53 protein-coding genes, 1 tRNA gene and 1 pseudogene (1 of these 55 only partly in view) are annotated in these 57,671 nt (G+C 43.0%); 31 read left to right on the plus strand and 24 right to left on the minus strand.

Features of this window, described 5'->3' with window-relative positions; genetic code table 11:
• Nucleotides 1–490: the 3' portion of an NAD(P)H nitroreductase gene (locus ACYX4W_RS12315; protein WP_476054212.1), read on the plus strand. It extends 62 nt beyond the left edge of the window; 490 of the gene's 552 nt are visible here — the last part of the coding sequence; its start codon lies beyond the left edge, outside the window; the stop codon is at nucleotides 488–490.
• A 130-nt stretch (nucleotides 491–620) separates the two neighbouring features.
• Here ACYX4W_RS12315 and ACYX4W_RS12320 read toward each other — a convergent pair whose 3' ends face one another.
• The 16 genes from ACYX4W_RS12320 to ACYX4W_RS12395 all read right to left on the minus strand — a co-directional run bounded on the left by ACYX4W_RS12320 (nucleotide 621) and on the right by ACYX4W_RS12395 (nucleotide 17,201).
• The gene (locus tag ACYX4W_RS12320; protein WP_476073379.1) at nucleotides 621–1,460 is read right to left on the minus strand and encodes a DUF2797 domain-containing protein; all 840 of its coding nucleotides are present in this window, start codon (nucleotides 1,458–1,460) and stop codon (nucleotides 621–623) included.
• A 107-nt stretch (nucleotides 1,461–1,567) separates the two neighbouring features.
• Nucleotides 1,568–2,575 (minus strand): asparaginase, encoded by a 1,008-nt coding sequence (gene ansA, locus ACYX4W_RS12325; protein ID WP_476073380.1) that lies wholly within the window; start codon nucleotides 2,573–2,575, stop codon nucleotides 1,568–1,570.
• A gap of 138 nt (nucleotides 2,576–2,713) precedes the next feature.
• Nucleotides 2,714–3,676 carry a lipoyl synthase gene (lipA, locus tag ACYX4W_RS12330; protein ID WP_179983312.1) on the minus strand — a complete coding sequence of 321 codons (963 nt, stop codon included), beginning with the start codon at nucleotides 3,674–3,676 and terminating at the stop codon, nucleotides 2,714–2,716.
• Nucleotides 3,669–4,310: a lipoyl(octanoyl) transferase LipB gene (gene lipB, locus ACYX4W_RS12335; protein WP_476073381.1), complete on the minus strand. Its 642-nt coding sequence runs from the start codon at nucleotides 4,308–4,310 to the stop codon at nucleotides 3,669–3,671. The genes lipA and lipB overlap by 8 nt, the downstream gene beginning before the upstream one ends.
• A gap of 31 nt (nucleotides 4,311–4,341) precedes the next feature.
• Nucleotides 4,342–4,605, minus strand: coding sequence for a DUF493 family protein YbeD (gene ybeD / locus ACYX4W_RS12340; protein ID WP_474807034.1), 264 nt, complete (start codon nucleotides 4,603–4,605; stop codon nucleotides 4,342–4,344).
• Between the two features lie 101 nt (nucleotides 4,606–4,706).
• Nucleotides 4,707–5,891, minus strand: coding sequence for a D-alanyl-D-alanine carboxypeptidase family protein (locus ACYX4W_RS12345; protein WP_179983315.1), 1,185 nt, complete (start codon nucleotides 5,889–5,891; stop codon nucleotides 4,707–4,709).
• A 411-nt stretch (nucleotides 5,892–6,302) separates the two neighbouring features.
• Nucleotides 6,303–7,313: a septal ring lytic transglycosylase RlpA family protein gene (locus tag ACYX4W_RS12350; RefSeq protein ID WP_476073382.1), complete on the minus strand. Its 1,011-nt coding sequence runs from the start codon at nucleotides 7,311–7,313 to the stop codon at nucleotides 6,303–6,305.
• A 5-nt stretch (nucleotides 7,314–7,318) separates the two neighbouring features.
• Nucleotides 7,319–8,434 (minus strand): rod shape-determining protein RodA, encoded by a 1,116-nt coding sequence (gene rodA, locus ACYX4W_RS12355; protein ID WP_476073383.1) that lies wholly within the window; start codon nucleotides 8,432–8,434, stop codon nucleotides 7,319–7,321.
• Nucleotides 8,431–10,347, minus strand: coding sequence for a penicillin-binding protein 2 (gene mrdA / locus ACYX4W_RS12360; protein ID WP_476073384.1), 1,917 nt, complete (start codon nucleotides 10,345–10,347; stop codon nucleotides 8,431–8,433). The genes rodA and mrdA overlap by 4 nt, the downstream gene beginning before the upstream one ends.
• 30 nt (nucleotides 10,348–10,377) lie before the next feature.
• Nucleotides 10,378–10,848 (minus strand): 23S rRNA (pseudouridine(1915)-N(3))-methyltransferase RlmH, encoded by a 471-nt coding sequence (gene rlmH / locus ACYX4W_RS12365; RefSeq protein ID WP_476073385.1) that lies wholly within the window; start codon nucleotides 10,846–10,848, stop codon nucleotides 10,378–10,380.
• 114 nt (nucleotides 10,849–10,962) lie between these two features.
• Entirely contained in the window at nucleotides 10,963–11,283 is a 321-nt protein-coding gene (gene rsfS, locus ACYX4W_RS12370; protein WP_118495087.1) for a ribosome silencing factor, read from the minus strand.
• A 17-nt stretch (nucleotides 11,284–11,300) separates the two neighbouring features.
• The gene (gene nadD / locus ACYX4W_RS12375; protein WP_476073386.1) at nucleotides 11,301–12,002 is read right to left on the minus strand and encodes a nicotinate (nicotinamide) nucleotide adenylyltransferase; all 702 of its coding nucleotides are present in this window, start codon (nucleotides 12,000–12,002) and stop codon (nucleotides 11,301–11,303) included.
• A 47-nt stretch (nucleotides 12,003–12,049) separates the two neighbouring features.
• Nucleotides 12,050–13,078 (minus strand): DNA polymerase III subunit delta, encoded by a 1,029-nt coding sequence (gene holA, locus ACYX4W_RS12380; RefSeq protein WP_476073387.1) that lies wholly within the window; start codon nucleotides 13,076–13,078, stop codon nucleotides 12,050–12,052.
• 24 nt (nucleotides 13,079–13,102) lie between these two features.
• Complete coding sequence (locus ACYX4W_RS12385; protein ID WP_474807022.1) at nucleotides 13,103–13,630, minus strand: LPS-assembly lipoprotein LptE; 528 nt, start codon at nucleotides 13,628–13,630, stop codon at nucleotides 13,103–13,105.
• A gap of 11 nt (nucleotides 13,631–13,641) precedes the next feature.
• Nucleotides 13,642–16,245, minus strand: coding sequence for a leucine--tRNA ligase (gene leuS, locus ACYX4W_RS12390; protein WP_476073388.1), 2,604 nt, complete (start codon nucleotides 16,243–16,245; stop codon nucleotides 13,642–13,644).
• Nucleotides 16,246–16,565: 320 nt separating this feature from the next.
• Nucleotides 16,566–17,201, minus strand: a complete 636-nt coding sequence (locus ACYX4W_RS12395) for an SRPBCC family protein (RefSeq protein WP_476073389.1) — start codon at nucleotides 17,199–17,201, stop codon at nucleotides 16,566–16,568.
• A gap of 284 nt (nucleotides 17,202–17,485) precedes the next feature.
• On the opposite strand from ACYX4W_RS12395, the gene ACYX4W_RS12400 reads away from it, so the two are divergent.
• Both ACYX4W_RS12400 and ACYX4W_RS12405 read left to right on the plus strand, forming a co-directional pair.
• On the plus strand, nucleotides 17,486–19,882 hold the full coding sequence (locus ACYX4W_RS12400) for a Lon protease family protein (RefSeq protein ID WP_474807016.1): 2,397 nt from the start codon (nucleotides 17,486–17,488) through the stop codon (nucleotides 19,880–19,882).
• 105 nt (nucleotides 19,883–19,987) lie between these two features.
• Entirely contained in the window at nucleotides 19,988–21,928 is a 1,941-nt protein-coding gene (locus tag ACYX4W_RS12405; RefSeq protein ID WP_476073390.1) for a hypothetical protein, read from the plus strand.
• 129 nt (nucleotides 21,929–22,057) lie between these two features.
• On the opposite strand, the gene ACYX4W_RS12410 is transcribed toward ACYX4W_RS12405, so the two are convergent.
• On the minus strand, nucleotides 22,058–22,834 hold the full coding sequence (locus ACYX4W_RS12410; protein WP_476073391.1) for a 3-hydroxyacyl-CoA dehydrogenase: 777 nt from the start codon (nucleotides 22,832–22,834) through the stop codon (nucleotides 22,058–22,060).
• A gap of 114 nt (nucleotides 22,835–22,948) precedes the next feature.
• Nucleotides 22,949–23,242, minus strand: coding sequence for a ribosome assembly RNA-binding protein YhbY (yhbY, locus tag ACYX4W_RS12415; protein ID WP_014949363.1), 294 nt, complete (start codon nucleotides 23,240–23,242; stop codon nucleotides 22,949–22,951).
• Nucleotides 23,243–23,337: 95 nt separating this feature from the next.
• Here yhbY and rlmE point away from each other — a divergent pair, with 95 nt between their 5' ends.
• The 9 genes from rlmE (at nucleotide 23,338) to ACYX4W_RS12460 (ending at nucleotide 32,652) form a co-directional block, all read left to right on the plus strand.
• Nucleotides 23,338–23,967, plus strand: a complete 630-nt coding sequence (gene rlmE, locus ACYX4W_RS12420; RefSeq protein WP_014949364.1) for a 23S rRNA (uridine(2552)-2'-O)-methyltransferase RlmE — start codon at nucleotides 23,338–23,340, stop codon at nucleotides 23,965–23,967.
• Nucleotides 23,968–24,068: 101 nt separating this feature from the next.
• A complete protein-coding gene (gene ftsH / locus ACYX4W_RS12425; RefSeq protein ID WP_179983328.1) occupies nucleotides 24,069–26,015 on the plus strand; it encodes an ATP-dependent zinc metalloprotease FtsH in 1,947 nt (648 codons plus the stop codon).
• 148 nt (nucleotides 26,016–26,163) lie between these two features.
• Nucleotides 26,164–26,988, plus strand: a complete 825-nt coding sequence (gene folP / locus ACYX4W_RS12430; protein WP_476073392.1) for a dihydropteroate synthase — start codon at nucleotides 26,164–26,166, stop codon at nucleotides 26,986–26,988.
• Between the two features lie 9 nt (nucleotides 26,989–26,997).
• The gene (gene glmM, locus ACYX4W_RS12435) at nucleotides 26,998–28,341 is read left to right on the plus strand and encodes a phosphoglucosamine mutase (RefSeq protein ID WP_476073393.1); all 1,344 of its coding nucleotides are present in this window, start codon (nucleotides 26,998–27,000) and stop codon (nucleotides 28,339–28,341) included.
• 96 nt (nucleotides 28,342–28,437) lie between these two features.
• Nucleotides 28,438–29,181 (plus strand): triose-phosphate isomerase, encoded by a 744-nt coding sequence (tpiA, locus tag ACYX4W_RS12440; RefSeq protein WP_474807002.1) that lies wholly within the window; start codon nucleotides 28,438–28,440, stop codon nucleotides 29,179–29,181.
• A gap of 10 nt (nucleotides 29,182–29,191) precedes the next feature.
• A complete protein-coding gene (gene secG, locus ACYX4W_RS12445) occupies nucleotides 29,192–29,605 on the plus strand; it encodes a preprotein translocase subunit SecG (protein WP_476054194.1) in 414 nt (137 codons plus the stop codon).
• 15 nt (nucleotides 29,606–29,620) lie between these two features.
• Nucleotides 29,621–29,706 (plus strand) — tRNA-Leu (locus ACYX4W_RS12450).
• Between the two features lie 231 nt (nucleotides 29,707–29,937).
• A complete protein-coding gene (locus tag ACYX4W_RS12455; RefSeq protein ID WP_476054193.1) occupies nucleotides 29,938–32,232 on the plus strand; it encodes an EAL domain-containing protein in 2,295 nt (764 codons plus the stop codon).
• Between the two features lie 261 nt (nucleotides 32,233–32,493).
• Nucleotides 32,494–32,652, plus strand: coding sequence for a YqaE/Pmp3 family membrane protein (locus ACYX4W_RS12460; protein WP_015067141.1), 159 nt, complete (start codon nucleotides 32,494–32,496; stop codon nucleotides 32,650–32,652).
• Nucleotides 32,653–32,803: 151 nt separating this feature from the next.
• On the opposite strand, the gene ACYX4W_RS12465 is transcribed toward ACYX4W_RS12460, so the two are convergent.
• The 3 genes and pseudogenes from ACYX4W_RS12465 to ACYX4W_RS12475 form a co-directional block, all read right to left on the minus strand.
• Nucleotides 32,804–33,259, minus strand: a complete 456-nt coding sequence (locus tag ACYX4W_RS12465) for a hemerythrin domain-containing protein (protein WP_474806995.1) — start codon at nucleotides 33,257–33,259, stop codon at nucleotides 32,804–32,806.
• Between the two features lie 231 nt (nucleotides 33,260–33,490).
• Nucleotides 33,491–34,843 (minus strand): NADP-specific glutamate dehydrogenase, encoded by a 1,353-nt coding sequence (gdhA, locus tag ACYX4W_RS12470; protein WP_476073394.1) that lies wholly within the window; start codon nucleotides 34,841–34,843, stop codon nucleotides 33,491–33,493.
• Between the two features lie 7 nt (nucleotides 34,844–34,850).
• Nucleotides 34,851–36,480: pseudogene (locus ACYX4W_RS12475) on the minus strand (diacylglycerol kinase family protein).
• 150 nt (nucleotides 36,481–36,630) lie between these two features.
• On the opposite strand from ACYX4W_RS12475, the gene ACYX4W_RS12480 reads away from it, so the two are divergent.
• On the plus strand, nucleotides 36,631–37,161 hold the full coding sequence (locus ACYX4W_RS12480; protein WP_476054190.1) for a DUF2878 domain-containing protein: 531 nt from the start codon (nucleotides 36,631–36,633) through the stop codon (nucleotides 37,159–37,161).
• Nucleotides 37,162–37,180: 19 nt separating this feature from the next.
• Nucleotides 37,181–37,885, plus strand: a complete 705-nt coding sequence (locus ACYX4W_RS12485) for an SDR family NAD(P)-dependent oxidoreductase (protein WP_474806987.1) — start codon at nucleotides 37,181–37,183, stop codon at nucleotides 37,883–37,885.
• A 144-nt stretch (nucleotides 37,886–38,029) separates the two neighbouring features.
• Here the strand turns inward: ACYX4W_RS12485 and ACYX4W_RS12490 are convergent, their stop codons facing one another.
• Together ACYX4W_RS12490 and ACYX4W_RS12495 are read right to left on the minus strand one after the other, a co-directional pair.
• Nucleotides 38,030–38,860, minus strand: coding sequence for an HAD family hydrolase (locus tag ACYX4W_RS12490; RefSeq protein WP_476073395.1), 831 nt, complete (start codon nucleotides 38,858–38,860; stop codon nucleotides 38,030–38,032).
• Between the two features lie 190 nt (nucleotides 38,861–39,050).
• Nucleotides 39,051–39,383 carry a hypothetical protein gene (locus ACYX4W_RS12495; protein ID WP_476073396.1) on the minus strand — a complete coding sequence of 111 codons (333 nt, stop codon included), beginning with the start codon at nucleotides 39,381–39,383 and terminating at the stop codon, nucleotides 39,051–39,053.
• A gap of 938 nt (nucleotides 39,384–40,321) precedes the next feature.
• On the opposite strand from ACYX4W_RS12495, the gene ACYX4W_RS12500 reads away from it, so the two are divergent.
• From ACYX4W_RS12500 to ACYX4W_RS12520, 5 genes are all read left to right on the plus strand, one after another.
• Nucleotides 40,322–41,368: a DNA topoisomerase IB gene (locus ACYX4W_RS12500; protein ID WP_476073397.1), complete on the plus strand. Its 1,047-nt coding sequence runs from the start codon at nucleotides 40,322–40,324 to the stop codon at nucleotides 41,366–41,368.
• Nucleotides 41,369–41,736: 368 nt separating this feature from the next.
• The gene (putP, locus tag ACYX4W_RS12505; protein WP_476073398.1) at nucleotides 41,737–43,251 is read left to right on the plus strand and encodes a sodium/proline symporter PutP; all 1,515 of its coding nucleotides are present in this window, start codon (nucleotides 41,737–41,739) and stop codon (nucleotides 43,249–43,251) included.
• 16 nt (nucleotides 43,252–43,267) lie between these two features.
• A complete protein-coding gene (proB, locus tag ACYX4W_RS12510; protein ID WP_474806981.1) occupies nucleotides 43,268–44,377 on the plus strand; it encodes a glutamate 5-kinase in 1,110 nt (369 codons plus the stop codon).
• The gene (locus ACYX4W_RS12515) at nucleotides 44,374–45,621 is read left to right on the plus strand and encodes a glutamate-5-semialdehyde dehydrogenase (protein WP_476073399.1); all 1,248 of its coding nucleotides are present in this window, start codon (nucleotides 44,374–44,376) and stop codon (nucleotides 45,619–45,621) included. The genes proB and ACYX4W_RS12515 overlap by 4 nt, the downstream gene beginning before the upstream one ends.
• A gap of 131 nt (nucleotides 45,622–45,752) precedes the next feature.
• Nucleotides 45,753–46,703: a mechanosensitive ion channel family protein gene (locus ACYX4W_RS12520; protein WP_476073400.1), complete on the plus strand. Its 951-nt coding sequence runs from the start codon at nucleotides 45,753–45,755 to the stop codon at nucleotides 46,701–46,703.
• A 76-nt stretch (nucleotides 46,704–46,779) separates the two neighbouring features.
• Here the strand turns inward: ACYX4W_RS12520 and ACYX4W_RS12525 are convergent, their stop codons facing one another.
• Complete coding sequence (locus ACYX4W_RS12525) at nucleotides 46,780–47,334, minus strand: HNH endonuclease (RefSeq protein WP_334058436.1); 555 nt, start codon at nucleotides 47,332–47,334, stop codon at nucleotides 46,780–46,782.
• A 340-nt stretch (nucleotides 47,335–47,674) separates the two neighbouring features.
• Here ACYX4W_RS12525 and pnp point away from each other — a divergent pair, with 340 nt between their 5' ends.
• The 12 genes from pnp (at nucleotide 47,675) to ACYX4W_RS12585 (ending at nucleotide 57,642) form a co-directional block, all read left to right on the plus strand.
• A complete protein-coding gene (pnp, locus tag ACYX4W_RS12530; RefSeq protein WP_476073401.1) occupies nucleotides 47,675–49,786 on the plus strand; it encodes a polyribonucleotide nucleotidyltransferase in 2,112 nt (703 codons plus the stop codon).
• Between the two features lie 176 nt (nucleotides 49,787–49,962).
• Nucleotides 49,963–50,256 carry a DUF1244 domain-containing protein gene (locus ACYX4W_RS12535; protein ID WP_012518312.1) on the plus strand — a complete coding sequence of 98 codons (294 nt, stop codon included), beginning with the start codon at nucleotides 49,963–49,965 and terminating at the stop codon, nucleotides 50,254–50,256.
• Nucleotides 50,257–50,542: 286 nt separating this feature from the next.
• Nucleotides 50,543–51,697, plus strand: a complete 1,155-nt coding sequence (locus ACYX4W_RS12540; protein ID WP_476073402.1) for a hypothetical protein — start codon at nucleotides 50,543–50,545, stop codon at nucleotides 51,695–51,697.
• 407 nt (nucleotides 51,698–52,104) lie between these two features.
• Nucleotides 52,105–52,422: a DUF6419 family natural product biosynthesis protein gene (locus tag ACYX4W_RS12545; RefSeq protein ID WP_476073403.1), complete on the plus strand. Its 318-nt coding sequence runs from the start codon at nucleotides 52,105–52,107 to the stop codon at nucleotides 52,420–52,422.
• Nucleotides 52,423–52,548: 126 nt separating this feature from the next.
• Nucleotides 52,549–52,836 (plus strand): hypothetical protein, encoded by a 288-nt coding sequence (locus ACYX4W_RS12550; protein WP_476073404.1) that lies wholly within the window; start codon nucleotides 52,549–52,551, stop codon nucleotides 52,834–52,836.
• A gap of 59 nt (nucleotides 52,837–52,895) precedes the next feature.
• On the plus strand, nucleotides 52,896–53,123 hold the full coding sequence (locus tag ACYX4W_RS12555; protein ID WP_476073405.1) for a hypothetical protein: 228 nt from the start codon (nucleotides 52,896–52,898) through the stop codon (nucleotides 53,121–53,123).
• Between the two features lie 137 nt (nucleotides 53,124–53,260).
• Nucleotides 53,261–54,079, plus strand: coding sequence for a hypothetical protein (locus tag ACYX4W_RS12560; protein WP_476073406.1), 819 nt, complete (start codon nucleotides 53,261–53,263; stop codon nucleotides 54,077–54,079).
• A gap of 425 nt (nucleotides 54,080–54,504) precedes the next feature.
• Nucleotides 54,505–54,819, plus strand: a complete 315-nt coding sequence (locus tag ACYX4W_RS12565; protein ID WP_476073407.1) for a hypothetical protein — start codon at nucleotides 54,505–54,507, stop codon at nucleotides 54,817–54,819.
• A gap of 136 nt (nucleotides 54,820–54,955) precedes the next feature.
• The gene (locus tag ACYX4W_RS12570) at nucleotides 54,956–55,444 is read left to right on the plus strand and encodes a hypothetical protein (RefSeq protein ID WP_476073408.1); all 489 of its coding nucleotides are present in this window, start codon (nucleotides 54,956–54,958) and stop codon (nucleotides 55,442–55,444) included.
• Between the two features lie 344 nt (nucleotides 55,445–55,788).
• Nucleotides 55,789–56,298, plus strand: coding sequence for a hypothetical protein (locus ACYX4W_RS12575; protein ID WP_476073409.1), 510 nt, complete (start codon nucleotides 55,789–55,791; stop codon nucleotides 56,296–56,298).
• Between the two features lie 425 nt (nucleotides 56,299–56,723).
• Entirely contained in the window at nucleotides 56,724–57,146 is a 423-nt protein-coding gene (locus tag ACYX4W_RS12580; protein WP_476073410.1) for a hypothetical protein, read from the plus strand.
• A 136-nt stretch (nucleotides 57,147–57,282) separates the two neighbouring features.
• Entirely contained in the window at nucleotides 57,283–57,642 is a 360-nt protein-coding gene (locus ACYX4W_RS12585; protein WP_474806948.1) for a hypothetical protein, read from the plus strand.
• Nucleotides 57,643–57,671 lie beyond the last annotated feature (29 nt).

A 57,671-nucleotide genomic window follows, 5' to 3' on the forward strand; every position in this document is an offset into this window, starting at 1 on the left:
AAGTGGTGATGCCTTGGAAAATATTATGCAGGCAGCCCTTCGAGCGCCAGATCACGCGTGCTTAACGCCGTGGCGTTTCATTGTATGTACAGGAAAGGGCCTAGACAAACTGGGTGCGCTTTACGAGCAATCGGCGATAGAAAATGAAAAGACGCAAAAGGAAATTGAGCGTGCAGTTCAACTCCCTAAACGCGCGCCTATGATAATTGTTGCTATTGCAAAACACAAAGAACACGAAAAAGTCCCCCGCGTTGAACAAATTGCCTCTGCGAGTTGTGGTGTTATGGCCATGCAAATGGCAGCAGTCGCACAGGGATTCAATGGAATGTGGCGTACTGGTGGCTATGCGCACTGTGAAACCGTGAGAAACGGGCTAGGTTTAAGCGAAGAGGATGAACTAGTGGGTTTCTTATATCTAGGAACGCCGGCGTTTGAACCCGCACCTAAGCCGCAAAGAAATAGTGATGACTACTTTGAATATTGGCAGTAAGTGTTGGTTTTCTCACTAAGTCATTACAGTAAACGATATCCATAGCGAGCTGTTTTCAATACGGGTCTGTTGTTGCTAATCCCCAACAACAGACCTAACAACAGACCCAGCAACAGATCTGACAGACGATTTAAAAAGATAAATTTACGTTGTAGCCAGCGAACTTTCTTATATTGATAACGCGGTCACCGTCTAGCATCCAATACTGACCTTTAACCCCCTGCAACACGCCGCTGAATGACGGGTCCTTATCAAGATTCAAAGATTTTATCTTAACTGGGTACTCTTCTACAGGGTAGTGAATGTCGTGTATCGGCGTAGACACTTCTGAAACGGCCTGAAGCCCTTTCTCTTGTTTTAGCGCCTCTAAATCATTTTCAATTTTGCTCATCAGCTCTGATTTAACCTGCTCTAAGTCGACCTCATCGGGCTTTCCTTTAAGCATAGTACGCCAATTGGTTTTGTCGGCAATATGGTCTTTGCATAAGGTTTCAACTAAACCGCTGGTAAGCCTGTCAGGCACGCGCAACATAACAGTAGCCTGGGTTGCACCTTGGTCCATCCAGCGTGTAGATACGCCGTCTGTGACTTGACGGGTAATACCTACTTTTACGGTACCTGTATTTGCTAAGTAAACAAAGTGTTCGCTGAAGCAATGTTCTTCGCCCCATTGAGGCTCTCTACACGTACCTTCGTGGTAGTGGCACTTTTCTGGTTTAATAATACAGCTGTCGCATTGAGCAAGTGAAATTAGGCAGGGGTAGCAATACCCTTGGTTAAAACTCTTCTTAGTTTTACGATTACAATGAACACAATTAATCTCACCGGAAAAAGTAACGGACACCTCTTTACCAATAAGTTCGTTGATATCTAACAATGCATCGCCAATAGGCAGTGTATAGTTTACTTTGTTGTTTTCATCAGCAGAGGTACGCATCTTTTTCAGCATACCCGAATAGTTTGTTGTCACTTTTTAAACCTTTAATCTTTGAAATCTTTCTTACTTGGCACTATTGCTACGTTTTAAATAAAGCTAAGCTTAAAGTAAAACCTTCAGCATTGGCCTTTTATACGAGCTTAGTCGCTTAATTCGCCACGCAGATTTTGCGTTAGTAACTTACAGACATCTTCAAAAGGAAGCCCTTTACTTAATAAATAGTGCAGTTTGGCAAGAGCGGCTTCAGGGGTCATATCGCTACCTGACAAAACGCCTACTTCTTGCAAACCGTGTCCTGTCGCATAACCACCCATATTCACGCGACCTCGCATACATTGGGTGCAATTTAAAACCGGTATCTCACGAGATTTAGCGTATTTAAGCTGCGCAATAAGCTCAGGGTTCTGGGGGGCATTCCCCACGCCGTAGCTAAGTAAGATCAGCGCATTTACAGGCTGCTGCAGGGTGTTTTTAATTACCTCTGGAGCAATGCCTGGGTATAAACTCACCATGCCGATAGGCTGTGCCGACACGTTAGATACGGTTAAGTTGCTTGTGGGCGCTTTTGCGAGTTCTCCTGCCTTAAGGCGGATATTAATGCCAGCCTCTAATAGAGGAGGGAAGTTAGGCGAGTCGAATGCGCTAAACCCATCTGCATCCACCTTACGGCTTCGATTGCCACGTAAAAGTCGGTTATTAAAGAAAAGTCCGACCTCAGCGATAGGAAAGTTCGCGGCTACAAATAACGCATTGAGTAGGTTAACTTGGCCGTCAGAACGAAGCTCAGCTAAAGGGATTTGTGACCCAGTCACTATTACTGGTTTAGACAAGTCCTCTAGCATGAAGCTTAGCGCTGAGGCGGTGTAAGCCATTGTGTCAGTACCATGCAATATAATGAAGCCGTCGTACTTGTCGTAGTTATTGGCAATATCATCGGCAATACGCTGCCAATCCGTTGGATCCATATCTGACGAATCAATAAGATTGTCGTATTCATGGAGCGTAAAAAGGGGCATCTCCGAACGATGAAACTCAGGCATATTTTTAAGCGTGTCTGACAGGAAGCCGGCGGCTGGAACGTAGCCTTGTTTAGATGGCTTCATACCAATTGTTCCGCCTGTATAGGCGATATAAATATGTTTGCGCATGAAAATGCTCTTACCCTTCAAAGCCCTTAAAAAAGGGACTGCATATTTTGAGGGCATTCTAACAAGACCTACGGGTTTGTCACCCAGAAATAGGGGCATAAAAAAAGCGGTGGAGACCACCGCTTTATGTCGCATTTTTTATTTCACTTCCTTGCCCGCTGCCTGTTGGTCGGCGTGGTAGCTAGAACGAACCATAGGGCCGCATGCAGCATGGGTGAAGCCAATCTCTTTAGCATAATCACCAAGAGCATCGAACTCTTTCGGGTGAACATAACGTTTAACTGGGTAGTGGTGTCGGCTTGGCTGAAGGTATTGACCTAAAGTTAGCATATCAACGTCGTGAGCACGCAAGTCATCAAGTACGCCTTGAATCTCTTCGTTTTCTTCACCCATTCCCATCATAAGGCCTGACTTCGTCATAACATCTGGGTGCTGTGCTTTGAACTTTTTAAGTAAGTCCAGTGACCACTGATAGTTTGCCCCTGGACGACACTCTCGGTATAAGCGCGGAATGGTTTCAAGGTTGTGGTTGAAAACGTCGGGTACGCCGTTTTTGAAAATTTCAAGCGCACGGTCCATACGACCACGGAAATCAGGGACTAACACTTCAATGGTTGTCGAAGGGCTGTGTTCGCGAATTGCGTTAATGCAGTCTACGAAATGTTGAGCTCCGCCATCGCGAAGGTCATCGCGGTCAACAGAAGTGATCACCACATAACGCAGGTTCATTTCGGCGATGGTTTTGGCGAGTTTTTCAGGCTCTTCTGCACTAGGCGGAAGCGGCTTACCATGGGCTACATCGCAGAAAGGGCATCGACGGGTACAAATGTCACCTAAAATCATGAAGGTGGCGGTACCGTGATTAAAACACTCCGCTAGGTTAGGGCAGCTTGCTTCTTCACACACAGAGTGAAGATTGTTTTTGCGCAGCGTTTTCTTGATGTGGTCAATTTTCTCGGTAGTACGAGGAAGTTTGATTTTGATCCACTCAGGCTTACGCAGCATTTCTTCCTTTTCTGTAGGAATAATGGTGACGGGTATGTGTTTTACTTTTTCATCATCGCGAAGTTTTACCCCCGCTTGAGGTCGTGCGTTACTCATCAAAACCTTCTTTATATGTTGGCTGTGCAAGGGAAAGCGCTTCTAGCAACAGGTGCGTTAATTCCTTACCAGCGGTTTCAAGTGTCGTTGGACCATTAAGGCGCGCGGTATCGATCATTTCCATACCGGCGTAACCACATGGGTTGATACGCTGAAACGGTGATAGGTCCATATTAACATTTAAAGCCAAACCGTGAAACGAGCAGCCATTACGTATTCTTAAACCTAGCGAACAGACTTTCTTCTCGTCGACGTATACCCCAGGCGCGTCGGGCTTTGGATAGGCCTTGACGTCATACTTGGCAAGTAGTCCGACCACTGCTTCTTCCATTGCAGTGACTAAATGACGTACGCCTAGCTTGCGGCGCTTTATATTAAGCATCAAATAAATGACTTGTTGGCCTGGGCCATGGTAGGTAACTTGACCGCCACGGTCTACCTGAACCACGGGTATATCGCCAGGCATCAGTATGTGCTCAGCTTTACCCGCTTGCCCTTGAGTAAATACCGCATCGTGTTCCACAAGCCATATTTCATCTGGCGTATTCTGGTCGCGTTCATCAGTAAAGCGCTTCATCGCTTCAAAGATTGGCGCATAAGGCTGACGACCTAAGCTGGCGTACAATAACGCCATCTACGGTAGCCGATGTCGACTGCTCATTCACTTAAAGTACAACCCTTACAAGCTCTAATTTAGCTAACTCAGTGTAAATGGTTTCCATATGCTCTTTGCTGGTTACACGCACACTGATAGACACCGAGTGGTAAGTACCTTTACTGCTTGGTTTCACCGTAGGTGAATAGTCGCCAGGTGCATGCTGTTGAAGACATCCTACTACCTGTTCTGGTAGGTCTTCGTGGGCAACGCCCATTACTTTAAAGGTTTGGTTTGTTGGAAAATCTAGTAGTTCGTCGAAACGGGTATCCATGCGATATCCTTGGTACTTAAAATATCATATAAAAAAACGGCCAGATTGTAACAAATCTGGCCGCTTCACAACTAGCTTTTTAACGTTTTCAGTACGGTAACTTACTCGTCGTCAAAACCTAGCTGAAGCATAATGTAGTCTTTAGCGCGGTTAAAGAAGCTGCCTTCTTTTACTTCTTGAAGTGTTACCAAAGGGTAACTCGCTACATCTTCACCATCTAGCTGTAGGTAAAGTTTCCCAACAACTTGGCCTTTTGCAAGCGGTGCTTCAAGCTTGTCGTCAAGCTCAAAGTTAGCTTCTAAGTTTGCCGCCTGACCGCGCGGAATAGTAATGGGGGTAGATTGGTTAATTCCAAGGTCTACGGTTTCTCTATCACCCATGTAGATACGATGCGCGACAAAACTATGGCCAGCTTCATATGGCGTTAGTGTTTCGTAAAAACGGAAGCCGTATTTAAGCAGCTTCTTGTTTTCTACTTTACGCGCACGTTCGCTGTCTGTGCCCATAACCACTGAGATTAGGCGCATTCCGCCTTGTTCCGCTGAAGTAATTAGGCTGTAGCCCGCGTCAGACGTGTGGCCAGTCTTGATACCGTCAACGTTCAAGCTTTTATCCCACAATAGGCTGTTGCGGTTGTATTGCTTAATACCGTTATAGGTAAATTCTTTTTCGCTGTAAATTTTGTACATTTCTGGTGTCTCAGCAATAAGCGCGCGAGACAAAACAGCCATGTCACGTGGTGTAGTGTAGTGGTCTGGGTCGTGCAAACCATGCGCGTTTACCCAGTGAGAACTTGTCATACCAAGTGATGCTGAGTGAGCGTTCATCATGCTAGCAAACGCAGATTCAGAGCCTGCAACGTGTTCGGCCATTGCAACACAGGCATCGTTTCCTGACTGTACAACGATACCGCGAAGCAAATCACTTACAGAAACCTGTGTACCTACTTCGATAAACATTTTTGATGAATCTGGGAATTTCTTTGCCCATGCATTCTCAGAAATAGTGACTTCATCGTCTAGACTAATGTTGCCCGCTTGAAGCTCTTTACCAATGACATAAATTGTCATGATTTTGGTTAAGCTTGCTGGCGCAAGTTGCATATCTGCGTTTTTTGAAGCTATAACGTTACCGGTTTCATAGTCGGTAAGTAAAAAACCTTCTGCAGCTACAGTGGGTGCTGGCGGTGTCACTACCGCAGCGTTAGCTGTATGCAGTAATGTCCCCATTACCAAAAAGGCAAATGAAAGTAATGACGGTTTAGCGCGTTGAATTATTCTGAGCATGGTTCTAATTTCTTTGACCGTTTATCCGTGTGAGTTAAAGCTTACCTTGTTATTGCGATAACCGCGAAGCGAATACCTTAAAACATGGCTACCCAATTTTAGCTTTTATCCAGTTCGTATACGAACTCTGACTATTTACCCATATTTTAGTGGGGCAATAAGAGATCTTAACGAAAGGCTGCTTATAAGACTAGGTTTTATCAAAAAAGTTTAAGGGATAGTAGGGATAAGACGAAGAAACCGTGATATTGCCTGCTGAATGACACAAAGCTGCCACAATGTTGTTGATTTTATAAACGGGCATACATTGGCGAGATAACAAGTTCTTACTTATTTGTGGGTGTTGGCAACCTTCAGTGGGTATGAGCAACACTGGACAAGAAGACTGGCTATTGATAACCCGTATACAGTTTATAGCGTTTGTGTAATTGCGTAAGCGTTAGGGTAACCGTTTTGCTTTAACTGCTCGAGCACTTCTGCCACGACAGCTTCGTCGTGAATAGGCCCAAGCTGGAGCTTATAAATGTTATCAGCCACGGGCAAATGAGCGGGAATTTGATACAAGGCCGACAGTACGTTGGAAATGGATTTCGCCTTTTCCGCGTTTGAGAGCGCAGCAACTTGTATGTAAACAGCATCGGCAACTGTATTGCTACTTGGTATACTTGCTGTTTTATCAGCTGCCGCTGAATCGAGAGGGGGCTTAGGCGACGTACTGGCTACCTCTGAAGGAGGAGCTACAGCTATGCCTAAGTACTCATCGTAGGTCACCGTTGGGTTATTGCCTACCGTGACATTGTTTTGTTCATCAAAATGGATAACTTCCAATTTAACTTTTGCCGTACCTTTACTGTGATAGCCAAGTTTCACTGCGGCGGCGTAAGATAAGTCTATGATCCTGTTATCGTGAAACGGACCGCGGTCGTTAACGCGAACTATGGCTTGCTTGTTGTTTTCCAAATTAGTTACGCGTACATAAGAGGGAAGCGGCAGTGTTTTATGAGCTGCGCTCATAGCAAACATGTTATAGGTTTCACCGTTTGAGGTTAAATGACCATGAAACTTTTGACCGTACCAACTCGCATAGCCCACCTCTTCATAGCCTTTACCGTCATTCATAGGGGTATAGTGTTTACCAAGCACCTTGTAGGGCCTGCTGTTGAACATGCGATAGGCTTCGTACTTGGGTACCGCGTCTAATGTCTCAGGCTTTTTGGCAACGTGTTTTGGTGCCGAATCTTGCTTTTGAGTGTAGCGGCTAGATTGAGAAGGCGCGCTTTGACACCCCACTAACAAGATGGCGGTAAGTACAGCCGCACCGCAGCGGATAGAGTGTTGACGCACAAAACCTGCGTTTCGCAAGCTTGCACGAATTGCGCTTGCATTAACTAAATCAAGTACCGAAAAAAGGCGCTGTAACATACAAGTTATCTAGACATTAAACGTTTTTGAGTGGCAATGGCCATAAGAATGCCAAAACCTGCCATCAAAGTCACCATAGATGTTCCACCAAAACTCACTAGGGGGAGAGGGACGCCCACCACAGGGAGTAATCCGGACACCATGCCCATATTCACAAACACATATACGAAAAAGGTAAGCGTTATACTGCCACCGAGCAATTTTGCATAAGCATCTTGTGCGCGACTAGAAATAATTAGTCCGCGCATAATAATAAAAATGTAAATTGCCATTAAGCACATGACACCGGTAAGGCCAAACTCTTCACTAAATACAGAAAAGATAAAGTCGGTATGGCGTTCTGGCAAAAACTCGAGCTGCGATTGTGTACCCTGTAGCCATCCTTTGCCGTCGACACCGCCTGAACCAATGGCAATTTTAGATTGAATAATGTGGTAGCCAGAACCGAGAGGGTCGCTTTCTGGGTTCAAAAAGGTAAGAACCCGTTGCTTCTGATAGTCTTTCATTAAGAAAAACCACATAACAGGCGCAAATGCACCGATAAGCCCGCCGACTATTGAAATAAGACGCCAACTCATACCTGCTAGAAATATGGCAAAGATGCCTGAACTTGCAATCAGCAGTGAAGTTCCTAAATCGGGTTGCTTAGCAATTAGGATGGTGGGCACAACCACTAGTCCAAAACCAACAATGATATGTGTGGTGCGAGGCGGCATAGTAAATTTACTAATATACCACGCCACCATCATAGGTACGGCAAGCTTCATTAATTCAGAGGGCTGAAAACGAATAAAGCCTAAATCGAGCCAACGCTGTGCGCCTTTTCCCATGTCGCCAAACAGCAATACGGCTATAAGCATTAATAGGCCAGCAGCATAGGAATAGGTTGAGAAAAACCTAAACACGCCCAAAGGGGCTTGGGCTAGGCCGAACATGACGATAAAACTAAAACCCAGTCTGATAAACTGACGCTCCATTTGCTCCATATCTTGTCCAGATGCAGAATAGAGCGTAAATAAACCAACGCAGCTTAACACTAGTAGACCAACGAGCAGCCAGCCATCGATATGAATGCGCTGAAGAAAACTTATTTTATTAGGGTTTATGGTGGTTCGTTTCACTGGTTTGTCCCTAATTTATTATCACTGTTTGCCGAGTCAGCTTTTACAGTTTCAAAGACACGATCTCTGAAATAAAAGTCCATGATTTGACGCGCGACAGGCGCTGCGTTCTTACTACCACCACCTACGTTTTCAAGTACCACAGTTACTGATATTTCTGGGTCATCAAAAGGAGCAAACCCTACGTACATGGCGTTGTCGCGAAGGCGCTCATCTATTTTTTCCGCATCGTATTCTTCATTTTGTCCAACAGTAAAGAGCTGCGCTGTACCTGTTTTACCCGCTGAATCATATGGTGTGTCTGCAAACGCATGGCGTGCTCCGCCTTCATCGCCACTTACCACATCGCGCATGGCGTTTAATACCACGTCTAAGTTTTCACGGTTTTTAATTTCTATAGGCCGAAGCGACTTAAGTGGGATAAGGTCAACAGTGCTATCTGTATTCATATAGCCACGAATAATTTGAGGGATATAGCGTTCGCCGGCATTGATTAAGGTGTTAACTGATGTGTTCAATTGCACAGGGGTAGTGGTCCAGTAACTTTGGCCTATACCTACAGGTATAGTGTCGCCAATGTACCAAGGCTGATTGAATCGTGCGCGCTTCCAGCCTCGGCTTGGCATATTTGCGTCAGATTCTTCATAAAGATCGATACCGGTAAAATCTCCGAAGCCGAATTCATACATAGACTCACTAATTTTATCGATACCTAATTTATAGGCCAGTTCGTAGTAGTAGGTGTCACAAGACACCTCAATGGCTTTCGAGACATCTACTTTACCATGGCCCCAACGACGCCAGTCACGCCATACGTGGGATACATTGGGTAATTTATAGCGACCTGTATCGTTAACCGTATAGTCTTTTGTAATAACGCCTTCTTCAAGACCAACAAAACCTAAATGAGGTTTGATGGTAGAAGCAGGCGGATATTGACCTTGAGTAGCACGGTTAATAAGTGGCCGGTCTGGTGAATTCAACAGCGCAGAATAATTTTTACTGCTGATACCGTGCACGAATAAATTTGGGTCGTAGCTGGGGTTAGAGTATAGGGCAAGCACGCCACCGGTTTTAACATCGGTTACAACTACTGCGCCGCGCATACCTTCTATTATTCGCTGAGCCTCTAACTGAAGCTCAAGGTCTAAGTTAAGCACTATATCTTTGCCCGGCGTTGGCGGCTCAACACTCAGCACACGAATGATACGACCCTGATTGTTTACTTCAACCTGCTGATAGCCGACTTTACCGTGCAGTAATTCTTCGTGGTATTTCTCAATACCTAATTTGCCAATGTCATGAGTTGCCGCGTAATTATCTTCTTGTCCCGCTTCAACAAGCTTTTGCAAGTCGCGCTTATTAATACGTGCCACATAACCGAGGGCGTGAGTGAGGGTTTCTTTGTACGGATAATGTCTAGCTAGACGGGCTTCAATTTGCACGCCGGGAAATTTATGTTTGCTGGCAGAAAAAAGCGCGACTTCCTCTTCGCTTAATTGTGTGCGAAGGGCTACGGGTTTAAATCGACGGGTTCCCTTAAGCGTGGATTGAAAGCGCTCTAACTCATCACTTGTGATGTCCATTAATTCAGTTAAATCGGCAAGGGTTTGGTCAACATCATCGACCTGTTCGGGAATGACTTCCAGGCTAAAAACCGGGCGGTTTTCCGCTAAAAGTACACCATTTCGGTCGTAAATAAGACCGCGGTTTGGCGCTATGGGTAAAACTTTGATCCGATTACCGTTAGAGCGGGTTTGATAATCTTCAAATTGGGTAACCTGTAAAGAGTAAAGGTTGTTTAGCACAATGCCCAACATGGCAACAACGATAATAAAAGCGATAGTCGCGCGGCGAGCGAACAAGTTCGCCTCAGCTGAATGATCGCGAATTGCTTGTCGTTTTCGAGGCATTGACTTCCTTTGCATTAGTGTAGCGATTTCTTATTCACGGTGGTACGGATGATTTTGCGTGACCGACCATGCGCGGTATAGGCTTTCGGTAAGGATAATGCGAACAAGAGGGTGGGGAAGCGTGAGGGCCGATAAGGACCATTTTTGCTCAGACACCGCAATACACTCAGGCGCCAATCCTTCAGGCCCGCCGATAAGAAGGCTTACATCGCGCCCGTCCATTTTCCAATTGTCGAGTTGTTTAGCCAGTGTAGGGGTGTCCCAAGGCTTACCCGTTACTTCTAAGGTAACAATGCGGTTTCCTTTAGGAATAGCAGCCAGCATTTGCTCGCCTTCTTTCTCTAAAATGCGCTTTATATCGGCGTTCTTACCCCGTTTACCTGCAGGAATTTCAGTAAATGACACCGGCATATCGTTAGGGAATCGACGAATAAATTCTTCAACGCCTGTGTTAACCCAGGCTGGCATCTTTGTTCCGACCGCCACAATTTGTATACGCACTTAATATACCCTTACCGCAGGAATGAGTTTTTCTTTTATACAATAAAGGCCATACGCTAATGAGGTATGGCCTTTATCGACCGTGTAGCTATGTATTTCTAGCCAGCGTCTAAATTACTGCGCCCACAGCTTTTCTAACTGATAGAAGTCACGGGTTTCGTCCTGCATAACATGCAAGATAACATCACCAAAATCCACAAGAACCCATTCACCTGTTTCTTTACCTTCTACACTCCCAGGAGCATGGCCGGCATTTTTTGCTTCAACCATTACGTTTTCAGCAATAGAAGATACGTGGCGTTTAGAGTTACCCGAACAAATGATCATGGTATCTGTAATTGTTGATTTGCCGCGAACGTCTAGTTCGATAACATCACGGCCTTTCATGTCGTCAATTTTATCTTTAACAAACTGTTTGAGCTGTTGACTCTCCAAGAGCTTTCCTCACTTACTTAACTTTTATATAACTGATGTTCGTTTATGTATGCTAATACGCTTTCTTCTAGCCAAGACTCGGCAGAAGTAGCCTTTAAAGCGTTTGGCGCATTCGCTTCGTCAGACGTGGCAGCACCTGCTAATACGTCACGAATTTCAGTAGATGAAACACTATACAGTGGTGTGTTGGTCAACACGACATGGCCTGAAGGCTTCGTGTGAATAACACTTTTATCGTTAGTCACATGACGATCTAACCAAGCTTGTATCGCAGGGGGAGGCGAAGATTCTTCGTCGTCTCTGCGCATAACCACTAAGTGACAGTAATCGAGCAGGTCTTCCCACTCGTACCATTTATCCAGATTATACAGTGAATCTGCGCCAATGAAAAAACAGATTGTATCATTGCTTTTTTCTTTCAACGCTCGTAGTGTTTTTACCGTATAAGAGGGTGACGGAAGCGTCAGTTCAATTAACTCTGGAATAAGTCTGTCATTGTTTTGGGAACAAAGTTCAATCATTCTTACCCGGTGGGTTTCTGAAACGCCTACCGACTTATGGGGGGCTAATTTGCACGGCATTAGATAAACATGTTCAATACCCACTTCATCAGCGGCTTTCAGTGCAGCACCAATATGACCTTTATGTGGTGGGTTAAAAGTTCCGCCTAGGATAGCTTTTACATGTTGGTTTGATTGAGAAGAGCGTGATTGACTCACTTGTTTATTTACCTTGTCCGTACCTTATCCATACCCTATTAGGGCTTTTACGCTTGTAACAGCGGGATTTCACGAAGATCTATGCCCATGAACATCATGCAAAGGTGACACATTTCAACATAGGGCCGGGCAATTACATTTTGTTTAAATGCATGGTCAGCTCGTGTAAGTGCGTTTTGTATATCTTCGAGCTGTGCAAGGCTCAAACGATTTAATGCACTTTGATAAAAGCCTTGCCTATTGCGCCATATACCAAACTTTTGCCACTGTATAGGCGTGCCGCTTTGCTGAGCTAGTTTTAGCTTCCATAGCTGCTCCCATTCACGCACAAGCGCCCAGATAATAATGTTTGGCTCTAGACCTTCGCTTTCTAATCGATACAGCATTTTGATACAGCGAGTGCTGTCACCGCTAAGCATCACGTCAACCAACTGGAACACGTTAAAGCGCGATTGGTCCACCATCGCCTGTTCAATTTGCTCGTCTGAAATAGACTGGTTAGGGTAGAGCAGCGCGAGCTTGTCAATCTCTTGCTTGGCGGCCAGCATGTTGCCTTCACAAAAATCGGCAATCATTTTGGCGCCTGTCGCGGTCACGGAAAGCTGATGGGCTTTAAGCTGTTGATTCAACCATGCGTTTAGCTGCTTGCCTTCCAGTGGATAGCAAAGTACCGATACCCCCAGTTCATCGAGAACCTTAAACCATTTGCCGCGCTGTACGTCCTTGCCTATTTTGGGGCCGTGAACGAGCAACAGAATATCAGGGTTTAAAGACGCCGCGACTTCTTGCAGCATTTTGCTGCCTTCAGTGCCTGGTTTTCCTGTGGGTAGCTCTAATTCAATAAACTGCTGGCTAGAAAAAAGCGACATGCTTTGCGTAGCTTCAATTAACTGATTCCAGTTAAAGCCTGTTTCTGCAACAAGCACAGTGCGTTCTTCAAAACCATTAGCCTTTGCTTTCGCGCGAATTTGTTCAATAACATCAAATTTTTGCTGAGGCTCGTCTCCAAATACCAAATAGCATGGACGTAATGCCTTTGAAATGTCTTGGCTAAACTGGTTTGGATAAATTTGCATGAAGAATTCTGATGTCTATTTGTTTTATAGTGACGATACGTTTGGCGCAGCAACTGCCTGACTAGAAAGGCGTCTAATCATGATATCTGCCGCCTCGTTACGCATTTCACTTAACATTAGTTCAAGCTCACGAGACTTTGCCAACACCTGATCTGGGTCGTCTTGATAGTCACGCACCACTTCAAATTGGGCCATCACCGCTTCTTTACCGGGAAATTGAACACGATAACGAACCACGTATATAAGCTCGTACTCGGCAACTTGCCCTGACGGATAAACAGACAGCAACTGGCGCTCTAACTTCTCTGGTAGCAAGTAAATGTTTACGTGTTGGTTAGAGCGGGTTGTTTTATCTACATTAACACTGGATAAACCATAAACGTTAAGGCGTTTATCGAGCGCACGCGCAAGGGGCGCGTGTGCTCGAGCACTTTCAATGGCAACCGTGTTAATGTCGTCGGGTAGGCTAGGGCTACTTCGCAAATGAAAACCACAGCCTGTAACCCAAACGGTAGCTAACACAGCGACTGCAAATTGTAAGTGCTTTTTCATTACCATCTGACCTAGTTAGCTACAATGTTTACAAGCTTGCCAGGAACAACAATCACTTTGCGAATGGTTTTACCTTCGATAAATTGCTGAACGTTAGGCTGCTCTTTCGCAGATGCTTCAATTGTCTCTTTACTTGCATCAGCAGCAATGGTCATTTTCGCGCGAACCTTACCGTTAACCTGAACAATAATAAGTTTCTCGTCTTCAACCAATGCCGCTTTATCTGCCTGTGGCCATGGCGCTGAGTCGATATCTTCACTGTGGCCTAGTACTTTCCAAAGCTCGTGAGCGATGTGCGGGGTAATAGGGTTAAGTAGCAACAAGATTGACTCACAAGCTTCGCGCATAATGGCGATGTCCTGAGCGTTTTCTTGTGGCGCTTTTTGAAGGTGATTCAGTAGCTCCATTACTGCAGCAACCGCAGTATTGAAGGTTTGGCGACGACCTAAGTCATCAGACACTTTCTCAATCGTTTTGTGTACTTCACGGCGAAGTGCCTGCTGGTCTTTCGACAGTGACTTAACGTCAATAGCTTCTGCCGTGCCTTTTTCCACGTGCTCGGTAACAAGCTTCCAGATACGACGTAGGAAGCGGTTTGCACCTTCAACGCCAGAATCAACCCACTCTAGGGTTTGCTCTGGTGGCGCTGCAAACATGGTAAATAGACGGACTGTATCGGCACCGTACAGGTCGATAACTTCTTGCGGATCAATACCGTTATTCTTCGACTTAGACATTTTGGTCATGCCGCCATGAATAACTTCTTCGCCATCTGCTGTTAGCCACGCTTTAACAATGCGGCCTTTGTCATCTTTCTCTGTGCTTACTTCAGTAGGCGAGAACCAAGTTTTCTTACCAGATGCGTCTTCACGGTAGTAAGAGTCGGCTAATACCATGCCCTGGCACAATAGACGCTTAAATGGCTCGTCAGAGTTCACCAAGCCTTCGTCACGTAGCAATTTGTGGAAGAAGCGCGAATAAAGCAAGTGCAAAATGGCGTGCTCGATACCACCAATATATTGATCTACCGGTAGCCAGTAGTTGGCTGAAGTCGGGTCAAGCATGGCATCGTTATTGGTAGCACTTGCGTAACGTGCGTAATACCAAGATGACTCCATAAAGGTATCAAAGGTGTCAGTTTCACGTAACGCAGCTTCACCATTGTATGTGGTCTTAGCCCACTCAGGGTCAGCTTTAATTGGCGAGGTTACGCCATTCATTTCTACGTCTTCAGGTAGCACAACCGGTAGTTGGTCAGCAGGAACCGGAACCGATTCACCGTTTTCCAAATTAAGCATTGGAATAGGCGCGCCCCAGTAGCGCTGTCGGCTTACGCCCCAATCACGTAAACGGTAGTTTACTTTGCGCTTACCACAGCCTTTGTTTTCAAGCTCATCAGCAATACCATTAAATGCCGAATCGAACTCAAGCCCGTCAAATTTTTCCGAGTTAATTAAGCTACCTTTTTCTGTAAACGCAGAAGCTGAAAGGTCGCATTTATCTTCATCATCTGTATTTGGTGCGATAACTTGCTTAATAGGCAAATCGTACTTTGTGGCAAACTCCCAGTCGCGCTGGTCGTGGCCAGGTACTGCCATAACTGCGCCTGAACCGTAGTCCATCAACACAAAGTTAGCGACCCAAATTGGAAGCTTTTCACCAGTTAAAGGGTGGATAACTTCAAAGCCAGTGGCAAAGCCTTTTTTCTCCATCGTCGCTAATTCAGCTTCAGCAACTTTGGTGTTTTTACACTCATCAATAAAGGCTGCTAAATCTGGATTAGACTTCGCTGCAAACTCAGCTAATGGATGCTGCGCCGCTACTGCTACATAAGTTACGCCGTAGAAGGTATCCGGACGGGTGGTGTATACCGTTAAATCGGCAATATCGTTAACCGCTGACGCTAGATCAAACGTAATTTCCACGCCCTCAGAGCGACCAATCCAGTTTGCTTGCATTGCACGTACTTGATCAGGCCATTCTTCAAGCTGTTCTAAATCTTGTAAAAGCTCTTCAGCGTAGTCAGTAATTTTAATAAACCACTGTGGAATTTCTTTTTGTTCAACTAGGGCGCCTGAACGCCATCCGCGACCGTCGATTACCTGCTCGTTAGCCAGAACAGTTTGATCGACAGGGTCCCAGTTCACGGTAGAATTTTTCTTGTACACAAGGCCTTTTTCATAAAGGCGTGTGAAGAACCACTGTTCCCAGCGGTAGTAATCAGATTTACATGTTGTGACTTCGCGGTCCCAGTCGTAACCAAAACCTAGCGAGCGAAGCTGGTTTTTCATGTAATCGATGTTGGAGTATGTCCATTTCGCCGGTGCAGTATTGTTGTTAATCGCTGCATTTTCCGCCGGAAGACCGAAAGCATCCCAACCCATAGGCTGCAATACATTTTTACCCTGCATACGCTGGAAACGGCTAATTACGTCACCAATGGTGTAGTTGCGCACGTGACCCATGTGAAGTCGGCCACTAGGATAGGGGAACATCGACAGGCAGTAGAATTTTTCTTTGTCTACATCGTCGTTTGCTTTAAAAGATTGGTTATCTTCCCAGTATTGCTGAACACGCTGTTCAATGTCTTTCGGATTGTACTGATTATCGGCCATGAAACTTAGGCTTCCGCATTAAAAAGTTAAAACGTTTATGGGGCGGCATAAGGCGAACGATTTACAAGAGAATTTGTAATCTCTCAAGCATTCTTGCCATTTAACCGCACGTGGGATTTTCCCACTTTACATACATATAGCCCAATAGAATAACCCAGCGCTAAGCCATGCCTCAATAGCTTAACACTGAACTAGGCAATATTTATTTCTGCTTGCATGAAAAGTGAGCATTAATGCAGCAGTTTAGGCGCGTTAACGAAGATGACTTGCTTAAACTTTCGCGTACAATTCACATAGCGACCTATTTTTGGTCATTTCTATTAACGCTTAGCGCTGTCTTTATCCGATTTGTTAAATTGTTTATTGCTAAAGGCGGTTAATGCATTTAACTGCTGCGCCTGCACTTTGTCGACAACGGTAACCAAATTGGCAGCGTCCTCGTTCGATGCTCGTTGTCCGTTGAAGTGAATATTGCCAGAGGCGTGGTAGGTAAGGGTAACTTTTGTTTTTGGTGAAGGCTCGCGCTTTGTATCATCGTTCGATGAAGCGTTTTCTTCTGCTGTGCTGAATTCCCAAGTGAGCGCACCTGATACGCCCATTTCTTGAAGAGGACCTAATCCGCCGGTCATTACCACTTTTTTGTTAGGCTCAACATAGCTTATTTGCATGTGTGCCGCACTTGCTGTTTGTGTAACTTCGCAGAAACAACCACCGGCTTTTTCATCAATGCTAAGCCTGCCCTTCCACCAAGTGTGATCTTTTGGCCACCACTTATCCACGTCGTGAATAAAGTGAGAATACACGGCTTCGATAGGGGCCGCACTTTCACTTTCGTTAGTAATAGAAAATCCAGAATTGTCCGCATAGTTTACCTTAGCGAGGCAAAATGGAGAAAATATAGCACCCAGTAGACTCGAAAAGAGCACGGTTTTGCCAGCTTTCGTTATTGTCGTCATTGTTCTAACCTTTGGTTTTTATTATTCGTGTTGGCTGCTTGCTAATCTAAATTTCACTATGTATCGCACTTACTGCCGTTAAAAAGCTACACCTTGTTTCTCTATGTATCAATATGAACAGAAACCTTAGTGCCTGCTCGTTATGCGTTAATCAATGCATTAAGACGCCAAGCTGGTTGTTTGTTGTTCAATTAACAACGTAAAGCTGCCTTATTAGAGTTAACCGTTTGACAGTGCTGTTAATTAGGGTTTCACTTAAGTAAAGAAACGAAAATAGAACAGGCATGTCTGTAGACACTAATATATATGCGTTAAATGTAGACGCGCTATCACCTACCATAAATCGCCGAGCGGTAAACAGTGCCTTAAAAGACGATGAAGCGCTAAACGCGACTTTTATTGGGCAAGAGCGTGCACGGGAAGCGCTAACATTCGGATTAGGTATTAACACCAAAGGTTACAACCTTTACGTAATGGGTGAGCCTGCTACAGGGCGTTTCACTTTAGTAAAAGACTACATTGAACGCCAAGTCGCACAGCTTTGCGCACCCGATGATTGGTGTTATATCAACAACTTCGATGATGAACGCCAACCTGTAGCGCTAAAATTTCCGCCAGGTGGTGGCAAGGCATTTCAAAAAGATATGGCTGCACTTATTGATGATGTGTTGGATTCACTGCCTATTGCATTTGATAACCCTGGTTATCAGCGCCGCCGCGCCTCTATCTCCAGAGAGTTTGAACAAAAGTATGACGCTGCTATAGATGCTGTAGAGCGTTACGCACAAGCTAACGACGTTGCCCTTTACGAAGAGGGTGGGTCAATTACGTTTTCACCCATCATCAACGGCAAGCCGATAAGAGATACTGATTTTGCATCGCTCACTGACGAGCAGCGAGAAGGCTTTTACACGCTCATTGATGACTTAGAAAACAGACTGAGTGAAAGTCTGTTGAGTTTACCTACGTGGAAACGCGAAAACTCAGAGCGTCTGCGTGAGCTAGACAAAAAGACCGCAGAGCACGTGATTAAGCCGCTTATCAAAGTGTTTGAGCACAAGTACGCCTCTGAGCTTGGGGTTATGAAGTATCTAAAACAGCTCAAGACCGCTTTGGTTAACGCTATCTTAGTTATTCGTAATGAAGAGCAAAAAGAGGAAAAGAGTGACGATTTCGATAAGAAGATATTTTTAGAAGAGCAGTTTCTTCCTAATGTATTGGTATCAAATAAATTAGACGATGCGGCACCTGTTATTTACGAGCCGAACCCTACCTACCAAAACCTGTTCGGTAAAATTGAATACACCAACATTCATGGAAGCGTATTTACCAATTACAGAATGATACAGTCAGGTGCGCTGCACCGGGCAAATGGCGGCTACCTTTTATTGGATGTTGACCAACTAATAGAGCAGCCCTTTGTGTGGGATACCCTGAAACTTGCCATTAAGTCACAGCGCTTGCGCATGGATTTACCCCAGCAAGACGTGGGTATGGTGAATAACATCACGCTAAACCCTCAGCCTATCGACTTAAATGTGAAAATCGTTTTGTTAGGCTCCCGCGATTTGTACTACACCCTGCAAGATTATGATGACGAGTTTGACGAACTTTTCAGAGTGTTAGTGGATTTTGACTTAGAAATCCCCGTTACTCGACAGGCGCTTTTCGACTTTGTAGGCAAGGTGCGCGCGCATCTTAATACACTAGGGCTTGAAGGTATAACGGCTAATGCCATGTGCAGGCTGGTTGAATATTCACTTAGAATGGCGGAACACAAAGAAAAGCTTTCTGCGCATTTTGCTGAAGTTATCGAGCTGGTCAATGAAGCCTACTATTTCTGTAAGAAGTCGAATGCCGACACGCTAGAGCTTGATCATCTAAAGACAGCATTAAGTGCCAAAAAACGCCGCACAGGCCGCGTTAGTCAAACGCTTTTAAACGATATTAAAGAAGGTCACGTGCTTATTGCCACTGAGGGCAAAGCGGTAGGAAAAGTCAACGGATTAACCGTATTGGATATTGGTGACACCGCATTTGGTACGCCTGCTCGCATTACATCTACTGTGTTTGCTGGGGCAAGTGGCGTAGTTGATATCGAGCGTGAAGTAGAGCTTGGACAGCCCATACACTCTAAAGGGGTTATGTTACTGAACGGCTATTTAGGTAATAAATACGCTCAGCATTTCCCGCTAACACTATCTGCAAACATCGCGTTGGAACAGTCTTACGGTCATATAGACGGTGACAGTGCATCACTAGGCGAATTGGTTGCGCTTATATCTGCGCTGACTGAAATTCCATGCCTACAAACCTTGGCTATTACAGGTTCAATAAACCAATATGGTGAAGTGCAAGCCGTTGGCGGGGTAAACGAAAAGATAGAAGGCTTTTTTGACTTATGTCAGCACCGCGGCCTAACCGGTACGCAGGGCGTAATTATTCCTAAATCGAATGCAATAAACTTGGTATTAGATGCCACAGTTATCGACGCCGTGAAAAAAGGGCTGTTTCACATTTATACCGTTGAAACTGTCGATGATGCGCTGACTATTTTGATGGAGCAAGAAGCCGGCAAAATTAGTAGTAAAGGGCGCTACCCTAAAAACTCTATTAACTACCATGCGGTAAATCGTTTATACAATATCGCCCTTATTGTTAATGGTGGTGATGGCGAATAGCTATGAGAGAGAGTAGCTCGCTAGGTTTCTGGGGAGTTGAAGATTACACGACGGCTTAAATTAGAATAAGGGTATGAATTTATTTGAGTAAGGGAGTACATAGTTATGAATAGGAAGTTAATAAGTAGCATAGGGGTTGTGCTACTTGGTTGTGGGGTTATCTATGTAAGTAATCAATACTCTTCTGATTCAAGCGAAACAACGTATTCGCCCATTGAAGAATATAAGGTTACTGACACGATAACAGGTAATGCTTCCGAAGAAATAGCCCTCGCTGATACTAAGAACTACTCTTCTTGTTTAACCTTTCTTCACCAGCAAAAGCAGCAAAACACCGCCTGGGCTCGGAATACCCACACCAGTTGGGATCGCTACATTAAAGAGGGTGTCTATTCTCTTAATGATGTCACACTGGTTGTCGAACATTTTCTAAACTCAAATTTTGCTGAAAGTTTTCGAATTGAATACTTAAGAAGTGACGCGCCAACTTCTTTGCAAACGAAGGATTTAAACGACAGATTCTTTGATGCAGAACCTTTAGCTAAAGAATGGGGCTTGTCAGTAATGATAAAGGTTCCCAATTCCAAGTTTAAGAATTTCGAGCGTTTAACGCTATTAGAAAAACAAACGACGCTTGCTGAAAACGATGTGAGTGTTGACGATGTCGCGTACTTCCTTCTAGATGAAAATACGTCAGATGACAGCATACTCATGATGTTCGAGGCGCTAGAGAACCCTTTTGCCAAAGTTTCCTATGATCGTTACGCCACAACTTCGCTTCTTGACTATGCCATTATGGGCAACCGGGATAATATTGTTGAGGCTATGCTTAAGCGGGGATTTAGACCCACGCAAGACGAATACTTAGGCTCTAGCATGGAGTGGGCACTTAGTGCACTGACATACAGCTTTCATACTGATAACCGAGCATCCGCAGCTAATATTGTATTAAGGTTATTGGATTTTAACGCAGCCGCGCGTTTCGAGTCACAAACGTATGAACTAATAGAAGGGCGTTTTCCTCGAAATTTTTATAGATTTGACGATAGCGAAATTCAGACGCTCATCGTTGACTATAATTTAGATTTAACTTCGATAGCCCAAAGAAAAAATATACGCATAAGTGAAAATCATCCCCTCATTGAAACGCTAGAAAAACAACAGTTGGCAAGTGTACAAGGGAGTTTAAATCACACCGAGTTACAACGTATCACTACGGAATGTAACGCGCACGTGACAGAGCTAAACAAACGCTGGCAACCACGAGAAATACATGATGTCGTATCCGAGGTTGCTTCACGTTTTGATGGTGATAAAAAAGCGATCATCCGTAAACTTTCTGCTACAGATCCAGTGCTAGTTGATTATTACCTTCGTAAATATAGAACACCCACTGAAGGTGTACCTGTAAATCAAGCTTTGATAGATAGAATAGATTCTTCATACACTTACTTTAGAGAAAGGAAAGCGCAACAAGGCATTGATTTAATATTGTCTGAGCCTGTGCATAAAAGTCAGCATGAATTTGTGATGTACAAGTTGCTAATGTTCCAAACAGGCTATTCCGCCATTATCCAGAGTCCATTCTGGAGCGGGATAAATGATTATAACCAACTAACCTTCAGAAGACTTCTGAACAGTGACTTTATAGAAAAGATGTCGGTCTTAGGTGTACCCATTTACGAACCCGACGCTTATGGTAAGAGTTTAGTTTACTATGCGGCGTCAAAGCATGATGCGGAATTAATCTCATACCTCTTTGAAAATAATGTTCAATTCAGTGGCTCAAAAGAAGGGGAAGATCCTCTTCATATTGCACTCAATATCAGAAAAAACACTAACTCACTAATGAGTATTGAAAAAACGGTTAACGAGCTAATGCGTTTTAAGCCCACTATTGATAAATTTCATAAAAGTCGAATGAAATTAGTAAAGCTTTATTACCCGAAAAGTTATGCAAGACTTACCGCGTTACATCCTGAGTTACGTGTCAACGAAGATGAAGCAATTTCTCTTCCGACGACTTATCTCTATACTTACTTTTAGCGACTAGCATTAAAAAAGGGGGCAGTTGTTTTAGCCATCCTGAGAAAAAAGGGAGCTTATGCTCCCGTTTATAAAGATTTTTAGTGCTCGTTATTAGCAAAACCAATGTTTATGATTTTGTACTTTTTTCTACTTGGGCGGCATGCGAAGTCCGCCATCTAAACGGATAGTCTCACCATTTAAATAGCTGTTGTTCGCCATGTGGATAACCAGTTTTGCGAATTCTTCGGGCAGCCCTAGACGCTTAGGAAACTGTACGTTGGCAGAAAGGGCGTCTTGCACCTTTTCAGGCATAGCAAGCAGCATAGGCGTGCCCATCACGCCAGGCGCTATCGTATTAACGCGAATTCCTAGCGGCGCTAAATCGCGAGCCATTGGCAGGGTTAGACCAATAATTCCACCTTTGCTTGCAGCATAAGCAGTTTGACCTATTTGACCTTCGTAACCTGCGACTGAAGCAGTATTGATAATAAGCCCGCGTTCGCCTTCATCGTTAATTGGCGACTGTTTGGCCATAGTTGCAGCCACTAAACGAGATACGTTAAAACTGCCAACCAAGTTAATATCGATAGTTTTTTGAAAATCGCCGAGTGGGGCAGGGTTACCTTCTTTATCGAGTAAACGTTTTGCGGGCGCAATACCTGCACAGTTAATCACTAAAGAAATGGCGCCAAACCTTTCGGTTGTCGCGTCTATCGCCGCTTGAACAGAGGCTTCATCACGAACATCGGTTTTGGTGAAAAGTGTGTTGTCGTTACCTAATTCTTCAACGCGTTGCGCGCCAAGTTCGTCATTTAGGTCGAAAAGGCTGACGTTGGCACCCGCTTCGCGAAGCGCAATCGCGGTAGCATGACCAAGTCCAGAGCAACCACCAGTAACAATGGCGGTAAGATTGTTTAGCGTCATAGTTTTCCCTTAAACCCTATTTGTTCACTGTTATTAACGTGATGTTAACGGGAAGTAAGAAGAAAAACTATGGTGCCGAAAGGGAACGGCACCTTTTATTCAGTTATTTTGTAGCTATTTTGGCAACTGAATTTTACAGTCTTCGCTTTGACGATAAATAATTAGCGTGTGACCAATTACCTGAAGCTTAACTGAGTTGGTTTCACGTACAATGGCATCCATGATAAGCGCTTTTTCTTCGCGATCATCAGTTGGTACCTTAACTTTAATTAATTCATGGTGACTAAGTGCGTTGTCAATCTCTGCAACTACACCTTCTGTCAGGCCGTTCCCACCTAGCTGCACAACAGGTTTTAACGGGTGTGCAAGACCTTTTAGGAATTGTTTCTGTTTATTTGAAAGTTTCATCTAGTAATATTTCTTACAATTAATCTGTTAGTTTATGCTTGAAATAACGTATTCTAACGCCATCTTCTCTACAATCCTAATGACATTGTACTGGAATGACAAAAAAGAAACACTCCGCCAGCAGTAAACGCTGGTTACAAGAACACGTCAACGACCATTATGTGCAAAAAGCAAATAAGGAAGGTTGGCGCTCGCGAGCTATTTATAAACTGGAAGAAATCCAGAAAAAAGATAAGCTTATAAAGCCAGGAATGACACTTGTAGACCTTGGTGCTGCACCAGGGGGCTGGTCTCAGCTAGCTGCACAGCTTGTTGGCGACAATGGTCAAGTTATCGCGTGCGATATTTTGCCCATGGATCCGATAGTTGGCGTAGACTTTCTACAAGGTGATTTCAGAGAGGACGCGGTTCTCGACGCACTATTGAACAGAATCGGTGGGAACACCGTAGATATTGTGTTGTCTGATATGGCACCGAACCTTGCAGGTAACGCTTCGGTTGACCAATCTCGCTCTATGTACCTTTGCGAACTAGCGCTAGATATGTGTCACCAAGTTTTAAAGCCTGGAGGTTCTTTTGTCATTAAGGTGTTCCAAGGTGAAGGTTTTGTTGAGTTCATGAACGCACTTAAACAATCTTTCACAACCATAAAGACGCGTAAGCCTGACTCGTCCAGATCACGTTCTCGTGAGGTGTATTTGGTGGCTTGTGGGTATAAAGTGTAGTACGCTTTGGGTTAAGCGGTTTTCGTTGCGAGTTGTGCCGTTTATTCAATAAACAACTTGTTGAATATACAAGCAATTCGGGTTTATAGAGGTTAGTAGCATTGAGCGATATGGCAAAAAATTTAATCTTATGGTTAGTCATCGCCGTTGTTTTAATGTCGGTTTTTCAGAGCTTTTCACCGAGTGAATCGTCTCGTTCGCAAACTGACTACACAACGTTTTTGAGAGAAGCAGAGCAGGGAAATATTCGTGAAGTTCGCATCAACAATAGTGGCGAAATTCGCGGTACAAAGCGTTCAGGCGAAACTTTCCAAACATTCGTACCTTACTTCGACGACAAGTTAGTATCTGACTTAGTTAAAAACGACGTAAGAGTTTACGGTGAACCACCGGAAGAGCAGTCTCTTCTAACGTCAATTTTCATTTCATGGTTCCCCATGCTATTGCTTATTGGTGTATGGATTTTCTTCATGCGTCAAATGCAAGGTGGCGGCGGCCGTGGCGCTATGTCTTTCGGAAAGAGCAAAGCTCGCTTACTTGGTGAAGACCAAATCAAGACGACATTTGCTGACGTAGCAGGCTGTGATGAAGCTAAGGAAGACGTATCTGAATTAGTCGACTTCCTTCGCGACCCGTCTAAGTTCCAGAAGCTTGGCGGTAAGATCCCGAAGGGCGTGCTAATGGTAGGTCCTCCAGGTACGGGTAAAACGTTACTTGCGAAAGCTATCGCGGGTGAAGCAAAAGTACCTTTCTTTACTATTTCGGGTTCTGATTTCGTTGAAATGTTCGTAGGTGTTGGTGCATCGCGTGTTCGTGATATGTTCGAACAAGCCAAAAAAGCAGCGCCTTGCATTATTTTCATTGACGAAATTGACGCGGTAGGCCGTCAACGTGGTGCTGGTTTAGGTGGTGGTCACGACGAGCGTGAACAAACACTTAACCAAATGCTTGTTGAAATGGACGGCTTTGAAGGCCACGAAGGTATTATCGTTATTGCCGCAACTAACCGCCCAGACGTTCTTGACCCTGCGCTACTTCGCCCTGGTCGCTTCGACCGTCAGGTTGTAGTAGGTCTGCCAGATATTCGCGGTCGTGAACAAATTCTTAAGGTTCATATTCGCAAAGTACCTGTTGCTGACAACGTAGAACCTTCTGTTATTGCTCGTGGTACACCAGGTTTCTCAGGTGCCGATTTGGCGAACCTAGTAAATGAAGCTGCATTGTTTGCTGCCCGTGGTAACAAACGTCTGGTTTCAATGGAAGAGTTTGAGAAAGCGAAAGACAAAATCATGATGGGCTCTGAACGTAAGTCTATGGTGATGTCTGAGCCTGAAAAAGAGATGACAGCGTATCACGAAGCAGGTCACGCCATTGTTGGTCGCCTAGTGCCAGAGCACGATCCGGTTTACAAAGTGTCGATCATTCCACGCGGTCGCGCGTTGGGTGTGACCATGTACTTGCCTGAGCAAGACCGTGTAAGTCATTCTAAACAACACTTAGAAAGCATGATTTCTAGCTTGTTTGGTGGGCGTATTGCTGAAGCCATCATTTATGGCGATGACAAAGTAACAACGGGTGCATCTAACGACATCGAGCGCGCAACTGAAATTGCACGTAAGATGGTAACTCAGTGGGGCTTGTCGAGCAAAATGGGTCCAATGCTTTATGCTGAAGACGAAGGTGAAGTGTTCCTAGGTAAGTCTATGTCTAAGGCAACGAATATGTCTGATGACACAGCACGTGCTATTGATGCCGAAATCAAGTCATTGATTGACAGCAACTACGAACGCGCTCAAAAAATCCTTGAAGACAATATTGATATCTTACACTCAATGAAAGACGCACTGATGAAGTACGAAACCATTGATGCTAAGCAAATCGATGATCTGATGAACCGCACTGACGTTCGTCCTCCTGCAGACTGGGATGACAGCAAGCCGTCTGGTGGCGATAAGCCAAGCGGTGGTGCACCAGTTCGCGAAGGTGAAATTAAAAACGACGGTGTTGATAAACCGTCGGTAGGCAAGCCGGGTGATATTCCAAGCTAAGCCTCTACACTAATTAAAAAACGCCAGTTCAGCTGGCGTTTTTTGTTAGAGCAGTTTGATTTTAATCTAATGCTTATCGCTATCTCTGTGGGTTAAAATCAGTTTGCTTTATAGCTTCATCTTTAAAGAACAATAATGCGAGTAATTCATGCAGTTTGGAAAGCACTTCGTCGATCTATCACAGTCTCATGTGATGGGCATATTAAATGTAACCCCTGACTCTTTCTCTGACGGTGGCAAGCACGCCAATGTGACGCAAGCCGTTGAACATGCGCATCGCATGCTTGATGATGGCGCGACCTTCATTGACGTAGGCGGTGAATCTACGCGACCTGGCGCCCCTGATGTATCTTTGCAAGAAGAACTAGACCGCACAATACCTGTTATTGAAGCCGTCGCTAAAAATAGCGATGTTGTGATATCTATTGATACCAGTAAAGCAGAAGTAATGCGTGAAGCAGCTAAGGCGGGTGCAGGGTTAATTAATGATGTACGTGCTTTACAAGAACCCGGTGCATTGGAAGCCGCAGCTGATGCTAACGTCCCCGTGTGCTTAATGCATATGAAGGGGCAACCTCGAACTATGCAAAACAACCCTGAATATAGTGATGTTATTGACGAAGTAAGCCAATTTTTAATAGCTCGCGCAAAAGTATGTGAGCAAGCCGGCATTGCGAAAGCGTCCATATTGTTCGACCCAGGCTACGGATTTGGTAAAACGCTAGAGCATAACTATGCCCTGGTTAAACATCTGCCTGATATTATGTCGTTGGGCTTTCCTGTCTTAGTTGGAATGTCACGCAAATCAATGATAGGCAATTTGCTTAACAGAAAAGTAGATGAGCGCTTGGCTGGAAGCGTAAGCCTCGCTACAATTGTCGCCCAAATGGGCGCACAGATTATTCGCGTTCACGACGTTAAAGAAACAGCGGACGCTGTCAATATCGTGAAAATGCTGAATACGATTAAATAAGGAATAATAATGACTCAGCGCAAATATTTCGGCACCGATGGTATACGTGGAAAAGTGGGTGAGAGCAATATCAACCCAGAGTTTGTTACCAAATTAGGGTGGGCCGCAGGTAAAGTTCTAGCTGGCCGCGGCACAAATAAAGTACTTATCGGTAAAGACACACGTATATCTGGCTACATGCTAGAGTCCTCTCTAGAAGCTGGTCTATCGGCTGCAGGCATTAATATCGGCTTGCTAGGACCTATGCCCACACCGGCTATTGCGTATCTAACGAAAACATTCCGTTCTGAAGCGGGTATCGTAATCAGTGCCTCCCATAACCCTTTTTACGATAACGGCATCAAATTTTTCTCTGCTCAAGGCTTTAAGCTAGATGACGACATTGAGCTAGCTATTGAAGACATGTTAGAGCGACCAATGACATGCGTAGCTTCTGACAAGTTAGGTAAAGCTACACGAATTAATGACGCAGCAGGTCGTTACATTGAATTTTGTAAGGGTACATTCCCGTCTGAGCTATCGTTAACAGGTCTAAAAATAGTGGTAGATTGCGCGCACGGCGCAACGTATCACATAGCACCAAATGTGCTTCGCGAGCTAGGCGCAACAGTTATTGAACTGGGAACAGCGCCTGATGGCCTAAACATCAACGACGGCGTTGGCGCAACTTCTATGAACGCCATTGTAGAAAAGGTTAAAGAAACCAGCGCTGACCTTGGCTTTGCACTAGATGGCGATGGCGATCGCATTATGATGGTTGATCATCTCGGTAACGTTTTAGACGGTGACCAGATTGTTTACATCATCGCGCGCGACGCACTTAAAAATGGCAAAATGCAGGGTGGTGTCGTTGGCACCTTGATGAGTAACCTTGGTCTTGAAAATGCGCTTTCAAAGCTGGGCGTTCCATTTGTAAGAAGTAACGTAGGCGACAGATACGTGATGGAATTGCTGCAACAAAAAGGCTGGGCTATTGGCGGTGAGAATTCAGGTCATGTACTTAACCTTAATATGAGCTCGACTGGCGATGGTATTGTTGCAGGGCTTCAGGTACTTGCTGCTATGTTGCGTTCTCATATGGACCTACACGACTTAGCGAGCGGTTTTGACATGTACCCGCAAACACTGGTTAACGTGCGTTACGCAAACCAAGAAGTAGATTATCTTTCACATCAAGATGTACAAAACGCTAAGAAAGAAGCGGAATCTGCGTTAGGTAAGACGGGGAGGGTATTACTGCGTAAAAGTGGTACTGAACCACTAATCCGTGTAATGGTAGAGTCGAACGACGATGCTCAATCTCATAAATGGGCTGAGCATATTGCAGAAACTGTTCGTAATCTCGCCAATTAGTTGGCGTAGCAGGAAATTTTGCTTTTTGTGCTTGTATCTTTTCAATTAAATAGTTAATATCACGCCCGCTTTAAAGACAGGGCTAAGGTCTGCGTTGTGAGTGAAAATGTAAGAAAGCCATTCGTGGCTGGCAATTGGAAAATGAATGGAAATTTGGCATTAGTTGCTGAATTTAATCAGAAACTTGCTGATGTAAAAGCTGAATCGGAAATCGTGATTTGTGCTCCTTCTCTACTTTTACACGCATTTGAAACTCGTTCATTTGCTATCGGTACTCAAAACGTAAGTCATTTAGAAAATGGCGCACATACTGGTGAGCTATCAGTCCAAATGCTTAAAGAAGCAGGTTGTGAGTACGCAATCGTTGGGCACTCTGAAAGACGCGAAGACCAAGGTGAGTCAAGCGAACTTGTAGCGCTAAAAGCTAAGCAGTGTGTCGCATCTGGCATAGTTCCTATCATTTGTGTGGGTGAACCCCTTGAAGTGAGAGAGGCTGACAACGTAGAGTCGTTTGTTGGTGAACAGCTAGACGCACTTGTTAATGCAATGTCTGTGGATGAACTAAGCAAAACAGTTATAGCTTACGAACCAATTTGGGCAATAGGTACAGGTAAAACTGCAAGCCCAGAACAAGCACAAGACGTTCACGAATTTATTCGTGGCTACTTTAATAAAGTAGACACAGAGCTGGCACAGGGCCTACGTATTTTATACGGCGGAAGTGTTAAGCCAGATAATGCCAACACCTTGTTTGCGCAAAAAGACGTAGATGGCGGTTTGATTGGCGGGGCCAGTTTAAAGGCTGAAGATTTTATTTCAATTTGCCAAGCGGCAAACTGACGAGGTATTTATGATTTACGAAGTGCTATTAGTAGCATACCTAATTGTTGCACTTTTACTTATTGGATTTGTTCTAATTCAACAGGGTAAAGGCGCAGATATGGGCGCTTCATTTGGCTCAGGTGGTTCAAACACAGTATTTGGCTCGTCTGGTTCTGGTAACTTTATGACGCGTACCACCGGCATTTTGGCAGGTTTATTTTTCTTCATTAGCCTTACTTTAGGTGCATTGACCGCCAACCGCGAAAGTGCTGAAGATGAATGGAACAACTTAGAAGTTCCAGCCGCTGTTGAAGAACCAGTACAGCTTCCGGCTGACCAAGATGTGCCTGTTATTGAAGACGCGGCGCAAAGCGACGTACCAGCGGTTGAAGCTGATGCTTCTGATGTGCCTGTAACTGACGGCTCTGAAGGTTCAAACTAATAATATAAAGATTTCGCGGAAGTGGTGGAATTGGTAGACACGCCATCTTGAGGGGGTGGTGGGCATAGCTCGTGCGGGTTCAAGTCCCGCTTTCCGCACCAAATAGTATTAAAAGCCAGCGCTATGCTGGCTTTTTGCTTTTCTCCGCTTTTTTGCTGTAGTAGCGCAGCTTTAGCAAATATCTGTTGAGAACGAGACATTTGTAACAAAGCGTTAAAATCTAAAATTTACAGGATGTTATACCTGTCCCTATAATAGTTAATCAGCTATTCTTAACATCAATATCTATTTCGACTGCTTTAAATTCACAACAATCTTCACGGGGCACTATAGTGCAAAAGACACTAAGCCAGACTTTATTCCAAACCTTGTTAATTGGGATTGTTATAGCATCACTTCTGATTATTGGCGCTGTTTGGCGTTCTGCAAACACTCTCGTTGTTCAGAATATCGATCACGATATTCAATTGGCTGAAAAAGTTTTCGATAAAGTTGTTGCCGACAGGCAAGCCGTTATTAAAAGTGTATCTAAAGTCTTGGCGCGTTCCTTTGATTTTAGGCGCGCCGTTGGAACCGAGAATATTCCCTCTATTGAAGCTGCATTTACGAGTTATGCAGATCGCCTAAATACCAAAATTATCGCGTTAGTGAGCCTAGACCACAAAGTTGTTGCAACCCATACAGACTTATTCGAAGTTGGTCAGGATGTAGAGAGCAGTCTATCGCTCGTTGCAAAAGATCGAGACAGCGGCTTTTTTGTTGTATCTAATGATTTAATTCAGCTTAACCTTATTCGGGTAGAGATCCCTACACTCAGATATTACATGCTAATTGGTGTTGAATTTGACGATGATTTACTTGAACAGCTAAAACAACTTGTTGATGCAGAGATTATTATTTCTAAAGCAGATTCAAACGAGATCATTAAAGCAACATTAGATAAGGGTGAAGCACATCGAATAATTACATCAGAACAAGACCCGTCTTGGGTGGATGTGACCTTTAAAGACGAATTAACTTACTTGGCGCGTCAGGTAAGCATAGGCTCTGAGCAAAACTTACCTGTCGCTATTACATTAGCCGTCGATACAACGTCTTATTTCAACGCCTTTACGCGAGTTCAATTAACCATTTTAGCATCCTGTCTGCTAGCAATTTTAGTTGCGCTCGGGCTTTCCCTGTTTCTTGCAAGAAATGTGAGCGAGTCTGTCTCTAAACTAGTTAAAGCCGTAAATAAAGTAGCATCGGGTAGTTATGGTTCAACTCTTGAATCACCGTCGAAACTAAAAGAAATTACAGAACTTGCAGTTGCCGTAGACAGCATGCAAGAAAGTATTAAGAGTCGTGAAAAGCACATTCGTTACCAGGCGGAACACGATGTATTAACCGGTCTTTTCAATCGTAATTATGTTGAAGACTATTTTGAGTCCCAAATAAAAGAGGGGCAAGCGGTTCAAGTTGTAGCTATAACGGTTATTGGGTTTAGAACCATAAATGATTTATATGGTTACTCAAATGGTGATAACACGTTAAAGGCACTTTCTGAACGTTTGCAGCGCTGGCCGGGCACCTCAGCACGGCTTGCTGGCGGCGAGATACTGTATATTTCACACGAATCGTTAAACGACGATCAGTTGGAAACACTTAAACACATTTTGGAACAGCCTGTTGAGAGCAACTTAATTGCCATACCCGTTAAAGTTGCTATGGCGATAATCGAGTGTCCTCAAGATGCCTCTTCTTCTGAAGAGCTATTTAGAAAGATGAACATAGTGACCGATGAGGCGATTCATAGTGATAGCTGGTGTGTACGGTATCGGACCGATTTAGAGGATAGGTATAATCGCAGGCTTGCCATAACAACGGAATTGAAGCGGTCGCTTGTAAGCCAGCAGGACGAACTGTCTATGGTTTACCAGCCCAAGGTTGACTTGCAAACGATGAAAGTTTGCAGCATGGAGGCGTTGATCCGCTGGAACAATAGCGCGCTTGGTTTTGTACCGCCAGATGAATTTATTACTATTGCCGAGCAAGCAGGGTTGATAGAGCAAGTAACGACCTGGGTGATGCAGCAAACCATTACTGACTTATCTTACTTTAGATCGAAAGGTTATCGGTTCACTGTTGCTATGAACCTGTCGACCCAAGACATTCAAAATAAAGTATTACTCAGCAAGCTAGTAGCCCTTTTAACGAAAGAAGGGCTATCACCAGAATCTTTAGAACTTGAAATAACCGAAAGTGATTTAGTTGCTGATGCATCACTTGCCATTGAAAACCTTAACGAATTAACCGCCAGAGGCTTTCACTTCGCAATTGATGACTTTGGTACTGGCTATTCGTCATTGGCCTATTTAAAGAACTTACCTGTTAAAACGATTAAAATAGACAAGAGCTTTATTCTTTCTCTGGCTAGCGATGAGAACGATCAACAAATTGTTCATACCGTGCTTAGTTTGGCAAATGTCTTTAATTTGAAAGTGGTCGCCGAGGGTGTAGAAGATTTAGCTTCCCTTGAAATTCTGAAAGAGTGGGGCTGCGATATTGCTCAAGGTTATTACATTAGCCGTCCGCTGAATCGTTCAGACCTTGAAGATTGGCTTCAAAATACGCCTTTCGGTGAATAGCTTTCTTATAAGGAAAAGTTTATTTTCTAAGTATACGCAATGCTTTGTTGCTGGGTATGTACTCATATGAAGGTGATTTTTCTTCATTCCTGCCATTTTGCACTGTTCATGCGACTTGGCGTTGTTAAGGCGACTTGGCATTGTTAATGCAAAAACTAATAACGAGACGTATAGAAACGCTTTATAGGCCCAATTCTATCACCACGTGTGAGTATTTTGCCTACTGAGTTGTGAAATTACTTCAAAAACAAGGAATTTATTATGGACATCATTCGTATACTTTTATCAATTTTACTTCCACCACTAGGCGTATTTTTACAAGTTGGCCTAGGTGCCCACTTTTGGATTAATATCCTGCTAACTATTCTTGGCTATTTTCCAGGCGTTATCCACGCAATTTATATCATTGCCAAAAAGTAGTTGATGTCACTTGCTATACTGCGCGAGTAACAATGCAATAAGTGTTGTAAAGCAGTAATGAAAACAAACAAAAGCCAGCTTTTTTAAGCTGGCTTTTTCATGTAACACTAATAAAAAAGCGAAGCGCTTAAAAGCGCTTCAGTGTTTCTATCTAAGCCGTAATTTTTTCTTCGTCTAACTCTTGTTTCATTTCTTTTTGATATTCTTCAGCAAGCTTGGTTTTCTGACGATCATTTAAAACATTGCCAGCAACTTGGAAAAACTCTTGCTCTTCATCGGCAAGGTGATGCTCTACCTTTTCTTGTAGATTCTTTAAATGACGTAACCAAGCAGGTGAACTCATGTCCGTTTCGTCTAACTTCGATAGCAGTTCATCAATTTCATGGTGTTCTGCGATACCGTGGCGCGTTAAATCCACCGTAGAATCTTTCTCTAACAGGTGAGTATAAAAATGGCGCTCTTCCGCTATCGCATGACTTTCAAGCTGTGTTTTTAACTCTTCAAAGTATTCGCGACGTGCCGCAGTGTTACCGCTGGTTTCAGCTAGGATCTTAAGCAGTAAACGTTGTTTCTCGTGGTCCTGACGCAGTGCTTCAAAAATTTTCATGGTAAGTTCCTTTTGCATATTTAAAAGTGAATGACACTTCTAGTAATGCGATTTTTATTCCATGAATCTTATGTGTATTAGTTTATGATTTTGCTTGCTTTTCTTGGTTCATCGTCGACTAAAAGGTAGGGGGAGCATAGATGTAGAGCAATATTTACAAAGGGGTTGCCGATAAATTCACGGCGGCTTTACCGTAAATCTATCGACAAGCTGCGATAAAAAGGAGAGGGGTTATACGCCTTGTGCCACCATGGCGTCAGCAAGTCGCCTGAACGCTGCAATGTTAGCGCCCTTCATATAATTTACGTACTTGCTATCACCACTGTCTACCTTTCCTTCGTCTAGACAGCGTTGATGAATACTCTCCATAATAGAATATAGTTGGTCATCTAGCGTATTAGCGTCACGTTGATTGAACATTGCGTTTTGGCTCATTTCTAAGCCAGATAAAGCAACACCGCCCGCATTTGATGCTTTACCCGGAACGTAAACAATTTTAGCGTCTAAAAAGCGTGATTGCGCTTCGTTCGTGCACGGCATGTTCGCACCCTCTAAAACCATTTGGCAGCCATTATCCAGTAATGCTTTTGCGTCGTCTTCGAGTAGCTCATTCTGCGTTGCGCAGGGTAAAGCAATATCACATTTTAAATGCCATGGTTTTTTATCAGGTACCCACTTACCCATGCTTTCGTCAGCCATATCCGCAAGAATATTATTACGGTTAGCGTGATTATCTATCGCCCATTTAAGCGCAGTATCAGTTAACCCATCTTCATTATGTAAAAGCCCTCGACTATTAGAAAGGGAGATAACCTTCCCACCTTTTTCTACCGCTTTAAGTGCGCCATGCAGTGCTACATTACCCGCGCCAGATACTGCTATGGTCTGGCCTTCTATTTTTGTATCTCGGTGCTTGCACGCAGCTTCTAAAAAGTAGATTAAGCCAAAGCCTGTCGCTTCTGTACGAACATAACTACCGCCAAATTCTAAGCCTTTACCTGTTAATACACCTTCAAACTTATTGTTTAACCTGCGGTACTCGCCATAAAGGTAGCCTATTTCACGGGCTCCAACGTTGATGTCGCCAGCTGGTACGTCGGTATTGGCGCCTATGTGTCGCTGTAGCTCACGCATAAATGCTTGGCAAAACAGCATAATGTCTCGGTCGGTTCGGCCTTTAGGGTTAAAGTCTGAACCGCCTTTACCGCCACCCATAGGAAGGCCGGTCAGCGCATTTTTAAAACATTGCTCAAAGGCTAAAAACTTTAGCACCGATAAATTTACGGTCGGGTGAAAACGCAAGCCGCCTTTATAAGGACCCATTGCTGAATTATGCTGCACGCGCCAGCCTTGGTTAACTTCAATGTTGCCTTCACTGTTCATCCAAGAGACTGTGAAATAAATTACCCGTTCTGGCATGCAGATACGTCTGATTACATCGAATGCTTTGTATTGTTCATTTGCATTGTAAACAGGAACTATATCTTCAAGTACCTCATGTACAGCTTGAAGGTACTCCGTTTCGTTAGAAAATTTGTCATTAAGAAAGCTAAAAATTTCTTCGAAATTACTTTTCTGAGCCATGTATCAATTAATCCTTATCTTCAAAGTTGGCGAGTACGGTGAGACTTCTAGGAACGGTTTTTATAACAAGTTTATCGCCTTCATAGATTTCACCATCTACTGCATAGGCAGTAGGCTTATCGAATGTCAATGTTATAGATGATGCGCGTTCATGGCGTATGGAGTCTGATTGCTTTTTTGATTCGGCAGGGCTTAAAACGAGTTCGGCTAACGATGCAAACTGTCTGTCAGAGCTTGGTTGTGGCAATAGCCAGGTAAGATCTAATTTTCCGTCGGTAATATCTGGCTGCTCTGCGCCTTGCGCCAATGCCGTCGTCATAGGTGCAGCGTTGGCGATAACAAAACTAGGTGTTTCTAGTGTTTCAGACCGCTTTATCATCTTTTGCTACTTCAAATGTCATGTTTTCGTTATTAGAAATGGCATTCCACAGTCCTTTTAAATAGGCGAACTGCCCGCCCACGTTCTTTTCTTCTCTATCAGCGGCCGAAATCATTTGCTCTTCAAACCCGACGGCTGCTACCAACAACATGACCTTATCGTTACAGGTTGCGGTATCAATCTTTAACGTGTCACCCCTTATTATGATGTCGCACGCTGTGCTTATAGGCATAACCTTACTAACATATCCGTGCAGTACTTGGCTAAGCGCATTGGCCGTTCCAAAGGGGATAATACCCATTGTGATGTCAGTATTAATTAACGCGGACGCAACTTCGGTCAACGTACCGTCTCCACCACAGGCAATGACAATCTCCGCTTTTTCATCTTTGGCCTGTTCTGCTAACGCTTTGCCGTCTATTTCAGGTGTGGTTTCTTTTATCGTTACCTTAAACTTTTCATTCAGTCTAGAAAGGACTTCGTCTCGGTACTGCTTCCATTTACCGCCGCCCGCCACCGGGTTTACAATCAATGTAAGATCTTTTCGTAAAGACAAGAGCCCGCCATCTCTTACTTTTTGTAACGACGCTAACTGTCGCTTATTGAGCCTTGCCGTTTGGCGTATTTGATTAATCTGTTTTAAGGCTTCATCTACACTTAAGTTTGGATTTTTTGCCAGAAGGTAAGCTGCTACCACTAGCACCGAACGGCCTCGGCCAAGTGCGCAGTGAACAACAACGTTTTTGTTGTCAGATATCTGTTGATTGAGCCAGTTGATAGCAAGAACAAGTTGCTCTGAGGTGGGACTAGTATGGTCCAAAACGGGTATGTTTAAATACTTATAATCTTCTTGATACGCTGTCCAATCTAACCCGTCAAACTCTGCGGTTACATCGAGGATGGCATCGACATTGTTTTCGTTAAGCAGGTCTACGTGCTTATTAGACATGCGGCATGCGAGAAAAAGATGAGGTTCAATTTTTTGGAGTGGGGGAACCTTGTCGGTTCTCCGTGCATACTCGTTGTAAAGCCACGAACCCAGTAAGAAGGGTACGAAAACCCAACGGATATAGAAGGGAATAGATCCATCTTCGCGTTTGCGAAATAGACTTGGGTAATTAAGTAAATAGGCACTGCTTACCGCTATAAGCGAAAAGGCTGTCCATCCAAATGCAATTTTTAGCAATATCACAGGCACAGTTAGCGTTAGCACCAACGCTAGTAGTGCACCCAGTATGTAGTACTTAACCATTTTCACGAATAACACATCCTTTGTAATTGGAAAAAGCAAATAGCTTATGCATTCATACTTACACCCGTTTGTTTTCGTTTACTTTTGATAGCTTAGATTTGAACTATCACTAGACGGTAAGCGTATATTTTTTTATGAAAAGTAAGAGTGTTCGTAATGAATAAAACTGTGGTACTTAAAGTTGCCAATTTCGCCTGGTTTCAAGCCATATGGTGGTTAGTGATTCTGTTTCAAAATAGCGCTGTACTTCCCGTATTAGGGCTACTTTTGATTTGGATTGTATTCTCCCCGAAACGCGTCGAAGACCTAAAGCTTATGAGTGCAGTTTTTCTACTTGGCACTGTGGTCGACGCCTTACTCACTTTAAGCGGGTTATTTATTTTCAATCAGACAGAGGTGCTAGTGAGCTTTTGGCCAATTCCCATATGGCTTAGCCTTCTCTGGGCCGCGTTCGCGGGTACGGTTTATCACAGTCTAACTGCGTTCAACGGTCGAATGGGTATTGCAGCAATCGCGGGGGCTGTCTTTGCGCCTCTTAGCTATATAGCTGGAGCCAAGTTCGGTGCGGTCGAGTTAGGTACCAGCATGATGCTCTCTTATATTTTTATCGCTTTAGTGTGGAGTGTGATTTTCCCGCTGTGTTTTTATTTATCCAATCGTTTTGAGGCAAAACAAGCCCAAGCGTAAATGCAAGGAGTGTATTGGTATGACGAAAAACGTATTAGTAACTGGTGGCAATCGAGGTATAGGCCTGGAAATAGTGAAAGGAATGCTGTCTAAAGGCTACAAAGTATTGATGGGATGTCGAGATGAAGAGTCCGGTCTTGAAGCTAAAAAGGAAATAGTAGGTGGGGATATACATGTTATTGAACTGCCCCTTGATAACGAAACTGCCATTGTAGACGCGTTTGTGCGTGCTGAAGCCGTGTATGGCCCTATCGATATTCTGATAAATAACGCGGGGATATTAGACGATACCGATTGGAAAGAAGTTAATTCTGAAAGTTTAGCGAAATCTATGCAGGTGAACGTGAGTGCTCCTTTAACACTTATTCAGCAAACTTTACCGCAAATGATTGAACGAGGGTATGGTCGCATTATTAACATAAGCTCCAGTTACGGTAGCTTTGCGGAAGGCTTAAAAGGGCCTTTATGCTATGCAGTAACGAAAGCCGCCATTAATGCTCTTACCGTAAAGATGGCTGCCGAGGTCGATAAAGCTGCAGATGGCAAAAAGATTGATGTTACGGTAAACAGCATGACGCCTGGCTGGGTGCATACTCGAATGGGTGGCAGCGACGCGCCTAAAACTCCAGAAGAAGGTGCGGATACCGCAATTTGGCTAGCTACTATGGAAGAAGGTGGCCCTCACGGACAGTTCTTAAAAGACAGAGAGCCTATCGAATGGTAGCCCATGAACAAGTGAACATAATCTGGGCCCGCCATCTATAGGATTCAGCAATGGGCCCTTATTGAGGTGGACGCTTATAAAGGCTGGCTACATAAAGGTGGGCTACGTTTTCACCTTGTTCTGTAGCCTAAACGCCGAAAACGGTTAAAGTGAGAATCGCTCTCTTAAAAAGCGAGCGATTCCATCTTCATCATGATGCCCAATTACAGAAGTGGCGGCATCCTTAATATAAGGTTTGGCGTTTGAAGGCGCATAAGCTTCGTCAGCAAGTTTAAACATGCTTAAGTCGTTATCACTATCTCCAAAAACAATAACGTTGCTTGCGTCTAATTGATTGCGTAATGATTCAACTGCGCTGCCTTTATTAGCAAGGTTGTGGTGCACATCCATCCAACGGTACTCGTCGCCTTCAATCGCAGGGCCAGAATAGGCGATTAATTCATCATGCATGTTTAATTGCTTGTACATATCGTACACGAGGGCTGCATCGCCAATCATACTAATATTGGTAATATGAGCATTAGCAGGTAAGGTCTCGATGGCGGCAAGCCGCGCTTTTGTTCGCGAAAAGTATTTTTCTATTAAATCGAATTCTACTTGATGCTTTGGCGCAGAATGATATATCACATGCTCGTGATTAGGGCTGTCCATATTAACCGTGTTAATAAAAGGCGTGATATTGTTTTTAACTGCGTGCTCAATTATAAGATTAACTTCACTTGGGGCGAGCAGATTTTCCAGCGTTAAAGCGTTACCGGTTGGGTCCCATATGGCTACGCCATTATTATAGATGTGAGGTAGTACAAAAGATTGACCCTGCAGTACGAATTGTGCTGAATGCATGGTGCGCCCTGTGGCTACCGTAAAGGCAATATCCTTTTCACTTAGTAAATCCAATGTTTCTCTTGTGAAAGAAGAAATTTCTGAAGACTTATTTAACAAAGTCCCATCTAAATCAAAAAATATCAAATCCATACAATCGGTGCCTAGTCTTTCTTTCAAATTGCTACAAACCAAACGTTAAAGGGCAATATACGCGAAATTCGGTATATTGCCCTTCAATATCTTTTAAGAAACGAGTTTTAAGTAGCAAGCTCAATCAACAATTAAATACTTTAACACATTCTGCCGTTTGACATGCTTTCATGTCATGTAATTAATTTCACTACCGAATTGATTCAACCACGTTATCGCTATGCTGCTTCAACACCTGCGACACCTTTGATGATGATTGAGACTTTCTAAGATTAATCACTAACGCCACTTTGCCATAACGAACGGCATGCCTTACCGTCTGTATCACTTCGTTTCTATCTGGGCGCAAGCCTATTAGCCCAGCTACGAATAGCCCAATAAAGAGGCCAGGGCTAATTAATGCAATGTAGGTAAACAACGGGTTTTGCTGTGTAAGGGCAGGCCCAAATTGAGTTAATAAGAAAGCGGCAATTAAGCCGGCTACAAGTCCAAGTGAACCCAGAAGAAGGTGAGAAGACCACATGCTCTTTCCAATTGATTCGCTGTTTCGCTCTAGCTTTTCGCTCAACTTGGGGTCGCCGGCTTCTATAACCTCTATTTGAGACGGTTCAACCGATGTTTTATTTTGTACTATCTCTAGTACTTCTTGTACTTTCTGCTTTGAACTAAATACAAGCTGCTACTTGTAGCTCATCGTTAGAGACAACATTAGCCCTTAAGTTCTCATGCTCGCTACTTTTAGCGCTTTCTGAATCAACCTTGTTCGAATTTTGAATACTCATATTTAAATCCTCGACTTCTTTCATGGACTCTCTAATTACATCCACTTGATTCGGTTAACGAGTTACTCGCCGATAATGGGGTTCACATAAACCTCGCAAGCAACTGTTTGCAGATGTCTCTTTCAACTGTCTGCAGCTATTTACTATTTGTAATTAACTATTCAATTTGTATTCCGCTGAAGTATGCGTGGTGCTAATACTTTAGTTTAATTTGTGAGGCGGTATTCTCTAAATAACTGAAATGTAGCGATATTCCATGTTCATTACATATGATTTAGTTAATAAAAGGGCGGGTTATCGATGACAAATATCGGGAACGATGGTGCCTCTACCAGCTTTGAAGGTGAAGATGAGAGTTGATACTGCGATTATTTTACACGGGATGTGAAAAATTGTTACAGCGTAGGTTGAAAGCCATTGTTGATAGATAAAGCTCCGGGTAGATAAAGCTCTGGGTAGATAAATAAACTTGGCAAAAGGTTTAGAGGCAAGTGATCAATTACCTTATTTAAGCTGTAAATTCTCCTTATAGTTAAGCGCTGTAGTTCGGGGGGAACTGACCTTTCCACCAAAACGCGACGGCATGTCAGTATTGAAGCAAAGCCGCCCTTAACGCGTGCTCTTACAGCCATTCAGTTGTTATTGTTTTGGGGCAAGTAGGGGAAAGGAGTAACTAAAAATGAAAAGGACTAAAGGCTACTGCAATGTGTATTCAGATGATAGCCACCTGACAATTAAACGCATCCCTTGCGGGAACAAACGTTTTTACTATCGTTATAGCAGTGGCAAAAAAGTAACAGGCGAGCGGGTGATTAAACGTATTAAGAAGCTTGTTATTCCACCCAATTGGCAAAACACTTTTATCAGCCGTGATAGTAAAGCCAGTATACAAGCCGTTGGCTATGATGAGAAAGGACGCAAACAGTATATTTACCATGACAAATGGCACGAACAGCAGCAAGTCGAAAAATTCGAGCGACTGCTTGCTTTCGGCAACGCCCTTTCTAAATTTCGAGAACACTGCCTTTCTTTGATTTCGCAACCAACTTGGACGCAAGAACGAGCATGTGCGCTGGTGTGCCTTCTGCTTGATTACACAGGTGCGAGGGTAGGCAATGCTCAATATAGTAAAGAAAATGAAACGTACGGGCTGACAACCTTGCGGCGTAAACACGTGCAATTACAGTGTGAGGATAGTGTTGAACTTGCGTACATAGGAAAGCATGGTAAACCAAGAACTTTAAAGGTTAACGATCCTGAACTTGCCTCGCTGATTTGCGATTGCGCTCAGCAGCAAGGCTACTGCTTGTTTCGCTATCAAGATAAGAATAAGCATTGGCACGATGTCACTAGCGAGGACGTAAATGCGTTCATTCACAAAGAACTAAGTGAGCAGTTCAGTTGCAAAGATTTTAGAACCTGGGCTTCTAGTCGTTTCGCATTAACCAACCTTCCTTACGTCTATGACCAAGTTAGTAATTCCAGAACCAAAAAGTGGGAAAGCACATTAAGCAAGGTTGTAGCAGCAGAACTTGGAAATACGCCCACAGTATGCCGAAAATATTATATTCATCCGAAGCTATTTACCGTTAAAAACGATAAGAAAGCGTGTGAGATGCTTATAGAAAAGGTGCGTTCACTAAATAATGAAGATTGTACACAACTAACCCAATTGTTGCCTGTAGAAAAGCTTCTTTTGGATGTTATTTCAGCTGAGTGTGTGTAACAAAGCATTTTTAATGAAAATGTTTTAGCTGATAGTAAAGTTGTGCTTTTTCTATGCTTTAAGCGCCAAGTTAGATTGTTTCATGAATAGTTGGTGTTTTGTAAATCTCTGAATATCATAGTTAAAATATCTTTCTTTTTAATTAAAGTACCGTGAAACATGGTTGGTGTTAATTTGAACATCAATGCTGCTTAAACTAAGTTGTTCAAAAATTAAACTTGAAATTTTTTGTCAAATCCTTATATTGTTAGAGCTCTAATGATTATTGTTCGATTTAATTATTTGCATCGACCTATGTTGTTGCAAAAGTTCAGAACGGTAAATCATTGACGAGTTTTCGAAGAGCAATAGAGGAAATAACTAACGTTATGCCAATGGAAAGTTACCTATCACTCGGCGTTTATTTTATAGCGATGTTGGGGATTGGGTTGTTTGCTTACCGACAATCTACCAGTGATATTTCTGGTTATATATTGGGAGGGCGACAAGTAAGCCCTCAAGTTACCGCACTGTCTGCGGGTGCATCTGACATGTCAGGTTGGATGTTAATGGGTCTTCCTGGCGCCATGTATTTAACCGGTTTTGACGCGGTATATATCGCGATAGGCTTGGTTGCTGGTGCTTTAGCTAACTATTTACTAGTAGCGCCTAAACTTCGCGTTTATACCGAAGTGGCTAATGACTCACTTACTGTGCCTGAATTCTTTGCCAAGCGCTTCAATAAGCCAAATTCAAGCTTACGAATCGTTTCGGCGGTAATCATTGTACTGTTCTTTACGCTATATACGTCTGCAGGCTTAGTAGCAGGCGGTAAGCTGTTCGAAAGTGCATTTTCGGTCGATTATCAACTGGGCTTGTTTATCACTCTAGGTGTTGTGGTGTCTTACACACTCTTGGGTGGGTTCTTAGCAGTGAGCCTTACAGACTTTGTGCAAGGGTGCATTATGTTTGTGGCATTGGTTTTAGTGCCAATTGTCGCATTTACCGAGTTTGATAGCGTATCGCAAATGACAAGCGCCGCTTATCAATCTGTACCGAATTTTTCAGAATCGTTAGAAACGCTAACGTTAGTCGGTTTGCTTTCGAGTTTAGGGTGGGGCTTAGGTTATTTTGGCCAGCCACACATTATCGTGCGGTTTATGGCAATTCGCTCTGTTAAAGCGATAGGCACAGCACGAAATATTGGCATGTCGTGGATGACAGTGACAATTATTGGTGCATTGGCTACAGGCTTTGTAGGCATTGCTTATGCTAACCAGTTTGGCCTTGCAGTCGACGACCCAGAGACGATATTTATTATTTTCTCGCAGTTGCTTTTCCATCCATTAATTAGTGGATTTTTGATGGCAGCAATTTTGGCGGCCATCATGAGTACAATTTCGTCGCAGTTATTAGTTAGCGCAAGTTCGTTAACAGAAGACATTTACCGCGTAATGGTAAATAAAAAGTCGCCTGAAAAATCGTTAAGTGAAAAGCAAACGGTAACAATTGGGCGATATGGTGTAGCAGGTGTGGCTGTAGTTGCATTGCTGTTAGCCATGGATGCGTCGAACACAATTTTATCTTTAGTGAGTAACGCTTGGGCCGGTTTTGGCGCCGCATTTGGTCCATTAGTACTGTTTTGTCTGTATAAGAAGGACCTGACAGCGAAAGCGGCAATGGCGGGCATGATAAGTGGTGCGGTAACCGTACTGTTTTGGATTTATGCGCCCGTTTTAGCTGACGGTAAAACGTTAAGCAGCGTTATTTATGAAATTATTCCAGGGTTTGCGGTAAGTACGTTAACGCTATATATGGTAAGTCGCCTTAGCGAAAACCCATCGTCGAACGTACAAGAAACGTTTGTGCAAGCCAGTGAAGAATTAGCGAATCAACAATCTTAAGGTTAAAAAGTTTATTATGAGTCATCCTAATTGGAAACGCGTAGTCATCAAAGTAGGTAGTGCACTAATATCGCCCAACCAGCAAGGTTGTAGCAGTCACTACTTACTCAGCATTGCGCAATTTATCGTGCGATGCAGAGCTAACGGTACACAGGTTGTACTCGTGTCTTCCGGTTCTGTCGCAGCGGGTGCGCACCTGTTTCCAGAGCAAGAAAAGTCAGATATCGCGGTTAAGAAAGCCATGGCAGCGGCGGGTCAAACCGAGATGATTGCCACGTGGGACAGACTGTTCGATTTTCCGTCTGCCCAGATGCTACTTACCCATGCTGATTTGAGAGACAGAGAGCGTTACGTAAGTATTCGTGAAACCATATTCAGTTTGTTAGACAACAACATTCTGCCTATCGTGAACGAAAACGATACGGTTACTACCGACAAATTGAAGGTTGGTGACAACGATAATTTATCGGCCATGGTGGCGTCGGCGGCTGAAGCTGATGCACTGATCATCTGTTCAGACATTGATGGGTTGTACGACAAGAACCCACATGAACATGACGACGCAAAACTGCTTAAATCGGTAGATACCATCGATCAGAGCGTTTATGACATGGCTGGTGGTGCGGTTAAAGGCGGTGTTGGCACCGGTGGTATGCGCACCAAAATTGAAGCGGCCGAGAAAGCTGTTTCGCATGGTATAGATACATATATTATTAACGGCTTTACTGAACTGTCGTTTAATATGCTGCTAGCAGGTGAAAACCCAGGCACGCATTTCAAACCTCACGCCAAGCCAATGCAAGAGAATGTGCATTGGATGCGCCATACGTCAAATGCGCAAGGTGAGGTGATAGTAGAAGGCGACTTCGACGACTCTTTACATACTGACGCAGAGCAACTAACTAGTAGCGAAATTATAGACGTGAAAGGTGAGTTCTCGGTAGGTGACACCATATTGGTACGTAAAGAAGACGGCACTAAATTGGTGAAAGCCAAGTCGAACTACAGTAGCTGTTTATTGAATTTTATTGCGAATCAGGAAAGTGAAGAATTCGCCCACGAGTTTGAGGAAAAAACAGGGCCAATTATTTCTGATCAGCACATAGCAAATCTGGAGAAAGAATGAGTATTATTACAGAGTTAGCACAACAGGCGAAAAAAGCTGCACGTACACTGGCAATTCTAAGTGAGAGCCAGAAAAACGCGGTGTTAACTGATATGGCCGCGGCAATTCGTGCAAATAAAAGCAAAATTATTGAAGTAAACGAAAAGGAAGTTGCGCGCGCTAAAGAAAATAATCTAGATGCAGCCATGATTGACCGCCTAATCCTTAACGATGAGCGTATTGAATCAATGGCTGAAGGCATTGAGGTTATTGTTGAACTAGACGATCCGGTAGGCAAAGAGCGTGTTATTGGTACGCGTCCTAACGGAATTGAAATTAAGAAAATGCGTATACCGCTAGGCGTTGTGTGCATGATTTATGAAGCACGTCCTAATGTTACTGCCGACGCGGGCGCGCTGTGCTTTAAATCGGGCAATGCCGTAATTTTACGTGGCGGTAAAGAAGCCCTTGATACAAGTTTAGCCATTGCTGAACTTATGCAAGACGTGCTTGAAAAGCATAACTTGCCTAAAGCGCTAGTTACCGTTGTACCAAACCCAGACCGCGCATTAATGCAAGAGCTAATGGAACAACGCGACTACATCGACGTTATTATTCCACGTGGTGGTGAAGGCCTTATCAACTACGTAACTGATAACGCTAAAGTACCGGTTATCCAGCACTTCAAAGGTGTATGCCACCTTTATGTAGATAAGGATGCTGATTTAGAAAAAGCCATGGCTATACTTCTAAACGGTAAAACCCAGCGTACTGGTGTGTGTAATGCACTTGAAGGTTTGGTTGTACATCAAGCCGTGGCGGGTGATTTCTTACCTAAAGTGGCCGATGCCTTTAAAGAAAAAGGTGTAACGGTTCACGTAAACGAAAAAGGCAGCCAGTATTTTGATGGCGCTGACGTAATTGCAGAAGACGCATACGGCGAAGAGTACCTAGGTTTAGAAATCGCAATTCGCGTTGTTGATGACTTCGAGGGTGCGGTAGACCATATTGCACAGTTCGGTAGTAACCACACAGAAGTTATCGTTACTGAAGATGCTGAGAAAGGTAAGCTATTCCAACGCGCAGTAGATGCAAGTGTGGTAATGGTTAACGCTTCTTCACGCTTCTCTGACGGAAGCCAGCTTGGCTTAGGTGCCGAAATTGGTATCGCTACAACTAAACTACATGCTTACGGTCCAATGGGCCTAGAGTCGTTGACTTCTGAGAAATACCTGGTGAACGGTGAAGGCCAAATTCGCGACTAAATAATACTTGTTGCAACTGGTCGGCATTGTGCCGCAGGTTTACATGCTTCATAATGGAAAGCGCTGACATTCGTCGGCGCTTTTTTATTTTTATTCAAAGATTTACCCTCGCCAGTACAGACGGAGCATACATGGAGATTGTGATAGACCCCACGCAGTTATGGAATCAGCTTATTGCGTTTGCCAATGAGTATAAACTGCTGACATCACTACTACTTTTAATTGTATTGCACTTCTCTAAAAAAGGTGTGTTGTTGCTGATAAGACGCATCAGTTCTCAGCGCGGGGAAGATAGAAGAAACCAGATTAATATTTTAGAGCAGTTAGGGAACGCTTTTATCATCATTGTATTGATGATGGTGTGGAGCTCTGAAATACAAACACTCGCTATATCCATTGCCGCGTTTATGGTTGCTATAGTGCTAGCCACCCGAGAATTTATTCAATGCTTTATGGGCTTCATTTACTACCTGGGCGCAAGGCCATTCAGGGTAGGGGACTGGATCCAAATGAATAATATCATTGGTGAAGTAGTAGAAATGGACTGGGCAAAAACTGCGCTTCTAGAAGTTGACCCAGAAAGCTTTAACTACACGGGTAAACACGTTTACGTACCTAACAGTCAGCTAGTTACCCAAACCGTGCGTAACCTTAACTTTATGCGCCGCTACCGTTTGCACTCGTTTGAAATTGTTAACGAACCTACGGTAAATGCCTATAGCTTAATACCCGCTTTTCACGCCCGCGCTCAAGCGCACTGTGAATACTTTCGCGATGTAGCTGAGCGTTACAAAGGCTTAATTGAACGCCATTTAGAACAAGAGTTTATCCGTATAGACCCAGAAGTTGAGATCAAAACCAATGAGCTGGCAAAAGTAGTGGTAAAGGTAAGCCTTTTCTGCCCGACAGCGGAAGCCCATGAGCTAGAACATAAGATGTGCTCTGACTGGTTAAGCTTGTGGTTTAGAGCGCAAAAAGAAGAGCAAGCGATGCTAATGCAACAGCAAAGCGAGATTGGTAACAGCAATCTTCAAACGCCGGCTGCCACAGAACAACAAACGACAACGAGTACAGGGTTTTAATACTTAACAAAGGAGCGACCTGTTTTCGAATTTACCGGTCGCTCACTGCTTTTTGTTGCCATTTACTCGTTATATTTCATTCGTTACACGTCCATTCCCGCTGGTGGGAAAAATGCCCTTCTAAAAATGCCATCTGGTCTGCCAGTATGCGTCTGTTCATTAAATAAAAGCGCTCGTAAACATTGGGCCTAAACGGCACAGCGAGTAAAGGCATATTCGCTTCTTCAGGTGTTTTAGCGGCTTTAGCATGATTACATCGCTGACAAGCGGTGGCTACATTCGTCCAACTATCTTTTCCGCCGCGAGAGCGGGGTATGATGTGGTCTCGGGTAAGTTGTTTAGGCGTAAACTTATTGCCGCAATACATACACAAATAGCTATCGCGTCTAAACAAGTAGCGGTTGGTAAGGGCAACTTTGCCAGATAAATCTGTCACCTTGCCGTCGCAAGCGATAATACTTGATAGGGTAAGTTCGCTTTGCAGCCCTTCGTGATTCCAGCCACCTTTAAGCGTAATGGCATCGCTGCCAAGCTCGAATAGCACTTTGTCCTGACTGTAAAGCTTTGCGGCTTGTTCAACATCTATCCACTCTTGTGGCATGCCTGCTTTATTAAGTCGAAGTACCAACATGGTTATCTCCTTAGCACACTAATATTAGACGTTCTTGTTATGAATAATCTTTATCGCCCGTAAATGGGTTAATAGCATTCGCTACGGGTTGTTTCTTTGTTCGCTTTTTGTTCTAGCATACGCTGTTTTGTGTCAGTATGATGAAAATATAGTCAATAATTGAAATTTCACAGATATTTCATATAGTCATGGTGCTATAGGTGATAGCGATTTTTCGTAAATTCACTAAATAAATTCCACGCGGTGCTGTATTTGGCAATGGCATTACAGCTACTTCAAAGCTATACTATGCGCCGCGTTTAAAAGCGATAAAATAAAGATTGAAATTAAAGGACAAATAGTGACTCCTATTACTAAATCATTTCAGTATGGACAGCATACTGTAACTCTAGAGACGGGTGTAATAGCTCGTCAGGCGACAACTGCGGTTCTTGCGAGCATGGACGACACGTCTGTACTGGTAACAGTAGTTGGTAAAAAAGAAGCCAAGCCAGATCAAGACTTCTTCCCTCTAACAGTAAACTACCAAGAAAAAGCATATGCTGCGGGTAAAATCCCAGGTGGTTTCTTCAAGCGTGAAGGTCGTCCATCTGAAGGCGAAACATTGACTGCGCGTCTTATCGACCGCCCAATTCGCCCATTATTCCCAGAAGGCTTCAAAAACGAAGTACAAGTTGTTGTTACTGTAATGTCTGCTAACCCAGATATCCCTACAGACATCATCTCTATGATTGGTACTTCTGCAGCGCTTGCTATTTCAGGTATTCCTTTCAACGGCCCAATTGGTGCGGCTCGTGTTGGTTATAGCAACGGCGAATACATTCTAAATACACGCGCAGAAGAGCAAGCTGAAAGCCAGCTTGACCTTGTTGTTGCGGGTACTGAAGGTGCAGTACTTATGGTTGAATCAGAAGCTGACGTGCTTTCTGAAGATACTATGCTAGGTGCGGTAATGTTCGGTCACGAGCAACTTCAAACTGTTGTTAACGCAGTTAACGAATTTGCTGCTGAAGTTGGCACTGAGAAGTGGGACTGGGCACCAGAAGCAGAAAACACTGCACTTAAAGATAAAGTTAAAGCACTAGCTGAAGCAGAAATGACTGCGGCTTACCAGATTTCTGACAAGTTAGAGCGTAAAGACGCGGTAACTGCAGCAACTGACAAAGCACTAGAAGCTATCCTTGCTGAAGACGAAGAACAAGACAAGAAAGAAGTGCTAGACCTTCTTCACGAACTTGAGTCTGACGTAGTACGTTCACGCATCCTTTCTGGCGCGCCACGTATCGACGGTCGTGAGCCTGCAATGATTCGTGCTCTAGACGTAGCAACTGGTATTCTTCCTCGTACACACGGTTCTGCACTATTCACCCGTGGTGAAACGCAGGCAATTGTAGCTGCTACTTTAGGTACAGAGCGTGATGCACAGATGATTGACGAGCTTCAAGGTAAGCGCGACAGCCGTTTCATGCTTCACTACAACTTCCCTCCATACTGTGTTGGTGAAACCGGTATGATTGGTTCGCCTAAGCGTCGTGAAATTGGTCACGGTCGTCTAGCGAAGCGTGGTATTCAAGCAGTAATGCCAAGTGAAGAAGAATTCCCGTACGTAGTACGTGTGGTTTCTGAAATCACAGAATCAAACGGTTCATCTTCAATGGCGTCTGTATGTGGTACTTCACTAGCGCTTATGGATGCAGGTGTTCCAATTAAAGCGTCTGTTGCGGGTATTGCAATGGGCCTTGTTAAGAGTGACGACAACTTTGTTGTACTTTCAGACATTCTTGGCGACGAAGATCACCTTGGTGACATGGACTTTAAAGTAGCGGGTACTACCGACGGTATTACTGCGCTTCAAATGGACATTAAGATTGAAGGTATTACTAAAGAAATCATGCAAATTGCGCTTAAACAAGCAAAAGAAGCACGTTTGCACATTCTTAACGTAATGGACGAAGCAATTGGCGGTCACCGCGAAGAGCTAAGTGAATTTGCTCCACGCATTTACACAATGAAGATTGACCAAGACAAGATTCGTGACGTTATCGGTAAAGGCGGCGCAATGATCCGTCAAATTACTGAAGAGTCTGACACTAACATCGAGATTGAAGACGACGGTACTATCAAAATCTTCGCTACAGAGCGTGCGAAAGCAGACATCGCTATTGGCAAGATTGAGCAAGTAACGGCTGAGATTGAAGTTGGTAAGACTTACAACGGTAAGATTACACGTATTGTAGACTTCGGTGCGTTTGTAGAAGTACTTCCAGGTAAAGAAGGTCTTGTTCACATTTCACAAATCGCTCACGAGCGTGTGAACAAGGTTACTGATTACCTTAAAGAAGGTGAAATGGTTGACGTTAAGGTTATGGAAATCGACCGCCAGAACCGTGTACGTTTAAGCATTAAAGAGCTTCTAGAAAAGCCTGCGCCTAAGTCTGACGACGCAGAGTAATATCAATTAGGTTTTAAACCTAGTTAGTTATGTTTAAGTAAAAAGGGAGCTTGGCTCCCTTTTTTCGTTTTAGGTTTGAAGGGGGTAATGATGGGTTGGGTTTTACCGGTTAATCCATACATTTAAGCCACACATTCAAACCATTACGAAAAGCGCTTTTTTAGAGGTATTAGATAATGGATAAGCAAACGCAAACCGAAGTAGAAGCAGCGGTATTCCGCCGCTTAGTAGAACACCTAGATGCAAATAAAGACGTTCAGAACATTGACCTGATGATTTTGGCCGATTTCTGCCGTAACTGCTTGGCGAAATGGTATTCAGCCGCTGCAAGCGAGCAGGGCGCTGATATCGACTACGAAGCCGCACGTGAAGTGGTATACAAAATGCCGTATTCAGAGTGGAAAGAGAAACACCAGCTTCCTGCTACTGATGAGCAGTTGGAGAAGCTGGCTGCTAGGCAGGGGAAGTAGTTTTTAGTTCGATTGACGTTGAATTATTTGTTTTAGAAGCCAGCGGAAGCTGGCTTTTTTGTGTTTGGCTTGCGTGAAATACACCAAAAGCACCTGAATACAGATATGATATTCTTAATATATTAGCGATAAAAGGTATTTCAGTTTTTCTTTATTTTTCTGTTGGTTGTGGGTTATTGTAGTTATAAATACAAGGACAAGTTCCCGAAAGTTGTGTGGATTCGCATGACGGTTTGGGTACGAGTAAGCTGTTATACGCACAACAAGAACAATCAAGAGGAATAGAATGTCACTAATTAAGAGCTTTAAAGATATGGAGAAAAGCTTTGCCTGGTCTTTTTTAGGCTTTGTAGTGGCAATTGTTTTTGGCCTTATCACAATCTATTTGGAATTTATTAAAGAGAGTCGTCCTGACTTAAACTACATTATATCTGCAAACTCTAGTGTACTTGACGTTAAAGAGAAGCTCGGAAGTTTAGAGGTTCTCTACCAAGGAGAAAGCCTCAGCAAATCTGGGAAAGATCTGAGGCTTATAACCTTCAAGGTTATAAATCAAGGGGATTCTATTATTCTTTCAAATTATTACGATGAGAATGACCCTGTTGGATTCTCTGTTGCTAATGGAATCTTAGCCGATAGTCCAACACTCATGACCGCCAGCAATCAATATTTGAAAGACAAACTGATAATCACAGAAACGAAAGAAGGGAAGGTTCTGTTTTCAAATGTAATATTAGAGCCCGGAGAGTTTTTCGAATTAAAAATATTAGTTTTACATAGTATTAAAGAAAGTCCAGAGTTGACGTCATTTGGAAAAATTGCGTCAGTCAATAGAATAGATATTTTACAGAACTTCTCAGAAAAAGAAGAAACATCCATGCTGGCTGATATTTATGGCGGTGGCATTTTAATTAACCTAGCGAGAGTATGTTCATACGGAATTTTGTTCTTCTTTATACTTTTTATTGTGTTTTCTACTGGAGAGAAAATTTCAGAGATTATCGAACGGCGGAGAAAGGAGAAGATCCTTACAACATTCAAGGAATACGATAGTGACAAGGTCACGGAGAAAGACAACTTTTTCTTTGACTACTATCTTTCAGATGGGGCGGCGGTGGTCCGCAATATTGAAGCTGTATTGACAAATAATGAAAGCTTGAATTATTTGTATGAAGAGACTAAAGATCGCAAGTATTCAAAAAAAAGGAGAAGATACTTTGGTTACAGCGAAGAAGATATTTTTATAGAGCTTAGAAATGAAGGGTTCGTAACAATAGAAGCTGATAATATCGAAGTCGATCATCAACGACTATCAGTGTTGAGGGATTTTGTAAGTTACCTCAAGAGAAAAGGTGAGTTTAAGCGCGATAAATATAGTAGGAACTTTGAAGTAGAAGAAAGTATAAAAGCCAATGTGGCTCAAGCTAGAAAAGCCTTCTGACTTTAGAAAAGCGTATAACAAAGCCAGCCAGAGGGACCAAAAAACCGCCGCTTCGCTCTGGCTTTTCGGCCCCTGCTGGCGGCGTTAGGCGTCATTTACTTACTGCATTAACGTACTTAACAAGACAGGCATATTTGTGTCCCACTGACTTTGACGGTTACGAATGGAACTTGTCTGAAATCACAATTAGCCGAATTTTTAAAATACTAAGAAAAGCAGAAAACGAGTAGGTGGTAGGCTTGGTTCAACGCTTCTTCAGTGTAGGCCAATCATTACAAGTTAGAAAATAATGGGTGGCAACAGAGCGGTTTTTATTATGTAGTTAGTTTATTAACTCGCCGTTTTTACTCTATGCTTTTAGTGATTATTTTATCTCTTCAGCTGCTCGGCAAAAAAAGGGGCAAAACGTGAAAAAACTCTTCTTAATGTTATCTGTGCTTATATCGGTTTTGTGTTTGCTACTGGCCGCTGCGCCATTTACTCCGGCAGTTGCGGGCTCGTTTTTAATGCTTATGCTCGCTGGAGTTTTAGGCTTTAAAGGGTATTCAAAAATAAGCTTGCTTTTGCTTTGTATCAACACCTTTTCGGTAGTTGTCAGCCCTAACATAAACGAGTCTAGTTTTGCCGGATTAACTGTAATATCGGTTATCTTTATTTTCTCTTTCACCGGTGTAGCACTAGGTCTGCCGAAAGGTGTTCAAAGATATGATAGTTGCGTTGATTGACGTTTGAGTATTCAAATACTCAGATGTTAGAGTGGATAATTAAATGGATTAAAAAAACGTTGCCCCGTTTTGTTTCAACCGCGAGAGTTTAAAAACTCGCCGCCTACAAAAGCAAGGATGTTATTTATGGTCAAGTATGAACTTCCCGCCAGAATTGTATTATCGCTATTTACTGTCATTCCTCTTTTTTTCGCTTATTCCACGCTTCAAAGCAGTCAGCCATTGCTATTCATTTCAATGCTTCTTGCATCGGTACTGTTTTTGATAACGCAACTAAATATAAAACAGTTTTTAATGCCTAAACGCCAACCCAATGCCAAATTACTTAATATACAAAAGGCCTTAGGAACCGCTTCGGTTGGTTTATTGATGTTAAATATTGCGTTTAAAGACATTATGTTGCTCCACTACTAAACAAGACAGGCATGTTTGTGTAGCGTTAAATACACCGAAATCATCTGCATGTCGATTTGGTGTTTTTAATAAATGATCGAAAAACGACATTACGGTTTTTTCTTTATTTCTCTGTTGGTTATGGTTTAGAGTTGCGAACTAAACAAGACAGTCATCTTTTTATATTCATTGGTGGCAAAGATGGTAAATTAATTGCCACACAAGACGAATTTGGCAGAAAACCAAATTCGCGAAAGGAATGGTTGGAAAAAGAAAAGCAAGCTCAAGGTATGAAAGATAAATTATGAAACTATTGGCAAAAAAAATCTAACAAGCCAATCAAGTCGGCCCCATAACAGTTGGCTGTGCTCACTTCATTCACAATTTTAGCCAATTATTATCCGGCGCTTATTGGGGCGTTAGCTCTCAGAAAAGGATGTTTTTCATGAGTAATACGGATTTTTTACCTACATCAAATCTATTAAAGACGTCTGAACCAAGTACTAAATTTTGGTTGTTGTTCAAGATTGCTAGTAAGGCTAGGCTAAGGCAAATGCAGAAAGGCCTTATTTACATGAACAGCTTAGATTTTTTCGCCGGGTTGAAAGGTGAAGATGTTTTTGACTTACGTGCAGACAGATTTGAAAATATTCATGCGGTTTTAAGAGCAGGGAATACAACTCTAGGGCACAGTGAGCTGTGGGCAGATATTGATGGTAAAAAATTTAACCTAGGCCCGAGAGCAACATTAACAGCTAAATATAGCGACACTAAGAATATAATGCTTTTTTGCCTGGGTTGTTTATTTGATGGAGAAAATGGAAAAATTCACGGCGAAACATCTGAAGGTCTAGTATTTGACAAGCGGTTTAAAGAGTTTGGTGACCATATACTAATAATTAGAGATTCACGAGAATTTTCTAGAAGATATGTCAATGCAATAAAAAATAGGAAAGGTATCTTTAAGCCAAAGTATCTTCACAAAGGATTTGGACGCATAGAATACAAAAATCTATATTCTTTTTCCGGACCCAAAGGTATATACATGAAAGATTCTCGCTTTGAGTGGCAAAGAGAGTTTCGTTTTGCTTTAGGAGTTGAAGATAAGTTTCTTAATGCACAAGGGGCTTACGAGCTTCGTATAGGAGATATTTCTGATATCACAGAACTTAGTCCACTAAATTCTATTTTAGATAAACCAATTAATATTAAAAGAACACCTGTTCAACAGATTGGCGACAGATGGTTTGCTTTAAAGAACTAGCACATATGAGCCTCCGGGCTGTCAATGAATATTAAACAAGAAACTAAATAAGACAGGCATGTTTGTTTGAATAGCATGACGGTTTGGGGGCGAGTAAACAGTTATACATACACCAAAAGGAGCGATTAGTTGAAGCATTTATGGAAAGTTATTGCTGGCTAAACAAGACAGGCATCTTTGTGTAGCGTTAAATACCCCGAAATCATCTGCATGTCGATTTACTGGTTTTAATAAATGAGCGAAAAACGACAGTACGGTTTTTTCTTTATTTCTCTGTTGGTTATGGTTTAGAGTTGTAAGAAGAAAAAAGGAGAAGTGCCCCAAGATGGTGTGGATTAGCATGACGGTTTGGGGACGAGTAAACTGTTATGTTCTGTTCAACAAATTAGGATTTTTGAAGTAATCATCAAAAAGGAGAAAAAAAGATGAAAAAATTTCTATTATCAACATCACTTTCTGTAATTTTATTATCAGGTTGTGCAAGTGCTCCGAGCCCTTGGGCAGGTGTCCCTTTACAAGAAAGACAGGCATGGTCCGGAATTGGTGTAAATGCTTATGAAGCAAAGCAGTTACGGCAGAACGGGTTTACGCCAATGGATACAAGTGAATGGATTAAGTTAGGTATAAACACACCAGCATCAATTATGTCTTGGTATCGTGCAGGTTTTTCAGCTAAACAAGCATCTAAATGGCTTGCGAAGGGACTAACCCTAGAGGAAGCCATTGAATTAACCGAGTAGCAAGAACATAACAAGGCGCTTAACACGTTCCCTTCGGTCACTGGGACAGTAACGCAGCGGCGCTTCGCTATTATGCCGCTACGTCACTGCCCGTTAGCTTAGCGTTAGATCTACGTCGAATTAAAAGGATGTTTTCATGAAAATTTTAATTTTTGGTCTTGTTTTTATACTTTCTGGCTGTGCAAGTATTCATGATCCTTACCCTGAGAATTACACTGGCCCCTCTGCTCTTATAGGCAGCACTGAAAATAGAGTCGATCAAAGTACCGTCGAGCTGTTCTATTTAGAGAAAATTAATAACAAAGTGATTGTAAATAGTATGGGGGCATCTAGAACAATAACCCAAGGGCAGGGCATCAATTTCACAACTCAACTTATAGAAACAGCAGTTCCTATTCTTAACCAAACTTTCACTATTGTTGGAGCCACAGCACATGCCGCGCCAATTCAAACTCTTTTCTCTGACAACAATATTGTACGTGGAGATATCACTTTTACTCCGCAACCACATACTGAATACATAGTCGAGGGAACGCTTAGTGAGGATTACTCAGCAGTTTGGATTTCAAATAAAGAAACAGGCCAAATCATAGGTAAAGTAATTGAAAGCTCCGAGAGTAAGTAAATCTAACACATATGCAAACTAATAAGACAGGCATCTTAGTAAGGCTTATCATGGCAGGCATGTTTGTGCCCACAAAGATCTTATTAAAAGCGAAAGATAGCAGGTAATTAAATTGAAGTTGATTAAATATCACGTTGATAAAAAGTACATATGGTCTTTACGGATATTTTTCCTGTTAGCGTCAATTCCTTTTGTTTACAACGTTTATGAGACAGTAACCACGAGTGTTGCAATCGACGGTAAATTTACTTTTGTCAAAGATGAGCACCGGGGATATTACTCTTATCTATTTAAGCAACTGGCGATATCATTATTGTTACTATGGTTAGGACTATTTAGCGTTCGTGAGAAAAATAAAAGCTAAACAAGACAGGCATGTTTGTGTCCAATATTTACAGGAAGTTATCGTGAAGTTTTTTCTTATTTTTACAATATTTTTTTTGATAGTTGGTTGCTCATCAACAACTAAATCATACCAAGAGCCAAATGTACCGGAAACAGAATCAGCATTCATTCAGATTGAAGATGTAGGGTTATTTATAGAGTCACATGAGCTAGTAGCTAAGTTTGAAACTATTACTGTTAAGGGAGGTGATGTTATCGCTGAGACATCATTGTTAAGTGAAGTACCGAGAAAATTGGTTCTGCTTCCTGGAGAATATGTTTTTGAAATTCGATGTGCTGATAATAATGGTGCTGGGGGCCTTTTTTCGTGGCACGAAGTCACTTACACGGTAGGTAAAGATGAAAGTTATATCGCTTCTTGTGTTTATTCTAAGTCTGGAGGATTCATGGCGTTTTTATCTAGTAAACAAAACTTTGATGAAGAGCGTGCAAGACTCAGTGGAAAGTAGATATAACAAATGTGTAAAGTACGCGAGCTTTGCTCGCAGGATTCGCTATAACTAAACAGGAGACGCTAAACAAGACAGGCATGTTTATGAACTCTCTAATTAATATTTATTTTCAAGACAGGCATGTTTCTGTACCCCGCTAACATGTAGGCTAGACTAATCAAGACAGGCATGTTTACGTAGTATCTTCGAGTACATTGAAATTTTTTATAATCGCGTGCGTCAGCATTCAACATTGACTAAATAAGACAGGCATAGTTCGCTACTACTAAACAGAAAGGTACTAAACAAAAGACTAAATAAGACAGTCATAGTTCTCTACTACTAAACAGAAAGGTACTAAACAAGACAGGCATGTTTGTTTGAATAGCATGACGGTTTGGGGACGAGTAAACTGTTATACATACACCAAAAGGAGCGATTAGTTGAAGCATTTATGGAAAGTTATTGCGGTTGCTGCAATTGCATTGACTTCCTTTTTCGGCGGTACACTATATGCGGTTAAAAACTACCATCAGGGTGTAACTGAAGGGTTCCTGGTCATGTCTGATCTGGTGAGATCAAACCGTGTTTTCGAAGTTTCTCAGTTAATTAACCTCTATAAACAGAGCGAACAATCGCCTGATGAAGCTAAAGAATTCATGAAACGAATGATACTAATGAAGTTCACTGAAGAAGATAGGTTTAAAGGTGTTTTTGGAGAAAGAGTTGGCGGTGAGGATGGGTTGCTTTTAGCGAACTTGGAAATTGAAGAGTTTATTTCAGAATACCCTCTTAAGGAGTGTGAAACTGAGCCAAAAGAGAAGCAACTTGAATGTAATCTGAAACACATATTGCCCGAGGGGTAGTGTATGTATAACACATATGAGCCTCCGGGCTGTCAATTGTACTACAAACTAAAGAAGACAGGCACTTTATACTTCTGTGTGACGAGATATACATTTTGAGCGTGCCCAATTTCTTTGCTCTTGAGGTTTTAAAAAAGTGAATAATCCAGACGAAGTTTTTCATCATCTCAAAGATATACTGACTCCATATTCCAATGGCATGGTCGTGGTCACTGATAATCCCGATAATTTTTATTTGAACACGCATCACGTTATGAAAAACAAGAAGCCAATGTATTTTGGCTCAGTCAAAATCAATAAGAATTATGTCAGCTTTCATCTGATGCCCGTTTATGTATTTCCAGAATTATTAGAAAGTCTATCGCCAGAGCTTCAAAAACGAATGCAAGGCAAATCTTGCTTTAATTTTAAAGCAACAGATGCCAGACTCTTTCAAAAGCTCAAGGAATTGACTCGGGCAGGGTATGAAAAGTACCAAAAAGCAGGTTACTTGTAGTATCGGCCGGCGCTTAACGCGTGAAACTA

The organism is Alteromonas sp. ABH4_454, from assembly GCF_056311775.1.

Coding starts and splice junctions, on each gene's coding strand:
- ansA (WP_476073380.1), bottom strand. CDS start 2,575: ATGCGCAAACATATTTATATCGCCTATACAGGCGGAACAATTGGTATG.
- lipA (WP_179983312.1), bottom strand. CDS start 3,676: ATGAGTAACGCACGACCTCAAGCGGGGGTAAAACTTCGCGATGATGAA.
- lipB (WP_476073381.1), bottom strand. CDS start 4,310: ATGGCGTTATTGTACGCCAGCTTAGGTCGTCAGCCTTATGCGCCAATC.
- ybeD (WP_474807034.1), bottom strand. CDS start 4,605: ATGGATACCCGTTTCGACGAACTACTAGATTTTCCAACAAACCAAACC.
- ACYX4W_RS12345 (WP_179983315.1), bottom strand. CDS start 5,891: ATGCTCAGAATAATTCAACGCGCTAAACCGTCATTACTTTCATTTGCC.
- ACYX4W_RS12350 (WP_476073382.1), bottom strand. CDS start 7,313: ATGTTACAGCGCCTTTTTTCGGTACTTGATTTAGTTAATGCAAGCGCA.
- mrdA (WP_476073384.1), bottom strand. CDS start 10,347: ATGCCTCGAAAACGACAAGCAATTCGCGATCATTCAGCTGAGGCGAAC.
- holA (WP_476073387.1), bottom strand. CDS start 13,078: ATGCAAATTTATCCAAACCAGTTTAGCCAAGACATTTCAAAGGCATTA.
- ACYX4W_RS12385 (WP_474807022.1), bottom strand. CDS start 13,630: ATGAAAAAGCACTTACAATTTGCAGTCGCTGTGTTAGCTACCGTTTGG.
- leuS (WP_476073388.1), bottom strand. CDS start 16,245: ATGGCCGATAATCAGTACAATCCGAAAGACATTGAACAGCGTGTTCAG.
- ACYX4W_RS12395 (WP_476073389.1), bottom strand. CDS start 17,201: ATGACGACAATAACGAAAGCTGGCAAAACCGTGCTCTTTTCGAGTCTA.
- ACYX4W_RS12400 (WP_474807016.1), top strand. CDS start 17,486: ATGTCTGTAGACACTAATATATATGCGTTAAATGTAGACGCGCTATCA.
- ACYX4W_RS12405 (WP_476073390.1), top strand. CDS start 19,988: ATGAATAGGAAGTTAATAAGTAGCATAGGGGTTGTGCTACTTGGTTGT.
- ACYX4W_RS12410 (WP_476073391.1), bottom strand. CDS start 22,834: ATGACGCTAAACAATCTTACCGCCATTGTTACTGGTGGTTGCTCTGGA.
- yhbY (WP_014949363.1), bottom strand. CDS start 23,242: ATGAAACTTTCAAATAAACAGAAACAATTCCTAAAAGGTCTTGCACAC.
- rlmE (WP_014949364.1), top strand. CDS start 23,338: ATGACAAAAAAGAAACACTCCGCCAGCAGTAAACGCTGGTTACAAGAA.
- folP (WP_476073392.1), top strand. CDS start 26,164: ATGCAGTTTGGAAAGCACTTCGTCGATCTATCACAGTCTCATGTGATG.
- glmM (WP_476073393.1), top strand. CDS start 26,998: ATGACTCAGCGCAAATATTTCGGCACCGATGGTATACGTGGAAAAGTG.
- secG (WP_476054194.1), top strand. CDS start 29,192: ATGATTTACGAAGTGCTATTAGTAGCATACCTAATTGTTGCACTTTTA.
- ACYX4W_RS12460 (WP_015067141.1), top strand. CDS start 32,494: ATGGACATCATTCGTATACTTTTATCAATTTTACTTCCACCACTAGGC.
- ACYX4W_RS12465 (WP_474806995.1), bottom strand. CDS start 33,259: ATGAAAATTTTTGAAGCACTGCGTCAGGACCACGAGAAACAACGTTTA.
- gdhA (WP_476073394.1), bottom strand. CDS start 34,843: ATGGCTCAGAAAAGTAATTTCGAAGAAATTTTTAGCTTTCTTAATGAC.
- ACYX4W_RS12480 (WP_476054190.1), top strand. CDS start 36,631: ATGAATAAAACTGTGGTACTTAAAGTTGCCAATTTCGCCTGGTTTCAA.
- ACYX4W_RS12485 (WP_474806987.1), top strand. CDS start 37,181: ATGACGAAAAACGTATTAGTAACTGGTGGCAATCGAGGTATAGGCCTG.
- ACYX4W_RS12490 (WP_476073395.1), bottom strand. CDS start 38,860: ATGGATTTGATATTTTTTGATTTAGATGGGACTTTGTTAAATAAGTCT.
- ACYX4W_RS12495 (WP_476073396.1), bottom strand. CDS start 39,383: ATGTGGTCTTCTCACCTTCTTCTGGGTTCACTTGGACTTGTAGCCGGC.
- ACYX4W_RS12500 (WP_476073397.1), top strand. CDS start 40,322: ATGAAAAGGACTAAAGGCTACTGCAATGTGTATTCAGATGATAGCCAC.
- putP (WP_476073398.1), top strand. CDS start 41,737: ATGCCAATGGAAAGTTACCTATCACTCGGCGTTTATTTTATAGCGATG.
- proB (WP_474806981.1), top strand. CDS start 43,268: ATGAGTCATCCTAATTGGAAACGCGTAGTCATCAAAGTAGGTAGTGCA.
- ACYX4W_RS12515 (WP_476073399.1), top strand. CDS start 44,374: ATGAGTATTATTACAGAGTTAGCACAACAGGCGAAAAAAGCTGCACGT.
- ACYX4W_RS12520 (WP_476073400.1), top strand. CDS start 45,753: ATGGAGATTGTGATAGACCCCACGCAGTTATGGAATCAGCTTATTGCG.
- ACYX4W_RS12525 (WP_334058436.1), bottom strand. CDS start 47,334: ATGTTGGTACTTCGACTTAATAAAGCAGGCATGCCACAAGAGTGGATA.
- ACYX4W_RS12535 (WP_012518312.1), top strand. CDS start 49,963: ATGGATAAGCAAACGCAAACCGAAGTAGAAGCAGCGGTATTCCGCCGC.
- ACYX4W_RS12540 (WP_476073402.1), top strand. CDS start 50,543: ATGTCACTAATTAAGAGCTTTAAAGATATGGAGAAAAGCTTTGCCTGG.
- ACYX4W_RS12550 (WP_476073404.1), top strand. CDS start 52,549: ATGGTCAAGTATGAACTTCCCGCCAGAATTGTATTATCGCTATTTACT.
- ACYX4W_RS12560 (WP_476073406.1), top strand. CDS start 53,261: ATGAGTAATACGGATTTTTTACCTACATCAAATCTATTAAAGACGTCT.
- ACYX4W_RS12565 (WP_476073407.1), top strand. CDS start 54,505: ATGAAAAAATTTCTATTATCAACATCACTTTCTGTAATTTTATTATCA.
- ACYX4W_RS12570 (WP_476073408.1), top strand. CDS start 54,956: ATGAAAATTTTAATTTTTGGTCTTGTTTTTATACTTTCTGGCTGTGCA.